The sequence below is a fragment of the Micromonospora sp. NPDC051543 genome, from assembly GCF_044454415.1.
Taxonomy (GTDB): domain Bacteria; phylum Actinomycetota; class Actinomycetes; order Mycobacteriales; family Micromonosporaceae; genus Micromonospora.
Window position 1 is genome coordinate 55,029 of sequence record NZ_JBITDT010000012.1, and the last position, 55,042, is coordinate 110,070.

The 55,042-nt window shown below is 71.7% G+C and carries 61 protein-coding genes (2 of these 61 only partly in view); 47 read left to right on the top strand and 14 right to left on the bottom strand.

From position 1 onward, the window contains the following. The 5 genes from ACIA3K_RS22225 to ACIA3K_RS22245 all read left to right on the top strand — a co-directional run. Nucleotides 1-479, top strand: the 3' portion of a protein-coding gene (locus ACIA3K_RS22225; protein ID WP_357131550.1) for a DNA-formamidopyrimidine glycosylase family protein. 382 nt of this gene lie to the left of the window's left edge; only the last 479 of its 861 coding nucleotides appear in the window; the start codon falls outside the window, past its left edge; its stop codon occupies nucleotides 477-479. Between the two features lie 265 nt (nucleotides 480-744). Continuing rightward, nucleotides 745-2,316: a sugar transferase gene (locus tag ACIA3K_RS22230; protein ID WP_357131827.1), complete on the top strand. Its 1,572-nt coding sequence runs from the start codon at nucleotides 745-747 to the stop codon at nucleotides 2,314-2,316. A gap of 32 nt (nucleotides 2,317-2,348) precedes the next feature. After that, nucleotides 2,349-3,575 carry a sensor histidine kinase gene (locus ACIA3K_RS22235; RefSeq protein WP_396803384.1) on the top strand — a complete coding sequence of 409 codons (1,227 nt, stop codon included), beginning with the start codon at nucleotides 2,349-2,351 and terminating at the stop codon, nucleotides 3,573-3,575. Further along, nucleotides 3,572-4,330: a LytTR family DNA-binding domain-containing protein gene (locus ACIA3K_RS22240; protein WP_053651534.1), complete on the top strand. Its 759-nt coding sequence runs from the start codon at nucleotides 3,572-3,574 to the stop codon at nucleotides 4,328-4,330. The genes ACIA3K_RS22235 and ACIA3K_RS22240 overlap by 4 nt, the downstream gene beginning before the upstream one ends. 66 nt (nucleotides 4,331-4,396) lie before the next feature. Then, nucleotides 4,397-5,059 carry a DUF5701 family protein gene (locus tag ACIA3K_RS22245; RefSeq protein ID WP_396803387.1) on the top strand — a complete coding sequence of 221 codons (663 nt, stop codon included), beginning with the start codon at nucleotides 4,397-4,399 and terminating at the stop codon, nucleotides 5,057-5,059. Between the two features lie 69 nt (nucleotides 5,060-5,128). Here ACIA3K_RS22245 and ACIA3K_RS22250 read toward each other — a convergent pair whose 3' ends face one another. Both ACIA3K_RS22250 and ACIA3K_RS22255 read right to left on the bottom strand, forming a co-directional pair. Beyond that, complete coding sequence (locus ACIA3K_RS22250) at nucleotides 5,129-6,391, bottom strand: WD40/YVTN/BNR-like repeat-containing protein (RefSeq protein WP_396803388.1); 1,263 nt, start codon at nucleotides 6,389-6,391, stop codon at nucleotides 5,129-5,131. Next, on the bottom strand, nucleotides 6,378-6,899 hold the full coding sequence (locus ACIA3K_RS22255; protein ID WP_396803390.1) for an RNA polymerase sigma factor: 522 nt from the start codon (nucleotides 6,897-6,899) through the stop codon (nucleotides 6,378-6,380). Before ACIA3K_RS22255 ends, ACIA3K_RS22250 begins: the two co-directional genes overlap by 14 nt. Before the next feature lie 274 nt (nucleotides 6,900-7,173). On the opposite strand from ACIA3K_RS22255, the gene ACIA3K_RS22260 reads away from it, so the two are divergent. From ACIA3K_RS22260 to ACIA3K_RS22315, 12 genes are all read left to right on the top strand, one after another. Continuing rightward, nucleotides 7,174-7,851, top strand: a complete 678-nt coding sequence (locus ACIA3K_RS22260; RefSeq protein ID WP_355048673.1) for a response regulator transcription factor — start codon at nucleotides 7,174-7,176, stop codon at nucleotides 7,849-7,851. A gap of 29 nt (nucleotides 7,852-7,880) precedes the next feature. Beyond that, nucleotides 7,881-8,921, top strand: a complete 1,041-nt coding sequence (locus tag ACIA3K_RS22265; RefSeq protein WP_396803669.1) for an ATP-binding protein — start codon at nucleotides 7,881-7,883, stop codon at nucleotides 8,919-8,921. A 344-nt stretch (nucleotides 8,922-9,265) separates the two neighbouring features. Next, nucleotides 9,266-10,864, top strand: coding sequence for a DUF4153 domain-containing protein (locus ACIA3K_RS22270; protein WP_396803392.1), 1,599 nt, complete (start codon nucleotides 9,266-9,268; stop codon nucleotides 10,862-10,864). 44 nt (nucleotides 10,865-10,908) lie between these two features. Then, a complete protein-coding gene (locus ACIA3K_RS22275) occupies nucleotides 10,909-11,322 on the top strand; it encodes a hypothetical protein (protein ID WP_396803393.1) in 414 nt (137 codons plus the stop codon). A gap of 1 nt (nucleotide 11,323) precedes the next feature. Further along, nucleotides 11,324-12,964: a cation acetate symporter gene (locus tag ACIA3K_RS22280; RefSeq protein ID WP_396803394.1), complete on the top strand. Its 1,641-nt coding sequence runs from the start codon at nucleotides 11,324-11,326 to the stop codon at nucleotides 12,962-12,964. A 271-nt stretch (nucleotides 12,965-13,235) separates the two neighbouring features. Then, on the top strand, nucleotides 13,236-13,562 hold the full coding sequence (locus tag ACIA3K_RS22285; RefSeq protein WP_396803395.1) for a YbaB/EbfC family nucleoid-associated protein: 327 nt from the start codon (nucleotides 13,236-13,238) through the stop codon (nucleotides 13,560-13,562). A gap of 10 nt (nucleotides 13,563-13,572) precedes the next feature. Then, nucleotides 13,573-13,884, top strand: a complete 312-nt coding sequence (locus tag ACIA3K_RS22290; RefSeq protein ID WP_396803396.1) for a hypothetical protein — start codon at nucleotides 13,573-13,575, stop codon at nucleotides 13,882-13,884. A gap of 6 nt (nucleotides 13,885-13,890) precedes the next feature. Next, nucleotides 13,891-14,385: a hypothetical protein gene (locus ACIA3K_RS22295; protein ID WP_396803397.1), complete on the top strand. Its 495-nt coding sequence runs from the start codon at nucleotides 13,891-13,893 to the stop codon at nucleotides 14,383-14,385. Nucleotides 14,386-14,473: 88 nt separating this feature from the next. Next, entirely contained in the window at nucleotides 14,474-14,881 is a 408-nt protein-coding gene (locus ACIA3K_RS22300; RefSeq protein WP_355048667.1) for an EndoU domain-containing protein, read from the top strand. Then, entirely contained in the window at nucleotides 14,878-15,273 is a 396-nt protein-coding gene (locus ACIA3K_RS22305; RefSeq protein ID WP_396803398.1) for a hypothetical protein, read from the top strand. The genes ACIA3K_RS22300 and ACIA3K_RS22305 overlap by 4 nt, the downstream gene beginning before the upstream one ends. A 108-nt stretch (nucleotides 15,274-15,381) precedes the next feature. Beyond that, nucleotides 15,382-16,146: an ABC transporter ATP-binding protein gene (locus ACIA3K_RS22310; protein WP_396803399.1), complete on the top strand. Its 765-nt coding sequence runs from the start codon at nucleotides 15,382-15,384 to the stop codon at nucleotides 16,144-16,146. After that, a complete protein-coding gene (locus ACIA3K_RS22315; protein ID WP_396803400.1) occupies nucleotides 16,131-17,840 on the top strand; it encodes an ABC transporter permease in 1,710 nt (569 codons plus the stop codon). Before ACIA3K_RS22310 ends, ACIA3K_RS22315 begins: the two co-directional genes overlap by 16 nt. Nucleotides 17,841-17,923: 83 nt before the next feature. On the opposite strand, the gene ACIA3K_RS22320 is transcribed toward ACIA3K_RS22315, so the two are convergent. Further along, nucleotides 17,924-18,118: a DUF397 domain-containing protein gene (locus ACIA3K_RS22320; RefSeq protein WP_396803671.1), complete on the bottom strand. Its 195-nt coding sequence runs from the start codon at nucleotides 18,116-18,118 to the stop codon at nucleotides 17,924-17,926. A gap of 2 nt (nucleotides 18,119-18,120) precedes the next feature. After that, nucleotides 18,121-18,906, bottom strand: a complete 786-nt coding sequence (locus tag ACIA3K_RS22325; protein ID WP_396803401.1) for a Scr1 family TA system antitoxin-like transcriptional regulator — start codon at nucleotides 18,904-18,906, stop codon at nucleotides 18,121-18,123. Between the two features lie 340 nt (nucleotides 18,907-19,246). Here ACIA3K_RS22325 and ACIA3K_RS22330 point away from each other — a divergent pair, with 340 nt between their 5' ends. The 12 genes from ACIA3K_RS22330 to ACIA3K_RS22385 all read left to right on the top strand — a co-directional run bounded on the left by ACIA3K_RS22330 (nucleotide 19,247) and on the right by ACIA3K_RS22385 (nucleotide 31,351). After that, a complete protein-coding gene (locus tag ACIA3K_RS22330; protein ID WP_396803673.1) occupies nucleotides 19,247-19,999 on the top strand; it encodes a flavin reductase family protein in 753 nt (250 codons plus the stop codon). A 174-nt stretch (nucleotides 20,000-20,173) separates the two neighbouring features. Further along, a complete protein-coding gene (locus tag ACIA3K_RS22335; RefSeq protein ID WP_396803402.1) occupies nucleotides 20,174-20,539 on the top strand; it encodes a DUF485 domain-containing protein in 366 nt (121 codons plus the stop codon). Next, nucleotides 20,520-22,208 carry a cation acetate symporter gene (locus tag ACIA3K_RS22340; protein ID WP_396803404.1) on the top strand — a complete coding sequence of 563 codons (1,689 nt, stop codon included), beginning with the start codon at nucleotides 20,520-20,522 and terminating at the stop codon, nucleotides 22,206-22,208. The genes ACIA3K_RS22335 and ACIA3K_RS22340 overlap by 20 nt, the downstream gene beginning before the upstream one ends. Nucleotides 22,209-22,288: 80 nt before the next feature. Further along, nucleotides 22,289-23,266, top strand: coding sequence for an NAD-dependent epimerase/dehydratase family protein (locus tag ACIA3K_RS22345; RefSeq protein ID WP_355048658.1), 978 nt, complete (start codon nucleotides 22,289-22,291; stop codon nucleotides 23,264-23,266). 76 nt (nucleotides 23,267-23,342) lie between these two features. Then, complete coding sequence (locus ACIA3K_RS22350; RefSeq protein ID WP_396803406.1) at nucleotides 23,343-24,566, top strand: LCP family protein; 1,224 nt, start codon at nucleotides 23,343-23,345, stop codon at nucleotides 24,564-24,566. A gap of 181 nt (nucleotides 24,567-24,747) precedes the next feature. Beyond that, nucleotides 24,748-26,007 (top strand): LCP family protein, encoded by a 1,260-nt coding sequence (locus ACIA3K_RS22355; protein WP_396803407.1) that lies wholly within the window; start codon nucleotides 24,748-24,750, stop codon nucleotides 26,005-26,007. Nucleotides 26,008-26,228: 221 nt separating this feature from the next. Continuing rightward, entirely contained in the window at nucleotides 26,229-27,146 is a 918-nt protein-coding gene (locus ACIA3K_RS22360; protein WP_396803409.1) for an LCP family protein, read from the top strand. Nucleotides 27,147-27,204: 58 nt separating this feature from the next. Then, on the top strand, nucleotides 27,205-27,540 hold the full coding sequence (locus ACIA3K_RS22365; RefSeq protein WP_355048654.1) for a rhodanese-like domain-containing protein: 336 nt from the start codon (nucleotides 27,205-27,207) through the stop codon (nucleotides 27,538-27,540). Nucleotides 27,541-27,550: 10 nt separating this feature from the next. Continuing rightward, the gene (locus tag ACIA3K_RS22370; RefSeq protein WP_396803411.1) at nucleotides 27,551-28,339 is read left to right on the top strand and encodes a glycerophosphodiester phosphodiesterase; all 789 of its coding nucleotides are present in this window, start codon (nucleotides 27,551-27,553) and stop codon (nucleotides 28,337-28,339) included. Nucleotides 28,340-28,422: 83 nt separating this feature from the next. Next, nucleotides 28,423-29,877, top strand: coding sequence for an ATP-binding protein (locus ACIA3K_RS22375; protein ID WP_396803413.1), 1,455 nt, complete (start codon nucleotides 28,423-28,425; stop codon nucleotides 29,875-29,877). Between the two features lie 60 nt (nucleotides 29,878-29,937). Continuing rightward, nucleotides 29,938-30,342, top strand: coding sequence for an ATP-binding protein (locus ACIA3K_RS22380; RefSeq protein WP_396803675.1), 405 nt, complete (start codon nucleotides 29,938-29,940; stop codon nucleotides 30,340-30,342). A gap of 121 nt (nucleotides 30,343-30,463) precedes the next feature. Beyond that, the gene (locus tag ACIA3K_RS22385; RefSeq protein ID WP_396803415.1) at nucleotides 30,464-31,351 is read left to right on the top strand and encodes a DUF5926 family protein; all 888 of its coding nucleotides are present in this window, start codon (nucleotides 30,464-30,466) and stop codon (nucleotides 31,349-31,351) included. A 95-nt stretch (nucleotides 31,352-31,446) separates the two neighbouring features. Here the strand turns inward: ACIA3K_RS22385 and ACIA3K_RS22390 are convergent, their stop codons facing one another. Next, nucleotides 31,447-32,664 (bottom strand): arginine deiminase, encoded by a 1,218-nt coding sequence (locus tag ACIA3K_RS22390; RefSeq protein ID WP_396803417.1) that lies wholly within the window; start codon nucleotides 32,662-32,664, stop codon nucleotides 31,447-31,449. 163 nt (nucleotides 32,665-32,827) lie between these two features. Here ACIA3K_RS22390 and ACIA3K_RS22395 point away from each other — a divergent pair, with 163 nt between their 5' ends. The 5 genes from ACIA3K_RS22395 to pheA all read left to right on the top strand — a co-directional run bounded on the left by ACIA3K_RS22395 (nucleotide 32,828) and on the right by pheA (nucleotide 36,273). After that, nucleotides 32,828-33,568: a hypothetical protein gene (locus ACIA3K_RS22395; RefSeq protein WP_396803419.1), complete on the top strand. Its 741-nt coding sequence runs from the start codon at nucleotides 32,828-32,830 to the stop codon at nucleotides 33,566-33,568. 168 nt (nucleotides 33,569-33,736) lie between these two features. Then, the gene (locus ACIA3K_RS22400; protein WP_357131480.1) at nucleotides 33,737-34,195 is read left to right on the top strand and encodes a hypothetical protein; all 459 of its coding nucleotides are present in this window, start codon (nucleotides 33,737-33,739) and stop codon (nucleotides 34,193-34,195) included. Nucleotides 34,196-34,270: 75 nt separating this feature from the next. Next, nucleotides 34,271-34,660 carry an ACT domain-containing protein gene (locus ACIA3K_RS22405; protein ID WP_396803421.1) on the top strand — a complete coding sequence of 130 codons (390 nt, stop codon included), beginning with the start codon at nucleotides 34,271-34,273 and terminating at the stop codon, nucleotides 34,658-34,660. A gap of 82 nt (nucleotides 34,661-34,742) precedes the next feature. Beyond that, nucleotides 34,743-35,309 (top strand): hypothetical protein, encoded by a 567-nt coding sequence (locus tag ACIA3K_RS22410; RefSeq protein WP_396803423.1) that lies wholly within the window; start codon nucleotides 34,743-34,745, stop codon nucleotides 35,307-35,309. 10 nt (nucleotides 35,310-35,319) lie between these two features. After that, entirely contained in the window at nucleotides 35,320-36,273 is a 954-nt protein-coding gene (pheA, locus tag ACIA3K_RS22415; RefSeq protein WP_396803425.1) for a prephenate dehydratase, read from the top strand. Nucleotides 36,274-36,337: 64 nt separating this feature from the next. Here the strand turns inward: pheA and ACIA3K_RS22420 are convergent, their stop codons facing one another. The 3 genes from ACIA3K_RS22420 to ACIA3K_RS22430 all read right to left on the bottom strand — a co-directional run bounded on the left by ACIA3K_RS22420 (nucleotide 36,338) and on the right by ACIA3K_RS22430 (nucleotide 38,019). Further along, on the bottom strand, nucleotides 36,338-37,060 hold the full coding sequence (locus ACIA3K_RS22420; RefSeq protein WP_234582643.1) for an AIM24 family protein: 723 nt from the start codon (nucleotides 37,058-37,060) through the stop codon (nucleotides 36,338-36,340). Between the two features lie 88 nt (nucleotides 37,061-37,148). Beyond that, nucleotides 37,149-37,496: a metallopeptidase family protein gene (locus ACIA3K_RS22425; RefSeq protein ID WP_396803677.1), complete on the bottom strand. Its 348-nt coding sequence runs from the start codon at nucleotides 37,494-37,496 to the stop codon at nucleotides 37,149-37,151. A 91-nt stretch (nucleotides 37,497-37,587) separates the two neighbouring features. Next, nucleotides 37,588-38,019: an OsmC family protein gene (locus tag ACIA3K_RS22430; protein ID WP_355048644.1), complete on the bottom strand. Its 432-nt coding sequence runs from the start codon at nucleotides 38,017-38,019 to the stop codon at nucleotides 37,588-37,590. 186 nt (nucleotides 38,020-38,205) lie between these two features. Here ACIA3K_RS22430 and ACIA3K_RS22435 point away from each other — a divergent pair, with 186 nt between their 5' ends. The 3 genes from ACIA3K_RS22435 (at nucleotide 38,206) to ACIA3K_RS22445 (ending at nucleotide 40,931) form a co-directional block, all read left to right on the top strand. Continuing rightward, complete coding sequence (locus ACIA3K_RS22435) at nucleotides 38,206-38,949, top strand: hypothetical protein (RefSeq protein WP_396803428.1); 744 nt, start codon at nucleotides 38,206-38,208, stop codon at nucleotides 38,947-38,949. A 348-nt stretch (nucleotides 38,950-39,297) separates the two neighbouring features. Then, nucleotides 39,298-40,119, top strand: a complete 822-nt coding sequence (locus tag ACIA3K_RS22440; RefSeq protein ID WP_355048642.1) for an HAD hydrolase family protein — start codon at nucleotides 39,298-39,300, stop codon at nucleotides 40,117-40,119. Further along, complete coding sequence (locus ACIA3K_RS22445) at nucleotides 40,119-40,931, top strand: Cof-type HAD-IIB family hydrolase (RefSeq protein ID WP_396803430.1); 813 nt, start codon at nucleotides 40,119-40,121, stop codon at nucleotides 40,929-40,931. The genes ACIA3K_RS22440 and ACIA3K_RS22445 overlap by 1 nt, the downstream gene beginning before the upstream one ends. 4 nt (nucleotides 40,932-40,935) lie before the next feature. Here the strand turns inward: ACIA3K_RS22445 and ACIA3K_RS22450 are convergent, their stop codons facing one another. Beyond that, a complete protein-coding gene (locus ACIA3K_RS22450; RefSeq protein WP_396803432.1) occupies nucleotides 40,936-41,550 on the bottom strand; it encodes a bacterial proteasome activator family protein in 615 nt (204 codons plus the stop codon). Between the two features lie 61 nt (nucleotides 41,551-41,611). Here ACIA3K_RS22450 and ACIA3K_RS22455 point away from each other — a divergent pair, with 61 nt between their 5' ends. Further along, complete coding sequence (locus ACIA3K_RS22455; RefSeq protein WP_396803434.1) at nucleotides 41,612-42,409, top strand: alpha/beta hydrolase family protein; 798 nt, start codon at nucleotides 41,612-41,614, stop codon at nucleotides 42,407-42,409. A gap of 79 nt (nucleotides 42,410-42,488) precedes the next feature. Continuing rightward, entirely contained in the window at nucleotides 42,489-43,676 is a 1,188-nt protein-coding gene (locus ACIA3K_RS22460) for an ABC transporter substrate-binding protein (RefSeq protein WP_396803436.1), read from the top strand. 78 nt (nucleotides 43,677-43,754) lie between these two features. Here the strand turns inward: ACIA3K_RS22460 and ddaH are convergent, their stop codons facing one another. Continuing rightward, entirely contained in the window at nucleotides 43,755-44,588 is an 834-nt protein-coding gene (gene ddaH, locus ACIA3K_RS22465) for a dimethylargininase (protein ID WP_396803438.1), read from the bottom strand. A gap of 59 nt (nucleotides 44,589-44,647) precedes the next feature. Between ddaH and ACIA3K_RS22470 the strand changes: the two genes are divergently transcribed. Both ACIA3K_RS22470 and ACIA3K_RS22475 read left to right on the top strand, forming a co-directional pair. After that, nucleotides 44,648-45,109, top strand: coding sequence for an Lrp/AsnC family transcriptional regulator (locus ACIA3K_RS22470; protein ID WP_396803440.1), 462 nt, complete (start codon nucleotides 44,648-44,650; stop codon nucleotides 45,107-45,109). Between the two features lie 152 nt (nucleotides 45,110-45,261). After that, nucleotides 45,262-46,224, top strand: a complete 963-nt coding sequence (locus ACIA3K_RS22475) for a zinc-binding dehydrogenase (protein WP_396803442.1) — start codon at nucleotides 45,262-45,264, stop codon at nucleotides 46,222-46,224. Here ACIA3K_RS22475 and ACIA3K_RS22480 read toward each other — a convergent pair. The 3 genes from ACIA3K_RS22480 to ACIA3K_RS22490 form a co-directional block, all read right to left on the bottom strand. Then, nucleotides 46,221-47,315 (bottom strand): T3SS (YopN, CesT) and YbjN peptide-binding chaperone 1, encoded by a 1,095-nt coding sequence (locus tag ACIA3K_RS22480; protein WP_396803444.1) that lies wholly within the window; start codon nucleotides 47,313-47,315, stop codon nucleotides 46,221-46,223. The genes ACIA3K_RS22475 and ACIA3K_RS22480 overlap by 4 nt on opposite strands. A gap of 108 nt (nucleotides 47,316-47,423) precedes the next feature. Beyond that, complete coding sequence (locus ACIA3K_RS22485) at nucleotides 47,424-47,687, bottom strand: DUF6457 domain-containing protein (protein ID WP_357131438.1); 264 nt, start codon at nucleotides 47,685-47,687, stop codon at nucleotides 47,424-47,426. Continuing rightward, nucleotides 47,684-48,340, bottom strand: a complete 657-nt coding sequence (locus ACIA3K_RS22490) for a molybdenum cofactor guanylyltransferase (protein WP_396803679.1) — start codon at nucleotides 48,338-48,340, stop codon at nucleotides 47,684-47,686. The genes ACIA3K_RS22485 and ACIA3K_RS22490 overlap by 4 nt, the downstream gene beginning before the upstream one ends. A 47-nt stretch (nucleotides 48,341-48,387) precedes the next feature. Between ACIA3K_RS22490 and fdhD the strand changes: the two genes are divergently transcribed. Next, the gene (fdhD, locus tag ACIA3K_RS22495; RefSeq protein WP_396803447.1) at nucleotides 48,388-49,251 is read left to right on the top strand and encodes a formate dehydrogenase accessory sulfurtransferase FdhD; all 864 of its coding nucleotides are present in this window, start codon (nucleotides 48,388-48,390) and stop codon (nucleotides 49,249-49,251) included. Nucleotides 49,252-49,257: 6 nt separating this feature from the next. Here the strand turns inward: fdhD and ACIA3K_RS22500 are convergent, their stop codons facing one another. Further along, nucleotides 49,258-50,304, bottom strand: coding sequence for a DUF4192 domain-containing protein (locus tag ACIA3K_RS22500; RefSeq protein WP_396803449.1), 1,047 nt, complete (start codon nucleotides 50,302-50,304; stop codon nucleotides 49,258-49,260). A 152-nt stretch (nucleotides 50,305-50,456) separates the two neighbouring features. Here ACIA3K_RS22500 and ACIA3K_RS22505 point away from each other — a divergent pair, with 152 nt between their 5' ends. From ACIA3K_RS22505 to ACIA3K_RS22525, 5 genes are all read left to right on the top strand, one after another. After that, nucleotides 50,457-51,371 (top strand): fructosamine kinase family protein, encoded by a 915-nt coding sequence (locus tag ACIA3K_RS22505; protein WP_396803451.1) that lies wholly within the window; start codon nucleotides 50,457-50,459, stop codon nucleotides 51,369-51,371. After that, nucleotides 51,368-52,381 carry a GTP 3',8-cyclase MoaA gene (gene moaA / locus ACIA3K_RS22510; protein ID WP_396803453.1) on the top strand — a complete coding sequence of 338 codons (1,014 nt, stop codon included), beginning with the start codon at nucleotides 51,368-51,370 and terminating at the stop codon, nucleotides 52,379-52,381. Before ACIA3K_RS22505 ends, moaA begins: the two co-directional genes overlap by 4 nt. Before the next feature lie 3 nt (nucleotides 52,382-52,384). Then, entirely contained in the window at nucleotides 52,385-52,639 is a 255-nt protein-coding gene (locus ACIA3K_RS22515) for a MoaD/ThiS family protein (protein ID WP_396803455.1), read from the top strand. Nucleotides 52,640-52,649: 10 nt separating this feature from the next. After that, nucleotides 52,650-53,900, top strand: a complete 1,251-nt coding sequence (locus ACIA3K_RS22520) for a metallophosphoesterase (RefSeq protein ID WP_396803457.1) — start codon at nucleotides 52,650-52,652, stop codon at nucleotides 53,898-53,900. A gap of 61 nt (nucleotides 53,901-53,961) precedes the next feature. Beyond that, on the top strand, nucleotides 53,962-55,042 hold the start of the coding sequence (locus ACIA3K_RS22525) for a UvrD-helicase domain-containing protein (RefSeq protein WP_396803459.1). Its footprint extends 2,120 nt past the window's final position; the window shows 1,081 of its 3,201 coding nt (coding positions 1-1,081); its start codon is at nucleotides 53,962-53,964; the stop codon falls past the right edge of the window.

The window sequence follows — 55,042 nt, forward strand, 5'->3', positions numbered from 1 at the left end:
ACCCGGCGGCGGTGCCCGGGGTGGCCAAGCTGGGGCCGGACGCGCTCGCCGCCGACCTGCCCACCTTCGCCGAGCGGCTGCGTAGCCGACGCGGGCAGGTCAAGGGGGTGCTGACCGACCAGTCGGTGCTGTCCGGGGTGGGTAACGCGTACTCCGACGAGATCCTGCACGCCGCGAAGCTGTCCCCGTTCGCGATCACCGATCGGCTCACGGACGCCCAGCTCGCCACCCTGCACGCGGCGACGCGGCAGGTGCTCGGCGACGCCGTCGAGCGGTCCCTCGGTCAGCGTGCCGCCGAACTCAAGGGCGAGAAGCGATCCGGGTTGAAGGTGCACGCCCGTACCGGCCTGCCCTGCCCGGTCTGTGGCGACACCGTCCGGGAGGTCTCGTTCGCCGACTCGAGCCTGCAGTACTGCGCCACCTGTCAGACCGGCGGCAAGCCGCTGGCTGACCGACGGTTGTCCCGTCTCGTACGGTGAGTAATCCCACGAGGCGACTACAGAGCGGAATCGACCCGAGTGAGCCGAACCTCCGGTCCACCGTTCTCGCCACAGGCGCATCCATCGGTATAGTGGCCCGGTCCCCGGCTTCTGAAATGGTGCGGAGCCGGCCAGAATCCCGCCGACACCATCGGTCGCCAATCTCCTGCGGGGCGGCGACCGGCCGGAGCCCGCGTGGGAGACTGGGACGGTGGGCGACCCGGGCCCTCACGGCGAGTGAGCGGCACGTGTCATGCGGGAGGACATGGGTGAGGTGACGGCAAGCCTCCAGCGCCCGGTATCCAACGAAGGCCGGAGCAGACTCGTGCGGCACGTCGACAGCTTCGAGATCCAGCCGCCGACGCCGCCGTCACACAACGGCGTCCCTCGGTCGGCATGGGCCAGGGCGCGACGACGTGTCTCCCGTTGGCACCGCCCCTACACCGCGATCCTGCTGCTGCTCGACTTCGGCGCGGCGGCGTTCGCGAGTTGGATCGCGATCCAACTCTTCGACCAGGCCGCCTCGGGTTTCTCCGGCACCAACCAGGACCCGACCTGGTTCCACACCATCTCCTATCTCCTGCTGCCGCTGGGCTGGGTGGTCATCCTCTGGAGCAACCGGGCGTACGACCGGCGGTATCTGGGGCTCGGCCCGGACGAGTTCAAGCGGGTCATCAGGGCCGCGGTCACGGTGGCGGCCAGCGTCTCCTTCCTCGCCTTCGCCACCAAGACCGCGCTGTCGCGGTGGACGGTGGGCACGGCGTTGCTCGGGGCGCTGCTGCTGATCCTGTGGGGCCGTTTCGTGGCCCGCTGGGCGCTGCACTACATCCGTCGGCGGGCCGGTCAGGCCGCGCACCGGATGGTGCTGGTCGGCACTCTGCCGGAGTGCCTGGAGGTCTACGCGGCGGTCACCCGTAGCCCGGCCGCCGGCCTGATGCCGGTCGCCATCCACATCACCGACGGCTACGCGGCGGCCCGTGGGGTACCGACGCCGGTGCCGGTGCACTCGGGTCGTGACGTCCTGGCCCTGGTCCGGGAGGTCGGCGGGGACACCATCGCCGTGTGCGGGTCGGCCAGCGCCGAGCCGGGCGAGCTGCGCCGACTGGCCTGGCAGCTCGAAGGCTCCGGGGTCGATCTCGTGGTCGCCCCGCAGTTGACCGACATCGCCGGCCCGCGCGTGCACATCCGGCCGATCGAGGGTCTGCCGCTGCTGCACGTCGAGGAGCCGACGCTCTCCGGGCCGGCGCTGCTGGCCAAGAACCTGATGGACCGGGTCGCCGCCGGCCTCGGCCTGCTGCTGCTGATCCCGCTCTTCATCTCGATCGCGGTGGCGATCCGAATCTCCGACCGTGGGCCGGTCTTCTTCCGCCAGCCCCGGGTGGGGCACGAGGGACGCACGTTCCGGGTGTGGAAGTTCCGGACGATGTACGTCGACGCCGAGGACCGGCTGGCCAGCCTCACCGACCAGAACGAGACCGACGGCATGCTGTTCAAGATGAAGCAGGACCCCCGGGTCTTCCCGGTGGGTCGCTTCCTGCGGGCCTCGTCGCTGGACGAGCTGCCGCAGTTGATCAACGTGCTCTGGGGTGAGATGTCGCTGGTCGGGCCGCGCCCGCTGCCCGCCGACGACGGCGACTTCCTGGGCGACGTGCGACGCCGGCTGCTGGTGCGCCCCGGCATGACCGGGCTGTGGCAGGTCTCCGGCCGCTCCGACCTGTCGTGGGACGAGGCCGTCCGGCTCGACCTTTATTACGTCGACAACTGGTCGCTGGCGTACGACCTCAGCATCCTGTGGCGGACCGTCGGGGTGGTCCTCGCCCGCAAGGGCGCCTACTAGCGCGAGCGGCGGCGAGCCGTCAGGATCGCTGCGTGGGTGGCAACCTCTCCGCCGTCGTCGGCGTCGTCTCGCTGGTCACCGCGCTGACCGCGGCTCTGCTGGCGGTGCTGCGACTACGCGCCCGGCGCGGCATCGCCACCGCCACCCAGCGGGCCACCTACGAGGTGCTGCACACCGCCGGGCTGGCCGCCGAACCGCTCCGGGCGGGGCTGAGCGCGGCGGGCGCGGCGAAGGCCGTACGCCATCTGCGGGCCCTGGTGGGCGCGGTCGGGCTGGCGCTCACGGACGCCGACGAGGTGCTCGCCCTCGACGGACGCGGCACGCACCACGGCGAGCAGCTGCTCGCGGCGGCCCAGCGGTCGATCAGCTCCGGGCGGTCGACGGTGCTCGGGGAGTCCGACCTGCGCTGCGACCGGGTGGACTGCCCGATCCGGGGTGCGGTGATCGCTCCCCTGCACGGCGCCGACGCCCGGGTGGTCGGGGCGCTGGTGGCGGTCGCCGACGACGCGCCGGCGCCGGGGCTGGTGCAGGCCACCCTGGAGACCGCGCACTGGGCCGGCAACCAGCTCGCCCTGGCCGAGCTGGACTCGTCCCGGGAGCGGCTGGCGCGGGCCGAGATCCGGGCGCTGCGGGCGCAGATCAGCCCGCACTTCATCTACAACGCGTTGACCGCGATCGGCTCGTTCGTCCGCACCGACCCGGAGCGCGCCCGGGAGTTGATCCTGGAGTTCGCGGAGTTCACCAGGTACTCGTTCCGGGCGCACGGGGAGTTCACCACCCTCGCCGAGGAGCTGCGGTCGATCGACCGGTACCTGACGATCGAGCGGGCCCGCTTCGGCGACCGGTTGCAGGTGCGGTTGCAGATCGCGCCGGAGGTGCTGCCGGTGACACTTCCGTTCCTCTGTCTCCAACCGTTGGTGGAGAACGCCGTCCGGCACGGGTTGTCCCGCAAGCCGGGCACGGGCATGGTGAGCATCGAAGCCCGGGACGCGGGCGCCGAATGCCACATCACGGTGGAGGACGACGGGGTGGGTATGGATCCGACCGCGCTGACCGCCGGCATCGCCGAGCTGGCCCGCAGCACCGGCGACCCGGGTGACGACACGGGCCAGCACGTCGGCCTCTCGAACGTCGACGAGCGGCTGCGCTCGGTCTTCGGTGACCGTTTCGGTCTGGTCGTCGAGACCGGGCTGGGCTCGGGCACGCGGGTGAGCGTCCGGGTGCCGAAGTTCCACCCGGGCGTACGGGCCGGCTCGTGACCACCGGTTTCCTGCGCGTGTTGGCGGTGGACGACGAGCCGCCGGCGCTCGACGAATTGGCGTACCACCTGCGGGCCGACCCCCGGGTGGCCCGGCTGCACACGGCCGGGGACGCCACGGAGGCGCTGCGGCTGTTGCGCGACGGCGACGTGGACGTGGTCTTCCTGGACATCCGGATGCCCGGCCTGGACGGCATGGAGCTGGCCCGGGTGCTGCGCCGGTTCGCCCGGCCACCGGCGATCGTCTTCGTCACCGCGTACGACGACGGCGCGGTGGACGCCTTCGACCTGGGCGCCACGGACTACGTCCGCAAACCGGTACGCGCCGAACGGCTGGCCGAGTCGCTGCGGCGGGTGATCGGGTCGCGGGTGGTGCCGTCGCACCCGGCGGCGCTGGCGCGGGCCGAGGAAGATCCGACGATCCCGATCGAGCTGGCCGGGACGACCCGGATGCTGCCGCGCTCGGCGGTGCGGTGGGTGGAGGCGCAGGGCGACTACGCACGGCTGCACACCGCCGAGGGGTCGCACCTGGTGCGGGTTTCGCTCGCCACGCTCGCCGAGCGCTGGGCGGACGCGGGTTTCGTGCGGGTGCACCGGTCGTACCTGGTGCAGTTGAAGTTGATCGCGGAACTGCGCCTGGTCAACTCCGGCTACGTGGTGGTGGTCGACTCGACCGAGCTGCCGGTGAGCCGGCGGCACACCCGCGAGCTGAAGGACAAGCTGGTCAGGGCGGCAAAGCAGGATTGGAGTCGCTGAACCGGGAATGCCGGCAACCATCCCGTACGTTGTACGCTAGGCCGTACGACAACCGGGAGGGCCGCCGTGACCGAAACCCCGTTCGACGCCGAGACCGAGTTCGACAGCCAGCTCGACCGCCTGGTGGAGTTGGGCTACCCGACCCTGGCCGGGATGACCGAGAGCGCCTTCCGCGACCTGGTCGCGCCCCTTCGATCCCGAGCGGTCGACGGTGCGGCCGGCCTGCCCCGGCCCACCGACGCGCGGGTGCCGTTCCTGCTCGTCGTCACGCGCGACCTGATCGGCGTGGAGCCCCGACTCGAACTCACCACCCTGGCCGGCAAGCGCAAGCCCGGCTTCCTCGACCGGCACTACGCCGAGGACGACCTGCAGCGCTTCGACCCCATCAAGGAGCTGGAGGCACCCGCCGGGCCGGCGTACCTCCTCTTCGACGTCGACCGTGGTGAGGAGTTCCGCAACCTCGCCCCAGCGGCGGCCATGGAGGGCATGACCGCCCAGCATCGGCTTCCGCTCACCATCGACGAGGGGCTCGCCTTCATCACGCTCTACCCCGAGGCGCTGGCCAGCAACAGGTGCTTCTCGCTGGTCGGATCGCGGTGCGGCGACAAGCGGGTGCCGGCGCTCTGGATCAGCCAGGGCGCACCGAAGCTCGGCTGGTGCTGGTACGGCAACCCGCACACCTGGCTCGGCTCCGCCTCGGCCCGACCCGAGCGCGTCGGCCTGGAGTGACGTCAAGATCAGTGTCAGGCTGCCGGGGCCGGTGGCAGTCCACCGGCCCCGTCGCACGTCCGGCGGCGCTCAGTCCGGGAGCGGCAAGCGCGTCCAGGACGTGCCGTCGGCGGTCACCTGCACGTGGTCCGCACCGCCAACCGCCATGTCGTCCCGGCCGTAGAGCCAGGCGTGTCCGGGCGCGGCACCGACGCCCCCGTCGCGTCGCTCGTACTCGCGCATCTTTTTGAAGTGTCGCCCGGAATCCAGGCCGATCAAGGCCGTGGACCTGTTGCCGGAGGGCTGCATGTTCCCCGCCTGGACGAGCAGCAGGGCCCCGTCCGAGCCGACGACGAGGAACCGGATCTCCAACGAGTTGGGCAGGTCGGTACCCATGTCCGCCCAGGTTCGCCCGCCGTCTGTGGTACGCAGCAGCTGCGACGTGCCCCCGACCTCCATCGGCTGGGCGCCATGCGGTGGTGGCGGCGCGATCAACAGGTACGCCTCCTGCGCGCTGACCCCGGCGATCGCGATCACGTTCGCCCCCGCTGCCGGCTGCCAGGTGGTCCAGGTGGCTCCCCGGTCCACGCTCCGGGCGACCACCATGACGCCGATGTCACCCGGCCAGTAGTTCACCCAGATGGTTCCGTCCGCACTCGGATAGATGCTCGCGGGCGGATAGGGAGACGGTGGCTTGCCGCCGAGCCGGTACACCGTCCCCGTTGACGAGACCGCCAACGGTTCACGGAGGGCACCGCAGCCCCGGCCCCACTGGCAGAAGACCGGCTGCGCGCTCGCCGGGAAGGACGGCACCGTCACGATGGCCTGCTCGGCGTCGGCCCAGGTGCGGCCATAGTCGGTGGAGAGTCGGAGCTGGTCGCCATCTCGGATCAGGTAGGAGCGCTGATTCAACACCGAGAACTCCGGGTTACTCAGCGGATTCCCCTCCTCGTCCGATCCGCACTGGTTGGTGGTGCGATAACGGGTCGTCTCGTCATCGGTCCAGCTCCGTCCACCATCGTCGGTATGCCGGAACCACACCGTGAAGCAACCCTCGTCGGCTTCCCGCACCCCCGCGACGACGGCGGAATCCGGCCCGGTCAGAAAGAACTCGCCGCTGCGGTCCGGCATGACCGGCGGCTGGTCCGGACCGGTCCAGCCACTCGATCCGGTGTTGCCGAACAGTGGCAGCATCGCCACGCCGGCCACAGCGACAACCAGACCCAGCGCCAACCCGCCGGTACGCCACCGACGGCGGGCCCGCGCCACCGTCCGCACGTCCTCCAGGGGTGGCTGGCGGACCGCGTCGGCGACGATGTCGACGTCGAAGCCGTTGAACTCACGTTCGGACATCGATCCTCCCGATGTTCGTGCTCTCGCTGATCTCCGAGTCGGTCAGCAGCGCCGCCAGCGCCTGCCGACCCCGGGACAACCGGGACTTCACCGTGCCCGGCGAGACGCCGAGGGTCGCTGCTACCTCATCGATCGGCAGGTCGACCAGGTAGTGCAGGGCCAGCGCGTGCCGCTGTCCCTCGGGAAGGCCGCGCAGGGCGGCCAGCAGCGCCAGATGCTCCGGTGAACGGTCGGCGACCGCCGGTGGCGGGCCAATCCGACGCAGCAGCCCGTCCAGCACCCGCCGTCGGCGGTAGCGACTGCGGGCGACGTTCACCGCGACCCGGCGCAGCCATGCCTCTCGATTGTCGAGGCCGGCGAACCGACCGGGTGCCACCAAGGCCCGGGTGAACGCCTCCTGGACCGCCTCCTGCGCGTCGTTCAAGTCTCCGGTCACCGCGTAGAGCTGAACCACCAGGCGGCGGAAACAGCCGGCGTACAGCTCGGAGATCGCATCACCGTCAGACACCGTCACCCCCCTTCTTCACCTGTCCCACTCCCCGGCGGGAGGAAAGGTTCCGGCTGACCGGTCGAAGGACTGTGTGAATTCATCGAGCGCCGCCGCTCCCAGTCAAGTCGCGAGCCTCCCTGACAGCTCGGTTGGTCGTCCACAACGAACCTCGGACGTTCGGGGAGGCCGGCGGCCATTGCCACCGAGTTATCCACAGGACTGACCGGTTCTCCACAGGTTGTTCACAACGCCACCCACTGATCTCCACGGTGGCTCCCTACAGTCAGACCCCATGAAGGAACGCCGCGTCCTGGTCGTCGAGGACGAACGCACCATCGCCGAGTCGGTCGCCGCCCGACTCCGCGCCGAGGGTTTCGCAGTGGAGATCGCCACGGACGGCCCCAGCGCGGTCGAGCGGTTCCGGACCGGGCAGCCGGACCTCGTCGTCCTCGACGTGATGCTGCCCGGGTTCGACGGTCTGGAGGTGTGCCGGCGTATCCAGGCGGTCCGGCCGGTTCCGGTGCTGATGCTCACCGCCCGCGACGACGAGACGGACCTGCTGGTCGGGCTCGCCGTCGGCGCGGACGACTACCTCACCAAGCCGTTCTCGATGCGCGAGCTGGCTGCCCGCGTCCACGTGCTGCTGCGCCGCATGGAACGGGCCGCGACCCCGGCGCCACCCGCCATCCGACTCGGCGACATCGAGATCAACGAAGCCGAACGGCGGGTCCGCCGGGCCGGCGCGGACGTGCACCTCACGCCGACCGAGTTCGACCTCCTGCTGCACCTCGCCGGGCGACCCCGGACGGTGCTTCCCCGGGAACGACTGCTCGCCGACGTATGGGGCTGGGCCGACGGCACCGGCACCCGCACCGTGGACAGCCACGTGAAGGCCCTGCGCCGCAAACTCGGCGCCGACCTGATCCGGACCGTCCACGGCGTCGGGTACGCCCTGGAGGTCCCCGCGTGACCGGCCGGCAGGTGGACTGGCTGGACCGGATGCTTCCCCGCCCCCTCGACCCGGTCCGCTCGATCAAGATGAAGCTCGGCGTCCTGCTGGTCGCCTCCTGGGCGGTGGCCATCGGCTACTTCTGGTACGGCATCGGCTGGCTCCCACCGGGCACGGCGATCACCGCCATCTGCATCGCGCTGGTCACCTCGCAGGTACTCGCCCACGGGATGACCTCGCCGCTGCGCGAGATGACGGCCGCCGCCGGGGTGATGGCCCGCGGCGACTACACCCGTCGGGTACGCGCCACCTCCCGGGACGAGGTGGGCGAGCTGGCCCAGGCGTTCAACAAGATGGCCGAGGACCTGCACGCGGCGGACCAGCGGCGGCGTGAACTGATTGCCAACGTCTCCCACGAGCTGCGCACGCCGATCACCGCGTTGCAGGGCGTACTGGAGAACATGGTGGACGGGGTGGCCGAACCGGAGCCGGCGGCCCTGCGCGCGGCGCTGTCCCAGACCGAACGGCTCGGTCACCTCGTCGCCGACCTGCTCGACCTGTCCCGTCTCGACGCCGGGGTGGTGCCGCTGCGCCGGGTCACCATCGACGTCGGGGACTTCCTCGACGAGGCGGTGGAGCACGCCACCGCCAGCGCGGCCGGCGCGGGGCTGGACGTGGACTTCCGGCTGCACGAGTTGACGACGCCGTTGACCGTGCACGCAGACCCGTGGCGGTTGCACCAGGTGTTCGCCAACCTGCTCGACAACGCGGCGCGACACAGCCCACCGGGCGGCACCGTGCGGGTGAGCGCCGAGGAACACGCCGGACAGCTCCACTTCGAGGTCAGCGACGAGGGGCAGGGCATCCCGACGGCCGAGCGGTCCCGGGTGTTCGAACGATTCACGCGCGGCGACCGTGCCGCCGGGGGTGGAACCGGCCTCGGCCTCGCCATCGCCCGCTGGGTCGTCGAACTCCACGGCGGCCGGATCGCGGTCCTCGACCCGGTCGGCGCCGCCAAGGGCGCTCGTCCAGGCTGCCGCATCCAGGTCACCATCCCGAACAACGGCCCACACCGAGGAGAGGTCGCATGACCACCCCTGGCAGCACTCCGCCTCCGACCAGCGGCCCGGCGACGCCAGTCGCCGAAGCACCGGCACGGCCGACAGCCAACCCGTCGGCACCGCCGACCGGAGGCCCAGCGGCACCGCCGGCCGGTGGCCCAGCGGCACCCCGGGCCGGAGGCCCAGCGGCACCGCCGACCGGCCCCGCCGGACGGCCGCTGCCGGCCTGGCCCCAGCCGATGCCGGCACCGCTTCTTGGACCCCGGCCACCGTCGCTGATCGAGCGGCGCTGGCCAGGGCCATCGGGTGCCGCGCGCCCGCTCGTCCTGGCGGCCCTGACGGTGGCCGCCGTCCTCGGCGCGTCGACGATCACGATGGTTCGTCCCGGACTCGGCTGGCTGGTGGCCGTGCTGGCCGGCACCGCCGCGCTCGCCGTCGCCGCCGTCGTTCGGGCGAGACCGTCGACCGCTCCACCCGCGCCGGCGACACCGACGCCACCAACCACCCCACCGACTCCGGCGACTCCGTCCATCGCAACCGGCCAGGCCACCCCGACCACGGCGGCCGGTCAGGCTGCCGCGACCACGCCGGCGGCCCAGGCCACCCCGACCACACCGACCACGCCGGCGGCTCAGGCCACGCCGGCGGACCGGGTAACCCCGGCGGCCACCGCCCGTCCCGATGCCACGGGGGCATCGGGGCGGGCGGCGCAGGTCGTCTGGGCCACCGCGACCGTCGCGTTGGTGGGCGTGGGTACCCTCCGGGCAGCCGGCTGGCTCTTCGCGCTCTGCCTGCTCGCCGCCGTGGTGACCGGGACGCTCGCCGTCACTGGCGGGCGGAGCCCGCTCGGGATGCTGCTGGCCGCGACCCTGCCCCCGGCCGCGACGGTACGGGCGCTCCCCTGGGCGGTACGCGGGCTGCGCGACACCCGACCGGCCGGCTCGGGGATCGCCGTAGGACGGGTCCTGACCAGCGTGGCGATCTCCGCCGGTCTCCTGATGCTGTTCGGCCTGCTCTTCTCCTCCGCCGACGCGGTCTTCGCCGACCTGGTCAGTGGCTTGTTGCCCGACATCTCGGTTCCCGGCACGATCGGGTGGACGTTCCGTCTGCTGCTGATCGGCGGCGGTCTGCTCGGTGCCGCGTACCTGGTCAGTCGACCGCCCAACCTCGACGACCTGCGGCCTGGGCCGGCGCGGCCGGCGCACCGGCTGGAGTGGACGCTTCCGCTGGTGCTGCTCGACGCCCTGTTCGCGGCGTTCGTACTGGTCCAGTTGACGGTGCTGTTCGGTGGCTCGGGGCACGTGCTGCGCACGGCCGGGCTCACCTACGCGCAGTACGCGCGCGGCGGCTTCTGGCAACTGCTCGCCGTCACCGGGCTCACCCTGCTGGTGATCGCCGTCGCCGCCCGTCGGGCACCGAAGGCCACGCGGACCGACCGGCTGCTGGTCCGCACGCTGCTCGGGGCGCTCACCGCGCTCAGCCTGGTGATCGTCGCCTCGGCGCTCTACCGGATGCAGGTCTACGCCGACGCGTACGGCGCCACCCGCCTGCGGCTCGTCGTGGCGACCGTCGAACTGTGGCTCGGGCTGCTGTTCGTGCTGGTCGGCGTGGCCGTGGTACGGCTGCGGGCCACCTGGCTGCCCCGACTGGTGATCGGCACGGCGGTGCTGGCGCTGCTCGGGTTGGCCCTGGTCAACCCCGATCGGCTGATCGCCGACCGGAACGTCGACCGGTACCTGCAGACCGGCCGGTTGGACGTCGACTACGTGTCCGGCCTCTCGGCGGACGCCGTACCCGCCCTGGCCCGGCTGCCCGAGCCGATGCGCATCTGCGCTCTGTCCCGGCTCGCCGTCGAACGGCCACGGGACGGCATCTGGGCGACGAACCTCGGACGGGAGCGCGCCCGTCCCGAGCTGGACCGGATCCCGGTGATCGGCCCGGCGTCGCACTGCCTCGTCCCGCGTGACTGGTGAGCGCCGACGCTTGACAATCCGGCGAGGCGGGCAAGACTGCCGAGGTGGCCAAGCAACTCCCTGACGTGGGGTCGGGCGGTACGGTTCCGCCGCCCCGGCGGGCCCGGATCGTGTTGGCCGACATCACCCGGCGCGACACGCGCGCCGAGCGGACCCGCGCCGAACTGACCCAGCAGACCCAGGTCGGTGAGGCGCTGGTCCGTGGCCTGGTCCGGGCCCAGCTCGCGCTGGCGTTGCGGTTGTCGCTGGTGGTCGTCATCGGGCTGGGCGGGTTGCCCTGGCTGTTCGCCATCGCGCCGTCGCTCGGCCGGACCACGGTCGCCGGCGTCAACCTGCCCTGGCTGCTGCTCGGGGTGGCGTCGTTCCCGTTCCTGATCGCGGTGGGCTGGGCGTACGTGCGGCTGGCCGAGCGCAACGAGCAGGACTTCACCGACCTGGTGCAGCGGCCGGAGCACTGACGTGGGCAACGACTACGTGGTTCCGGCCATCGTCGCGGTCACCCTGGTCACCGTCGGCATCGGCTTCTACGGGCTGCGGCTGGCCCGGACCACGTCCGACTTCCTGGTCGCCTCGCGGGCGATCAGTCCGACCTGGAACGCCGCCGCCATCGGCGGGGAGTACCTGTCGGCCGCGAGCTTCCTCGGCATCGCCGGCCTGGTCCTCAAGTACGGCGTGGACGTGCTCTGGTATCCGGTCGGCTTCGCCGCCGGCTACCTGGCCCTCCTGCTGTTCGTGGCCGCGCCGCTGCGTCGCTCCGGCGCGTTCACGCTGCCCGACTTCTGCGAACTACGGCTCGGGTCCCGCCGCCTGCGCATCCTCGCCACCGCCTTCGTGATCTTCATCGGCTGGCTCTACCTGGTGCCGCAGTTGCAGGGCGCCGGGCTCACGCTGGCCACGGTGGCCGGCTCCCCGTACCCGGTGGGTGCTCTGCTGGTCGCGGCCGTGGTCACCGCGAACGTGGCGCTCGGCGGGATGCGCGCCATCACCTTCGTCCAGGCGTTCCAGTACTGGCTCAAGTTGACCGCTCTCGCCGTACCCGTGATCTTCCTGGCGCTGCAGTGGCAGGCCGATGCCCGCCCGGCGGTGACACCGCCGGACGGGCCGACGTTCCGGGCCGCGACCACCGTCGTGGTCGAGCACCGCGCGACCCTCACCCTGGCCGACGGTGAGATTCGGGAGGTACGCCCCGGCGACGAGCTGACCTTCGCCGCCGGCGACCCGGTGCCGCAGGTGTCCGGAGTGGCCACCGACGCGGCGGACTGGTTGCTGCCCAGCGCCGCCGGCGCCGACGACCGGAGCCTGTTCGGCACGTACTCGCTGATCCTGGCCACGTTCCTGGGCACGATGGGTCTCCCGCACGTGCTGGTCCGCTTCTACACCAACCCCGACGGCGCGGCAGCACGCCGGACGACGCTCGTGGTGCTGGCCCTGGTCGGCGTCTTCTACCTGCTACCCACCCTGTACGGGGTGCTGGGCCGGATCTACACCCCGCAACTACTCGTCAGCGGGCAGACCGACGCGGTGGTGGTCCTGCTGCCCGGCGCGGTCCTCGGCGACGGGCTCGCCGGGCGGCTACTCGCCGCGCTGGTCTCGGCGGGAGCGTTCGCCGCCTTCCTGTCCACCTCGTCGGGCCTGCTGACCAGCGTCGCCGGGGTGATCTCGACGGACGTGCTCGGCCGTGGCTCGGTACGCGGCTTCCGCTGGGCGACCGTCATCGCCGGGGGCGTACCGGCGGTGCTGGCCCTGCACGTCTCCGGCCTGGACGTCTCACAGGTGGTCGGGTTGGCCTTCGCCGTCGCCGCGTCGAGCTTCTGCCCGCTGCTGGTGCTCGGCATCTGGTGGCGCGGTCTGACCGATCTGGGCGCGGCCGCCGGTGTGCTGGCCGGCGGCGGGGCGGCGATCGGCGCGGTGCTGGTGACCGTGCTCGGCCCGCCGCTGTCCGGCTGGCCCGCCACCCTCACCGCGCAGCCGGCCGCCTGGACGGTGCCGCTGGCCTTCACCGTGATGGTCGCGGTGTCGATGGCGACCCGCCGCCGAGCACCGGCCGACGTAGCCGCCACCATGCTCCGCCTCCACACCCCCGAAGCCCTCCGCCTGTAGCCCAACGCCCCCGCCCCGCCCCGCCCCGCCCCGCCCCGCCCCCGCGATCTTGCACTTTCTGTGGCGGCATAACGGTCATTCTTCGCAATAGGACAACCGAAAGTGCAAGATCGACGCGAGGGTGGGGGGGTTTCGGGGCTGAGGTGACGGTCGCGGGATTACTACACTGCGGATCGTGGCAAACCCCTCGGATTTGAGCAGGTCCATTTCGGAGCTGCTGTCTACGCTCGACCGCGGTCGCGCCGGAGGCGATCCGGAAGCGCCGAGCGAGGTGGCACCTCTCCAGGGCATCGGTGAGGCTGCCGACGGACTGGTACGCGTGGTCGCCCTCCCGGGTGGACAGATCGAGTCGGTGTGGATCGACCCGAGGCTGATGCGCTCGGCGTCGGAGAGCCTGGCCGAGGAGATCCGCGCGGCCACCAACGCGGCCCTGACAGACCTGCGGACAGCGCTGGCCGACGCGACCGCCACGCCGGACACGGCGGCGATGCTGGAGCAGCTGCGTGAGCTGCAACGTGGTGCCGTACCGCAGTTGCAGGGTCTCATCGACACCCTCGGCAGCGTTCAGGACCGGCTCTCCTCCGGTGGAAGGCCCTGACGTGGCCCGCATGGTGGACCCGGAGGGCCTGCGTGGGGCCGGCACCAACCTCCAGGACATCTCGGATCGCTTCCTCACCGAACTGCGCACCTTCCTGGCTGACCTGCAAGGGTTCGGCGCGCCCTGGGGCAACGACGACATCGGCAGCCTGATCGGCGCCGCCTGCGAGGAGGTGACCGCGTACGCCGCGGAGTGCTTCGAGTCGGCGATCGAGGAGCTTGGCGTGGTCGGCGTGGACCTCAACCGGATGGCACACCTCGTCGACGAGGACGAGCGGGCCATCACGGCCCACCTGAGCGGGCTCGGCCAGGAACTCGGGTGAGGTGACGTGGGACTGCAACTGCCGGGTGAGCTGACCACCTTCCTCAGCATGATCGGGTACGACTGGCCGCAGGCGGACGAGACCGCGCTGGTCGAAATGGGTCAACGGTGGCTCGCCTTCAGCGGCACCCTGCAAACGCTGACGACGGAGGCGGGACAGGCGGCCCAGCCGGTCGGTGCCGGCAACGCGGGCGCCGACATCGACGCCTTCCAGGCGTACTGGACCGAGCAGGACGGGCCGGTGCAGGTGCTACAGGATGGCGCGCTCGCCGCCACCCTGGCCGGCACCGGCCTGATCATCATCGGCGCGATCGTCCTCGCCCTGAAGATTCAGGTCATCGTGCAGCTGGTGATCCTGTCGGTGGAGATCGCCCAGGCGGTGGCGACGGCGGTGGCCACGTTCGGCGCCTCGCTGGCGGAGATCCCCATCTTTCAGATGATCACCCGCGAGATCGTCGGCCTGCTGATCGACCAGGTGATCGGCGCGCTCCTCGATGGGTAAGCGCGGGCGCGGCAAGTTCATCCGGTCCGCCCTCTCCCACCTGCGCAAACAGCGGGCGCGAGCGCGGCGTGGTCAACGGACGGACGGCATGACGCCGGAACGGCTGCGGCACACCCTGCTCGGGGAACGCGACGGCAGATCTTCGGGATGGCACCACCGACCGGGCGGCATCGACCCACCGGGCGCAAAGCTGATCAAGGTGACGAAACGGGACAGCCGAACTGGCGTCTACAACGGCAAGGTCGCCATGCAGAACCGACGCAATGGTGAGTGGCAGGAGAAGCGCGGCGGTAGCACCTTCTTCCCCGACCACTGGACACCGCAGGACGTCGACAACGCGATCACCCGTGGATTCAACTCGCCGGACGTCGTCAAGGATCCGCAGACTGGACGGTGGTCAGGCACGTTCAACGGTGTCCATCTGAAAGGCTTCTACGATCCGGAGACCGACACTCTCAGCCACGGCTACCCCACTCTGCCTGGAGGCACTCCTTGAGCACTATCGAGTTCCGCTGGTCCAAGGAGCGCATCGCCGAATACCAGTCGACAGACCAGCGGCTCGCCTGCCTGGGGATGTGGTTGACCGACGACATCCAGAGCGTCCACGAACTCTGCCTCGACCTGTTGGCCGATCTTGAGGACATCGCCGCCGGGCGCAAGGAGAGCGAGAGCTGGGAGGGGAACGCCTGGGCCGCCGAGCTGAGCGCGGAAGGCGTCGACCTGCGGAATCTGTGGCGGGATGTCCTGCACGCCCACTATCCGCTGGCGGAGACCCGGCGGGTCGTGGCGCAGTACTGGCGACTGCTCGCCGAGGACCCGGACCGCACGCGAGCGGTCGTCGAGTGGGAGAGCGAGAACGGGCGGACGCACCCGTACCCGGGGCTGTGACGGTCGGGTGATCTGCTCCCGGCCGGAGAGGGACTACGTCTTGGGAATGATCGCGGATCGGCCTGTCGCAGGACGGCGGATCTGGCGGTCGGCGGATAACGTCGGGCCATGACTGGTGAGCATCCCGCGCTCGTGCTGCGTGGTCTGGCTAAACGGTTCGACGGCACGGTCGCGGTCGCCGGTGTCGACCTGGACGTACCGGCCGGGTCCTTCTACGGGCTGCTCGGCCCGAACGGGGCCGGCAAGACCACCACCCTGTCGATGGCGGTCGGCCTGCTACGGCCGGACGCCGGCTCGGCGTGGGTGCTCGGCCAGGACGTGTGGCGCGACCCGGTCACGGCCAAGCAACTGCTCGGCGTGATGCCCGACGGTGTCCGGCTGTTCGACCGGCTCAGCGGCGCGGAACTGCTGGCGTACCACGGGCTGCTGCGGGGGATGGACCCGGCGGTGGTCGACCAGCGGGCCGCGGAGCTGCTGGACGTCCTGGCGCTCGGCGACGCCGGCCGGACGCTGGTGGTGGACTACTCGGCGGGCATGAAGAAGAAGATCGGCCTGGCCTGCGCGTTGCTGCACGGCCCCCGGGTGCTGGTGCTGGACGAGCCGTTCGAGGCGGTCGACCCGGTGTCGGCGGCGCTGATCCGCGACATTCTCACCCGGTACGCGGCCGGCGGCGGCACGGTCGTCTTCTCCAGTCACGTGATGGAGGTCGTCGAGCGGCTGTGCTCGCACGTGGCGATCCTGGCCCAGGGCACCATCAAGCGGGTCGGCACGATCGCGGACGTCCGGGGCGACCGGTCGCTCGAACAGGTCTTCGTCGAGGTGGTCGGCGGGCGTACCGCGACCGGTGACGAGTTGTCATGGCTGTCTCGGTGAACCCGGCCACCGCGGCGACCGCGCCCGCCGCTGGGGCGCGACGGGTCTCCGCGCGGCACTTCGTACGGCTCAAGCTGCGGGTGATGGGCAACAACTTCCGGGGCCAGGGCTGGCGGATCGCGATGTTCGTCGGCGGGGCGCTGGTCGGCCTCTGGTTCGCGGTCAGCGGCTTCTTCCTGTTCGCCGCGCCGGGCATGACGGGCAACGGCCGGTACGCGGTGCTGGTCGCGGCGGCCGGCGGGGGCCTGCTGGTGCTCGGTTGGCTGCTGCTCCCGCTGGTCTTCTTCGGGGTGGACGAAACACTGGACCCGGCCCGGTTCGCGCTGCTGCCGCTGCCACGCCGCACTCTCGTCGTCGGCCTGTTCGCCGCCGCGCTGGTCAGCGTGCCGGTACTGGCGGCATCGATCGCCTCGCTGGGGCTGGTGTTGACCGCCTGGGCGCTTGGCGGCTGGTCCGCCGGTGTCGTGGCCGTGCTCGGCGTACTCACCGGGTTGTTGCTCTGTGTGGCCGCGAGCCGCGCGGTGACCAGCGCCTTCGCCAGCATGCTGCGGTCCCGTCGGGTACGCGACCTGGCCGCCGTGCTGTTGGCGGTGACCGCCGCGCTACTCGGCCCGTTGCAGGTCTTCGGCCTGGCGGCGCTGCGCCAGACGGACTTCACCCGACTGACCGGAGCCGCGTCGGTGCTCGGGTGGACGCCGTTCGGGGCGCCGTGGACCGCCGGCATCGACGTGGCGCAGGGACGGGTGTGGGCCGCCCCGCTCAAGCTGCTGATCACGTTGGCGGCGATCGGCGCGCTGTTGGCCTGGTGGTCGCGGTCGCTGGAGTCGGCGATGGTGGGCTCGGCGACCGCCGGCCGGGCGCCGGCGCGACGCAGCGTCGACGGCGGCGCGGTCGCCCAACTCTTTCCCCGGGCCGCCACCTGGGCGCGGCGGGACCGGTTCGGCGCGCTCGTCGCCCGGGAGGCCCGCTACTGGTGGCGGGACGCTCGCCGCCGAGCCAACCTGATCACCATCGCGGTGGTCGGCATCTTCGTGCCCGTCCTGGTCAACGTCACGGGCGGGGACTTCGCGGCGCAGGACGCAGGGTTCACGGCGGCGGTTGGCGACAGCTCACCCGTCGTGGTCACCATCTCGCTGCTCTTCGTCGGGGTACTCGCCTCGGTCACCCTGGCCAACCAGTTCGGCTTCGACGGCAGCGCATACGCCGCGAACGTCGTGGCCGGGGTGCCGGGTCGCGTCGAGCTACGCGCGCGGATGACCGCGTTCTCGCTGTACGTCCTGCCGCTGCTGGTGCTCGTCTCGGTGGTCCTGTCGGTACTGCTCAGCCGACCGGGGTGGATCGGGCTGATGGTGGGCAGCCTGGTCGGGACCTACGGCGCCGGGCTTGCGGTGAGCAGTTTCGTGTCGGTGCTCGGGGCGTACTCGCTGCCGGAGACGAGCAACCCGTTCGGGATGAACAGCGGTGCCGGCATGGCGAAGGGGTTGCTCACCCTGGTCGCCATGATCACCACGGCGGTCATCGGCGTGCCGATGGTGGTGGCCGCCGCGCTGCTCGGCGACGCCTGGCTCTGGCTGGCCCTCCCGCTCGGCACGGCGTACGGGCTGGGTGCGGCGCTGCTCGGCGCGTACCTGGCCGGCGACGTGCTGGACCGGCGTCAGCCGGAACTGCTGGCGACCGTCACGCCGCGCCGCTAGCGATCTATTCCAACGGTAGATCTTGGACAGTTTCCGTCAGCTGCTGACGGAAACTGTCCAAGATTGCCAACGATGGCGGGTCGCTAGGCGGCCGACCCGCGAGCCGCGTGGGCGGCGAGGAATCCGGTCCAGGCCGACGGGCTGAACGTGAGCACCGGGCCGGACCGGTCCTTGCTGTCCCGCACCAGCACGACACCCGGCAGATTGTCCGCCACCTCGACGCAGTTGCCGCCGGAGTCGGTCGACCGGGTGGAGGTGCGCCAGCGCGGCTCAATCATCGTCACGGTGTCACCTTCAGCTTCCGAATCAGGTCCATCGACGCACCTGTGGACAGTGCTTCGCCGAGCAGACTATCCCATTTGCGATCAATCAATCGGAGCATCTGCGGGTCGTCCATGACGTGTCCGCGAGCGGCATTCTCCAGGTAGAGCACCCTGTCTCCGTCAGGCAGGTCGGCGAATACGAAGCCACCACCGATCCCGACATGCTCACCGACGCTCAATGGAATGACGTGCAATCGCACGAACGGAAGGTCCGCCACCTCAAGCAGCCGACAGAGTTGGGCATTGAGCACGGCGTGACCGCCCACGGGGCGATGCAAGCCCATCTCATCCACCACGAAGACGCAGTGTGGCGGCGCCTCCCGGGTGAATAGCCGTTGACGTTCCAGACGAACCGCGACGAGTTCGTCGACCACGGCTGGTGGCTGCAATCCACCCGCCGAGATGACGGCGCGCGCATACTCCTCGGTCTGCAACAGGCCGGGCACCAGACATGCCTCGAAGGCACGGAGGCGCGTCGCACGCTGCTCGTAGCCGCGCCACGGGACGAACCAGGATGGGCCGTGTTCCTGGTCCGCAGCCTTCAGGAGTTCGGCGAGGAGGCCGCCGGTGGCCAGGGCCTCGTCGGCGGCCACCGCGAATTCCATCGTCGGTCGGCGACGGCCGGTCTCGATGGCGGCCACCGTGGACGGACTCCACCTGATCAGGGTCGCCAGAGCCTCCTGGGACACGTCGGCACCGGCGCGGGCGGCCTTCAACGCCCGTACCCACATCTCGATGTTCATCCTTACCTCTCCGGTAAGTACGTGACTGCGCTGCGTAGTAAGCCCTGGAATCCTCCCGTGTCCACGCCGCGCCGTCCAGGGTGGAGAGCACGCGGCCCGGCCGGTGGAGGCGATGACCCGGCGGTCGGTCCTGCGTCGGGCCGCCCCGGTCATCCCCCGAGCGGGGCGGCCCCCGTCACCGGGAGGGATCGCTCATGATCGGGTCAGTCCTTGATTGGCAGGGGGCGCGGTGGTCGTACTCGATGAGGAACGTGGCGGCGACGGCCGTGCCGGGCGCGACCGAGCCGGCACGCGGCGGTGCGGCCGCCGGAGGTGCGGGGTGAATCGGCCGCACCTGCCGATGCGACCGCTGTGGAGGTGTCGGGGTTGTGGCGCGCACTGGCCCTGCCAACCGGCGCGGCTGGCGTTGCTGGCCGAGTACCGGGACGATCGCACGGCGCTGCTGTTCTACCTGGGCACGCTGATGGCGGAGGCGGGCGATCAGCTCGCCCGGCTGAGCGGGCGACCCGCCGACCTGCACGCACGCTTTCTGGGCTGGGTGCGCGGACGGGGCGGCACAATGTTTCACGTGAATCATGAGCCGGGTGCCGAGATCCACCACACCGATCCGTTCGCGGTGCCGACCGGGCAACGGTCGCCGGCCCGTCGGCTGCGGGGTCGGCTCGCCGCGCCGGTCACCCTCTGGACGGCTCCCGGCCCGGCGGGTCTGACGGTGTCGTCGACGCTGGTCGCCGAGGGGGAGCCGGACCGACTGCTCGGGCTAATCGACCCGGAGTCGGATCTCTGGGAGGCCGTCGAGGAGGCGGGCCGGTTCGCCGTCGCGCCGCTCGGCCCGTCGCACCGGCAGCTCGCCGACCGCTTCGCCGGCCTCTTTCCCGCGCCGGGAGGGCTCTTCGCCACCGGCGGGTGGACCGACACGCCCTACGGGCCGGTGCCGTCCGATGCCGGCGGCTGGGCGGGGTGCCGGCTGGACACCGCCCGGGAGTACGGCTGGGGCCTGCTGGTGGAGGCCACCATCGAGGCCGTCGACCTGGTCGAGGACACCACGCCGCTGCTGCACTACCGGGGGCGGTACCACGAGCTACCGGGCTGACCAGGGGTCTGGGAGCGCGACCGGTCACCGGGGTGACGTGGGTCACTCGGCGCACCCAACCAACCGCTCGGCGCACTCGACGACCGGCGTCGATCTCGACCTTCCCCGTCGGGGAGCGTGCCTCCTACGGTGCGCGCAACTACCCCCGACGCCTGTGAAGGTGGTGATCCACAGATGTCCACGGACACACCCACGCCGACCGCTTCCCAGCCGGACAAGTACCTGGCCGTACAACAGTCAGACGAGTTCGCCGGGTTGCGGCGCGCGTTGCGCGGCTTCGTCTTCCCGATGACCGTCGCGTTCTTCCTGTGGTACGCGCTCTACGTCATTCTCTCCGCGTACGCCCGGGACTTCATGGGCACGAAGCTGTTCGGCAGCAACATCAACGTTGCCCTGGTCTTCGGCCTGCTCCAGTTCGTCTCGACGTTCCTCATCGCCTGGCTCTACTCCCGGTACGCCGACCGGAAGATCGACCCGGTCGCCGACCGGATCCGTGCCGAGATCGGGGAGGTGACCCACGATGACGGTCCACGCGGCTGACCTGCTCCTCGCGGCCGAGGCCGGTAACCACACGGCCCGCAACCTGACCATCACGCTGTTCCTGGTGTTCGTGGCGGTGACCCTGGGCATCACCATCTGGGCCAGCCGGCAGACGAAGACGGCCACCGACTTCTACGCGGGCGGCCGGTCCTTCTCCGGATTCCAGAACGGCATGGCGATCGGTGGCGACTACATGTCGGCCGCCTCGTTCCTCGGCATCGCCGGCATCATCGCGCTCTACGGCTACGACGGCTTCCTCTACTCGATCGGCTTCCTGGTCGCCTGGCTGGTGGCCCTCCTGCTGGTCGCGGAACTGCTGCGCAACTCCGGCCGATACACGATGGCCGACGTGCTGGCCTTCCGGATGCGGCAGCGTCCGGTGCGTACGGCGGCGGCGGTCTCCACCATCACGGTGTCGATCTTCTACCTGCTGGCCCAGATGGTCGGCGCCGGCGCGCTCGTCGCGCTGCTGCTCGGCATCAAGCCCGGGACGACCTTCCTCGGCATGGATGCCGCCACCGCCAAGGTGGCGACCATCATCATGGTCGGCGCCCTGATGATCATCTACGTGACCGTGGGTGGCATGAAGGGCACCACGTACGTGCAGATCGTCAAGGCGTTCCTGCTGATGAGCGGCGCGCTGCTGATGACCGTGCTGGTCCTCGCCAAGTTCCACTTCAACCTGTCGGAACTCCTCGGCGCCGCCGCCGCGGCCTCCGGCAAGGGCGACAAACTCCTGGAACCGGGCCTGCGGTACGGCGTGGAGGTCGCCGGGAACTCCACGCAGACGTTCTACAACAAGATGGACCTGCTGTCGCTCGGCATCGCGCTGGTGCTCGGCACGGCCGGCCTGCCGCACATCCTGATCCGCTTCTACACCGTGCCGACCGCCAAGGCGGCCCGCAAGAGCGTGCTCTGGGCCATCGGCATCATCGGCACCTTCTACCTGCTCACCCTGGCCCTCGGCTTCGGCGCGGCGGCGATGGTGGGTGGTCCGGCGATCATCGCGCAGGACAAGGCCGGCAACACGGCCGCACCACAGCTGGCCGAGGCGCTCGGCCTGGAGTTCTTCGGCGGTGAACTGGGTGGAGCGGCCCTGCTGGCGATCATCGCGGCGGTCGCCTTCGCCACCATCCTGGCCGTGGTCGCCGGGTTGACCCTGGCCTCCTCGTCCAGCCTGGCGCACGACTTCTACGCGAACGTCCTGAAGAAGGGCGAGACGTCCGAGCGCCAGGAGGTACGGGTCGCCCGGATCTCCGCCCTGGTGATCGGCGCGATCTCGATCCTGCTGTCGATCTACGCGCAGAACCTCAACGTGGCGTTCCTCGTGGCGCTGGCCTTCGCGGTCGCCGCCTCGGGCAACCTGCCGGCGATCCTCTACAGCCTGTTCTGGAAGCGGTTCAACACCTCCGGAGCGGTGTGGGCGATCTACGGCGGTCTGATCTCGGCCGTGGTGCTGGTGTTCTTCTCCCCGGTCGTGTCGGGCGCGGCGACGTCGATGTTCCCGGACCACGACTGGCAGTGGTTCCCGCTGTCCAACCCGGGCATCCTGTCCATCCCGTTCGGGTTCCTCTGCGGGTTCGTCGGCACGCTCATCTCCAAGGAGCACGACGAGGACAAGTACGCGGAGCTGGAGGTTCGCGCCCTCACCGGCGCGGGCGCCCACTGATCGAAGCGCTGGGCCCCCTGTCGACGCCACGCGTCACAGGGGGCCTTTCGCTGTTCAGGGGGGTCGGTAGGCTGACCGGCATGAAGGTTGCTGAGCGCTTCGGTTCCGGTCACCGCGTTCTCGTCACCGGCGGCGCCGGTTTCGTCCCGTCGCACCTGGTCGACTCCCTGATCGCCCGGGGCTGCACGGTGGTGGCCCTGGACAACTTCGTCACCGGTTCCAAGGAGAACGTCGCCCACCTGCTGGACCGGCCAACCTTCACCCTGGTCGAGGCGGACATCTCCGACGGTCTGCCGACGCACCACCCGGCGCTGACCGAGCGCTTCGACGCGATCCTGCACATGGCCTCGCCGGCCAGCCCCACCGACTTCGCCCAGCTTCCGGTGGAGATCCTCCGGGTCGGCTCGGTGGGCACCCTGCACCTGCTCGACCGCGCGGTCGCCGACGGCGCCCGGTTCCTGATGGCCTCCACGAGCGAGGCGTACGGCGACCCGAAGGAGCACCCGCAGCGCGAGACCTACTGGGGCAACGTCAACCCCATCGGCGTCCGCAGCGTCTACGACGAGGCGAAGCGCTTCTCCGAGGCGGCCACCATGGCGTACCACCGGTACCGGGGGCTGGACGCCGCGATCGTGCGGATCTTCAACACGTACGGTCCGCGGATGCGCCCGGACGACGGTCGCGCCATCCCGACCTTCATCTCCCAGGCGCTGCGCGACGAGCCGATCACCGTGCACGGCACCGGCAACCAGACCCGGTCGATCTGCTTCGTCGAGGACCTGGTTCGGGGCATCCTGCTGCTGCTCGACTCGACCGAGACCGGCCCGGTCAACTGCGGTACCGAGCACGAGATGTCCATGCGTCAACTCGCCGAGTTGATCGTGTCGCTCTCCGACAGCAGCTCGGAGGTGACGTACATCACGCGCAGCGCGGACGACCCGGAGATGCGCCGCCCCGACCTGACCCTCGCCCGTGAGCTGCTCGGATACGAGCCGGCTGTGACGCCCGAAGACGGCCTGCGACGCACGATCGAGTACTTTCGGGCGCGGCTAGGGTAACCGGCTCGGGGCGGACCGCCGATCGCTGAGTGTCACCTGAGGGCGGTAGTGGCTCCCGCTACGTACCCTGATTTGCATGTCAGCGACCTCTGCCGGCGTTCCCCAGCCGTACCTGCACCGCAGCGCCGGACGCGCCTCGGTGCCCGGCCCCGACCGGGGCGCCTCCGGACGTGCGCGTCCGGCCGAGGCGCGCTTCTACCCGTCGTACGACGATCGGCAGGTCGGCCCGGGCGGCCCGGCGGGGCCGACGGGACCGGGCGGGTCGGGTGGCGCCGGCGGGTCGGGACGGCGTGGTCCCCGCCCACGCTGGGGGCGGATCGGCCTGGTGGCGGGCATCGCGGTGCTGGTGTTGGCGCTGCTCGGCGGCCTGGGCGCGTGGCTGTACGCGCGCAACCTCAACAACGACCTGGCCCGCACCGATCCCTTCGCGGAGATCACCGGCGGCCGGCCGGCGAAGCCGGTCGACGGCGCGTTGAACATCCTGCTGGTCGGCAGCGACTCCCGGGACCCGGACGCGCCCGTCGACACCAAGAGCCAGTGGCGGGCCGACACCATCATCGTGATGCACATCCCGGCCGACCATAAGGAGGCGTACCTGGTCTCCATCCCGCGCGACCTGTACGTGCCGATCCCGGAGAGCGCGGGCGCGGACTGCGGCTCCGGCCGGCGCGCGAAGATCAACGCGGCGTTCGCCTTCGGTGGCCTGCCGCTGGCCGTCCGTACCGTCGAATGCTTCAGCGACGTCCGGATCGACCACGTCATGGCGATCGACTTCGGCGGGTTCAAGGAGGTCACCGACGCCCTCGGCGGGGTGGACCTGAAGGTGGAGCGGACGATCACCTCGATCCACAAGCCGTACCGGACGTTCACCAAGGGCACCAACCACATGGACGGCGCGGAGGCGCTGGACTGGATCCGGCAGCGCAAGCAGTTCCCGGACGGCGACTTCGCCCGCATGCGGCACCAGCAGGACTTCCTGCGGGCGCTGATGGACAAGGCGGCCAGCACCGGCACCCTGGCGAACCCGAAGAAGCTCAACGACTTCCTCAAGTCGGTGACCGCGGCGGTGACCGTCGACCAGGGCTTCTCGTTGACCGATATGGCAGTGCAGTTCCGGAGCCTGCGCGGTGAGAACCTCACGTTCCTGACCAGCCCGAACTCGGGCAGCGACACGATCAACGGCGAGTCGGTGGTGGTCTCGGACCGGGAGAAGGCGCTGGCGATGTACAAGGCCATGTCGGCGGACACGATGGCGGACTGGGTGAAGGCCAATCCGCCGAAGAACTCCGACGGCGGCTGAGCGCGCGGGGGCGACGGCGATCAACCCATTGTGAGACGCACTCACCGTTTCGGTGATCGAGTACGACCGATCGCACGGTTGACGGAACCTGTCGTCCCAATTGAGTCCAGATGAACTCGCAAAGTCGAATTGATGTACGTACAGTGGGGCCGCCCCCTCCTGATCACGAGCTGGAGCACGAATGCCGGTTCAGGCCAGCCGTCGCCCTTCGTCCACCGGATCCGCCGCGCCGAGCGGCCGGATCGGCGCGTCCATCCCGGTGCAGCCCGGCCGGTCGGGCGGTGGTCCGGGCGGTCGTCCGCCGGGCGATGGCGACAGCCGGACAGGCGGCAAGGGGCCGGCGAAGAAGCGGCCCCGGCGCAAGGATCCGCTCTGGGCCCGCCTGACCGTGATCTTCGGTGCGGTGCTGATGCTCAGCAGCGGGGTGGCGATCGTCGGCACGAAGGTGCTGGTCGGTCAGGCCACCGGCGACATCGCCCAGCGCAACCTGCTCGGCGACGCCGGCAAGACCGACGCCGAGGGTGGCGCGAGCCTGGACGGGCCGATCGACATGCTGCTGCTCGGTGTGGACGCCCGGGAGCGGTGGGCCGCCGACGACGTCCGGTCGGACAGCATCATCATCCTGCACATCCCGGCCTCGCACGACCAGGCGTACCTGATCTCGATTCCCCGGGACACCGAGGCGCAGATCCCGCCCTTCAAGAAGAGCGGCTTCGCCGGCGGCACCGACAAGATCAACGCTGCCTTCCAGGCCGGCGCCCGCAACGGCGGCGGCTGGGAGGGTGGCGCCCAGTTGATGGCCCAGACGATCAAGCGCCTCACCGGCGTCAGCTTCGACGGTGCGGCGATCATCAACTTCGGTGGCTTCAAGAACGTCATCGACACGCTGGGCACGGTCAAGATCTGCGTCAGCCACGAGGTCAAGTCGCACCACATGTCGTTCGTCGACGGCAAGCCGATGTGGAACGCCGACGCCAAGAAGACCGGCAAGACGATGACCCCGGTGGTGCACAAGAAGGGCTGCAAGGAGATGGAGGGCTGGGCCGCCCTCGACTACGCCCGGCAGCGGTACGGCCTCCCCGGCGGCGACTACGACCGGCAGCAGAACCAGCAGCAACTGATCAAGGCGATGGCGCGCAAGGCCACCGACGGCGGCATGCTGACCAACCCGGCCAAGATGAACTCGTTGATCAAGGCGGCCGGCAAGGCTTTCGTCCTGGACACCGGCGGCGTGCCGATCGAGAACTTCATCTTCACCATGCGTGGCGTGACCGCGAACGAGCTGACCATGTTGAAGACCAACAACGGCAGCTTCAACGGCAACGGCAACAACCGTGAGGCGTTGAACGCGGAGACGATGGCGATGTTCGAGGCGCTCAAGCAGGACAAGCTCGCCGAGTTCGTCTTCACCCACCCCGAGGTGATCTCCGGCCGGAAGTGACGGCCGGGCGTGGCCAAGTCGCGCAAAGCCCGGCGACCGTCCCGTCACTGACCGTAGCCTGACGTGAGCAAGGTTCACGTATCGGCTGCGGGGAGGCGGTCACGTCCAGGTGGGGACGGAACGCGGCCGGTCGGGCACACCCGGCCGGGTCGCGCCGCAATCGCTGGCCACGCCTCCTGCTCGGCATCGGACTGGCCCTCGTCCTGCTGGCCGGGCTCGCGGTGGTGGGCCTGAAGACACTGACCCACCGGTACGACCGCACGGTCACCAAGGAGCAGTTGCTCGACGCCGACGCCCGCAGCGACCGGACCGACCTGGACGGGGCGCTCAACTACCTCCTGATCGGCACCGACAAACGCGCCGGCAGCAGCGAGCCGGACCAGCGCTCCGACACCATCCTCATCGTGCACGTACCCGCCGGGCGGCGCGCGGCGTACCTGGTCTCCATCCCGCGTGACCTGCTGGTCGCCATCCCGCCGGCGAACGGCTTCGGCGGCGGCCCTGACAAGATCAACGCCGCGTACGAGCACGGTGGCGGCGGATCGGCCGGCGCCCGACTGCTCTCCACCACCCTGAACCGGCTCACCGGCATCCGGTTCGACGGCGCCGCCCTGATCGACTTCTCCGGCTTCCGGAAGGTGATCGACCTCCTGGGCGGGGTGCAGATGTGCGTCGACACCGAGGTGCGCTCGATCCACACCAACCGGCTCTTCCGGACCGGCTGCCAGCGGATGGACGGGGCACAGGCGCTGGACTACGTACGGCAGCGCTACGACCTGCCCGGGGGCGACTACGACCGGCAGCGCCACCAGCAGCAACTCCTGCGGGCGATGCTGGACAGCGCCGGCGACGCCGACCTGCGCACCAATCCCGTGAAGCTGGACCAGGTGCTCCGGGCGGTCGGCGGCTCGTTGACCGTCGACACCAACGGCGTACCCCTTGAGGATCTGCTCCTCGCGCTCCGCGCGCTGCCGCCCGACGGAATGCGCGGCGTCCAGGTGCCCTCGTCCCCGCAGACCATCGACCAGGTCTCGTACGTGGTGCTCGACAACGGTGGCAACGGGCTGTTCGAAGCGGTCCGGGGCACCCGCGTACCGGACTGGGCACAGGCCAACCCGCGCTGGGTGACCCGGTTGTGACCGTGGCGACGGCCGGGTCGGTGCCGATCCGGCCCCCGAGGATCTAGTGTTGCTTCCTGTGTTCGGACCCCAGGTTCCCACCGTGCCCGTGACCGAGATCGCCGACGACACCTACCTGCTCGACGTGCGGGAGGCCGACGAATGGGCGGCCGGCCACGCCCCCACCGCCCACCACCTGCCGATGATGGAGCTGCCCGCGCGGCTGGCCGAGGTGCCGACCGACCGGGACGTGGCCGTCATCTGCCGCTCCGGTGGACGATCCGCCCAGGTCGTCGCCTACCTGATCAACAACGGCTGGGGGCAGGTACGCAACGCCGACGGCGGGATGCGCCAGTGGGCAGCGGTCGGCCGGCCAGTGGTCGACGCGAACGGGCAGCCCGGCCAGGTCATCTGAGGCGGCCGGCATGGGCGGGCCACTGGTCTTCGCGCACCGCGGGGCCTCGTACGACCTTCCGGAGCACACCCTCGCCGCGTACCTGCGCGCCCTCGACGAGGGGGCCGACGGGCTGGAGTGCGACGTCCGGCTGACCCGGGACGGTCATCTGGTCTGCGTACACGACCGGCGGCTGGACCGAACGAGCAACGGTCGCGGGCTGGTCAGCGCACGGACTCTCGCCGAGTTGGACGCGCTGGACTTCGGCTCGTGGCATCCGGCCGGCGCGCCGAGCGGTGACCTGCCGCCGGACGAGTCGCACACCCGGCTGTTGACCCTGGCCCGGCTGCTCGACGCGGTGCTCGCCGCCGGGCGGCCAGTCCGGCTGCTCGTGGAGACGAAGCATCCGTCCCGCTTCGGCTCGCTGGTGGAGCGGCGGCTGGTCGACCTGCTGCGGCAGTACGGGCTGGCCGATCCGGCACCGGACGCTCCGGTCCAGGTGACCGTCATGTCGTTCTCGCCGCTGGCCGTACGCCGGATCCGGGAGTTGGCCCCGGCGCTGCCCACGGTGCTGCTGCTGGAGGTGCTTCCACCCTGGCTGCGGCTGGGCCGGCTGCCGTTCGGCGCCCGCATCGCCGGCCCGGGCATCGGCCTGCTCCGGGCCCGCCCGCACCTGCTGCCCGCGCTGCGCGCCGCCGGCAACCAGGTGTACGTCTGGACGGTCAACGAGCCGGCCGACGTGGAGCTGGTGCTGGCCGGAGAGGTGGACGGGATCATCACGGACCGACCGGCGCACGTCCTGGCTCGGCGGGACCGCTGAACGGGCCTGTCGAGGCGAGCGAGCCGACGCCTGTGCGACAACCGGGGGTGCCGAAAGCCGGGCCGGCGGGGCAGACTCGGCACATGCCGGAGCGTATCGACTTCCCCGCTCTTCTCGCCGGCCACACCGTCGTGATCGAGATGATCAATGCGGGGGACGCGGGCCTGCCGGTCCTCACCCAACTCCTCCGGATGACCCAACCGGCGCTGCGCGCGAGCGGGATGGCGTTCGTCGAGTTCGGTCCGACCGGCGGTCGGGTGATCGCGGCCACCGGCGCGGCGGAGTGGGCGCTCGGCCGCCCGCTCGCGGCGGACGACCCGGACACGGTCCGCCTGCTCTCCGGCCCCCGGGTGAGCCAGGTCCGGGTGACCGATCTGAGCGGCAAGCTCGCCGCCGAACTGGCCGGCAGCGGCCTGCACCGGATGGTGGTGTCCCGAGCCGAGATCGGCGGTCACACTGTCGGCAGCCTGCACGCCCTCTATCCGGGCGATGACGAGCCGGGCGCCGAACAGCAGGGGGCCATCGAGTATCTGGCCTCGTGCGTCGCGCACATGTACGGCGACCAGAGCGGACTGCCGGTGCACGGCGACGGGCCGGTGGTGGCGGCGCTCGCCGACGGGCTGGCGGTGGTCGACCGGGACGGGCACGTCCGACTGTGGAACCCGGCCGCCGTCCAGGTCACCGGCTGCTCGACGGACCAGGCCCTGAACCGGCCGTTGCCGCTCCCGCTGCCGCCCGCCGGCCAGGTCCGCGACCACCGGCTGCCGGACGGGCGCTGGCTGCGCATCACCTCCGGCGACCTGCCCGGCCCGGGCGCGCTGCGGGTGGTCACCTTCCGCGACATCACCGACCAGCAGCGCCGCGATCACGACCGGGAGCTGTTCGTCGCGGTGACCAGCCACGAGCTACGCACGCCGGTCACCGTCATCAAGGGGTACGCGGACACCCTCACCGACCACTGGGAGTCGCTGACCGACGGCGACCGGCGACAGGCCGCCCGGGTGATCGGGCAGCGCGCCAACGAGCTGGCCCGGCTGGTCGACCGGCTGCTCTCCTCGGCGGCCGAGACGGGGCCCGCGGACGAACCGCCCACCCCGTTCGACCTCGGTGCGGCGCTGCGCGCGGCGGTCGTGGACCTGCCGGCGGAGCTGCGGCACCGACTGACGCTCCGCCTGCCCGTCGACCTGCCCAAGGCGCTCGGCCACCGTCCCAGCCTGGCCACCGTCCTGACCGAGCTGGTGACCAACGCCGGAAAGTACTCGCCGCCGGGCTCCCCGATCGAGATCACGGCCGGGGTCGACGGTCAGTTGGTCGCGTTCCGGGTGAGCGACCGCGGCATCAGCATCCGGCCGGAGCACGTGGAACGGGCGTTCGACCGGTTCTGGCAGGGCGAGTCCGGTGACCGGCGCGGCTACCCCGGAGCGGGGCTGGGCCTCTATCTCGTCCGCCGGATCGTTGAACAACAGAATGGATGGGTATCCCTACGTCCGAGGACCGACGGCGGTACGGTCGCAGAGGTGCGGCTACCGCGCGGTTGACCTGCGGGGCGCGACGTGGAGGCGACGGTGGCGACGGCGGCGAGAGATCGGGCGTGGTGCGTGGTGGTTCCCCACCACCCCGCCGGCGCACGACTGGCCCGGCATCGGCTCGCCGACGACCTGGCGGACGTCGTGCCCCCGGCGCTCCTCGCCGATCTGATCGCGGTGCTCGCCGAACTGGTGGGCAACTCGGTCCGGCACGCCCACCCGTTGCCCGGCGGCGTGGTCCGGGTGGCCTGGCGGCTGCGGCCGTCCGCCGACGGCCCACGGATCCAGTTGCGGGTGACCGACGGCGGCGCGGCCACCGGCCCACGGATCCGCACCGCCGGCCTCGACGCGGCGGACGGGCGGGGCCTGCACATCGTGGCCGGCCTGGCGACCCGCTGGGGCGTCGAGCGGGACGGCATGGGCCAGCGCGTCTGGGCGGAGTTCGACCCCACTCCCCGACTGGTCGCGGCGAACTAGGCCGGTTCCATCAGGGCGGTCGAGCCGAGGCGGAGTCCGGGCGGTTCTTCTGACACAGGCCCTGGCCCCGGTGGCGGGTCCGGGCCACGGCACGGGGCCGAGGGCTCTAGGCTGTGACGCCGTGAGCAAGCGTCGAAAGAGCCAGCGAGCAGCCACCGACACCACTCCCCGTCGGGAGAAGGTGCGGGACGTCTTCGTGCCGCGTCCCTTCGAGGGTCTGGTGGACGAGCCCGAGTGGATCGCGCTGCGCGAGCTGGTGCCCGCCGCGTCCGCCCCGCTGCGACTGGCGCCCGCCCTGGTCGAGGAGTTCGGAGACCGGTCGGCGACCCTGGCCACGGTCCTGCCGATGGCCGCGCCGGCGGTGAGCAAGCCGGACGGCCAGGTGCTCATCGGTCTGCAGCGTCACCAGCAGTCCGGCGATGTCTCCCGGGACCTGGCCGAGGCGCTCCTCAGCGCGCTGCGCACCGAGCCGGGCGGTCAGGTGTCCGTGCCGCCGCTGCCCGGCCCCGGGCCGCGACTCCAGGACATCCTCGTGGACGGCCCGCTGGAGATCAGCATGCACGACGGGTTCGAGTTCTGGCTCGATCCCGGCGCGACCGACGACCCGAGCGTCCAGGCGTCCCTGGAGCGGGCGAACGCCGCCATCTACCCGACCGTGCGGATGACCTCCGCGAAGGCCGCGTACTGGTGCCAGGTCCCCGAGAAGGCGCACGTGCGCTGGGTACTGCCGGACGACGAGGACGCCGCCCTCGACGCACTGGCCCGGCTCGGCGCGGCCGGCACGCTGACGCTCGGCGACCAGACCAAGTTCGCCGGGATGTTCCGCGCCCACGGCCGGCTCGTACCCGTCTGGGACCTTCCCGAGGACACTCCGGCGAGCGAGTGGGAGGACCCGGTGGCGCAGTTCGCCAAGCGGTACGCGGAGGCTCTCGCCACCACCGAGGCGTTGGACGCCGCCGGCCGGCGGGCCCGCCAGGGGCTGCTCGGCCGCCAGCTCACCCTGCGCTGACCCGGTCCCGCTGCCCGTCTCGCCGTGCACGGGCAGCGGGTGCGCACGGGCAGCGGGTAGCCCGGTTCAGCCGCGCGGGCAGCGGGTGGCCCGGTTCAGCCGCGCGCGGGCAGCGGAGCGCGGACGATCGGGCAGGACATGCAGCGCGGGCCGCCCCGGCCGGAGCCCAACTCCGACCCGGCGATCGGGATGATCTCGATGCCGGCCCGCTCCAACTGCGCGTTGGTCTCCGTATTGCGCTCATAACCGACGCACAGCCGGGGCGCGAGGGCGAGGGTGTTGTTGCCGTCGTCCCACTGCTCGCGTTCCGCGGTGACCGGGTCCAGGCCGGTGTCGATGACCCGGAGCTGGTCCAGGTCCATCGCGTCGGCGGCGGCTCGCAGGAAGGGCGCCGGGCCGTCCACCCGTGGGTCCTCGCCGTCCGCGCCGGCGATGACGGTGTACGCCGAGAGCGTGCTGGCGATGTTCGGATACATCAGGACGGCGTCGACGTCGACCATCGTGCAGACGGTGTCCAGGTGCATCGTGGCGCGTTTCTGGGCGATCGGCACCACCAGGATGGTGTGGGCCAGGCCGGCGGCGAAGACCTGCCGGCCGAGGCGTTCCGCGCCCGCCGGGGTGGTCCGCTCACCCACGCCGACGGCCAGCACGCCGGGTGCGAGCAGCAGCACGTCCCCGCCCTCCAGGTGTTCCAGGTCGGGACGGTAGACGAACTCGGTGCCGGCGAACCGGGGGTGGTACCGGTAGATGGCGTCGGTCAGGGTGGTCTCCCGGCGGCGGGCCGGCATGGCGAGGCTGGTGACGCCGACCCGGTCGCCGATCCACAGCGACGAGTCCCGGGTGAAGAGCAGGTTGGGCAGCGGGTCGATGACGAAGTCGTGCCGGTCCATCAGGGTGTAGACGAGACCGCCCGGCCGCTCCGAGCTGATCCGCAGCTCCTCGTGGGCCAGCCCGGCGGTCAGCACGTCGGCCAGCGCGGCCGGGTCCAGGTAGGCGAGGTGGTCGGCGACCCGGGCGCGGAGCGTGTCGCCGAGGCGGCGCGAGCGCAGCACCTGCTCGGTCAGTTCGGCTCGGGCGTCCTCGACGGCCAGCGTCTCGGCCAGCAGGGTAGCCAGGTAGAGCACTTCGACCCCGCGCTCGCGCAGCGCGGCAGCGAAGGCGTCGTGTTCCTCCTGGGCGCGGCCGACCCAGGGGATCGCGTCGAACAGGAGCGAGTCGTTGTTGCGCGGGGTGAGCCGGGCCAGTTCCGGGCCGGGCCGGTGCAGCAGGACAGTGCCGAGCCGGCCGACTTCACTGTCGACGTAGTGGGTCACCCCCGCAGCGTAGGGCAGGGTTTGGCGGCATCCGAGAAAAGAACTGTGGATGAATATGGCATTCATCCACAGTCACTCCGGCGCTCCGGCTTGCCGAACACCCACAGTGGCAACGTAGGGTAGTGAGGACATAACTTCGAGGGACCTTTTGCCGGAGGTCGCGATGACTGTCTTTCCCGCACGACGAGCCGCACCGACCGCACGGGCACTGCCGCCCATCGCGGTGCCCCACCCCCGCGTCGAGGCGCCGGGGGCTCTCGAACCGGTCCGCCCCACACCGCTCGAGTGGGCCCGACGCCGCCGTGCCGAGCGAGGTGCCCGTCGGCTGGAGGCGGCCGGCGCGCGGGCGCTCGGTCAACTCGACCACCTCGGGCCGTCCTGGCACGTCATCGAGTGGCCCCGTACCGATGTGGCGGACGTCCTGCTCGACCGCGCTCAGGACGACCGCGCCGGTTTCCTCGCCATCGGGCCGAGCGGCCTGTTCGCGGTGACCATCGCCGACCACGGCCGGGCCCGGGTGCTCGTCGCCGGGGACGTCGTGCAGATCAACGGGAAGCGGCCGCCGTACGTGACCGAGGCCCGCCGGGACGCCAAGCGGGCCAGCAAGGCCCTCTCCGACGCGGTGGGGCTGACCATCCCGGTGACGCCCGTGCTGACCTTCGTGGGTTCCGGCGTGATCAGCGTCTACGGCCTCCCGAAGGACTGTCTGATGGCCACCCACCGGGAGCTGGACCGGCTCCTCGTGGCCGGTGGCAACCGGATCAGCCCGACCACGGCCGAGAAGCTGGCACGGGTGGCACAGCACCCGAGCACCTGGCTGAACGGCACGTACCGTCCATCGGCCGACTACCGGTGGTACGAGGAGGGCCGAACGGCCGCTGACAAGGCGGCCCACCGCCGGTAACGTCACCGGCGACGCCACGCGGCCCCGGTCCCCCACCTACCCACCGGCTCCCGCGCCGTCGCCGGCCGCCCGGGGGTCCTCCGCTGCGGCGCGGTGACCCGGCTCGCTCGGTGAATCCGTCGTTGACCGGCTAGCGTGGACAGTCCGTCGTTGTACATAGGAGGCGCGGTGGCCCACGTCGAACTCTCGCTCTCAGAAGTGTTCGTGCCCTCGGCCCGAGCCTCGACAGAGTCTGAGTTCGACAATGTCGGCCAGTGGTCCTCGACGGTCGGGCGGGCGGACGAGCCCTGCCTGCTGATCGACGCCGACACCCGTGTGGTGGCCATCTCCACCGCCGGCTGCGCGCTGCTCTGCCTGGGCGAGCCCGCCGGCCTGATCGGGCGTCCACTTCTCGACGGCGGCCTTCGCCTGCTCGACTTCACCGCGAACCGGGGCGAGCTGACCGAGGCCGAGATCGACAAGATTCCGCCCCTGCTTGCGCTCTCCTCCGGCCGCCTCGCCCGGGGCCTGCTGCGGGTGCAGGCCGCCTCCGGCGGCGGGCCTGACGCGACGGTCGACGCGATCTCCACGCCGGTGCTCTCCGACGGCGCCGTCGCAGGCTCGCTCACCTTCTTCTCCGAGGTCTGACCTGCGGCGCGGTGTGGTGTTCGCCGCACGCGGCGATGCCCGGACGGGCTCGGTTCCACGCCGTAGGGTGCCCTCATGCTCGATATCACTCTGCTGCCGGGTGAGTACGCCGTGTGCCGGCTGGGTGGCGGCACCACCCTGCCGGAAGAGTTGTCGAGCGGGCTGGGTCGCGCCGACGTGGTCACGGTGAGCTGGACCGCCGACGGGATCTCGGTGATCTGCCCGGCCGAACGGTTGCCCGACGAGGCCGTGGTGGAGACCATCTGGCGCTGCCTCCGCGTCGCCGGTCCGGCGGGCACGGATGGCACCGGCACACTCGCGGCGCTCGTGGACCCACTCGCCGCGGCCCGGGTCAGCGTGGTCACCTTCTCCACCTTCGACACCGACTACGTGCTGCTGCCGGCCGTCCGACTGACCGAGGGCACGACCGCGTTGGAGCGCGCCGGACACCGCGTCCTCGGCTGAGCTTCACCCGGCCGACCGCTCGCCCTACGATGGGCTCGGCCACCCCGGCCGCGACGTATCCCGATGTCCCGAGGACCGGCCCGTGCCGTTCAGCCCACCCCGCCGCCCGTCCGCCCCCACCGCGCCCGCGTGGGCGGCGCTGCTGACGCTCCTCACCATCGGAGCGCTGACCGGCTGCGGAGCACCTCCGGAACTGCGTGACCCGACCGGCGTGCCCACCGGAGCCAGCAGCCCCAGGCCGTCCGGCCCGACCGACGTCGCGACGGGCACCCCCTCGACCGCACCGACCGCACCGCCGCCCGCCACCGGCGCGGCCACCCCGGAGCCGGGCCTGGTGGCGACGACCTGCCGGAACGGCCCGACCGGGCAGCGGGTGGTGCAGTTGCTGCGCGGACAGGCCTCGGTGCTCCCGGACAACGTCCGGGTCCGCGTCCGCACCGGCCCGTTGTGCGCCGGAGACTGGCAGTACACCGTGCTGGAGGTGACCGGGCACGAGGAGCTTCAGGTCGTCACCCAGGGCGGGCCGACGGCTCTGCAACTGGTCACGGCCGGCACCGACGTGTGCACCATCGAGGTCCGGGCCACCGGGCCGGCCGGAATCCGTACGCTCGCCTGTGATCCATCTCCAGCGGTCGGACCGGGTGCGTAGTCTGGGCGGCATGCCCGGAACACCACCTACGCGCTACGTCTACCTCGGCCCCGAGGGCACCTTCGCCGAGCAGGCCCTGCGCACCATCCCGGCGGCCGAACACGGCTCCCGTACGCCGGCTCGCAGCGTCGGGGAGGCGCTCGACAGCATCCGGGCCGGAGAGGCCGACGCGGCGCTCGTACCGCTGGAGAACTCGATCGGCGGGGCGGTCGGCGTCACCCTCGACGAGATCGTCGAGGGGGAGCCGCTGGTGATCACCCGCGAGGTGGTCCTGCCGGTGGAGTTCGTGCTCGCCGCCCGGACGGGCACCGCGCTGTCGGCCGTCCGCTCCATCGCGGCACACCCGCAGGCGTCCACCCAGTGCCGGGGCTGGCTGCGTGACCACCTGCCTGATGCGACGGTCGTCGATGTCCTCTCCAACGGCGCGGCGGCCGCCGGCGCCGGGTCCGGCGAGTACGACGCGGCGATCTGCGCGCCCATCGGGGCGGCCCGGCACCGGCTCGCGCTGCTCGCCGAGAAGATCGCCGACCACCCCGACGCGGTGACCCGGTTCGTGCTGGTCTCCCGTCCCGGGCCACCCCCACCGCCGAGTGGCGACGACCTCACCTCACTGGCCGTCTACATCGCTCACGACCGGGTGGGCGCGCTGCTGTCGGTGCTGGTCGAGCTGGCCGTACGGGGGGTGAACCTGACCCGGATCGAGTCCCGCCCGACCGGTGAGGCGCTGGGCCGGTACGTCTTCTTCCTCGACTGCACCGGGCACGTGGCCGACGTACGCCTGGGTGAGGCGTTGCAGGGGCTGCGCCGGGTGTGCGCGGAGGTCCGTTTCCTCGGGTCCTATCCCCGACACCGTTGGGTCGAGGCCGGCGAGCGGCGGGTGCCCGCGCCGGCCGGCCTGTCGGACGTCGACTACGCCGACGCGGCGGCCTGGCTGGCCCGGCTGCGCACCGGCGAGATGAGCTGACCGGGCCGAGCGCCGGGGCCCTGGGGGTGGGGTGCTCCGGAGCGCGCCCCACCCGGGTCGACGCTCAGCTCAGCAGACCGCCGAGCAGGCCACCCTCCTGCTGCTGCTGACCGCTGCCCATGACCGGCGGCTCCTCGGACGGCTGCACCACCACGAAGCCCTGCCCGGCGAAGCTCATGGTGAACGACTCGCCGGTGCGCCGACCGAGCAGCGTGCCGAGACCGAGCTGCTCGGCACGGTGGTAGCCGGTCTGGAGGTTGGCCGACCAGCAGACGGCGGCCTGCGGGTCGACGTACGTCGGGGCGTCCACGTTGAGCACCACGGGGGTGCCCTTGGTCGTGATGGCGATCCGGCCGTACCCGCTGAACACGCAGTTGAACAGCCCGGACGAGGAGGCCATGCCGGCGCCGCCGACCATCCTGATGTCGTACTGCAGGGTCGAGTCGAAGGCGAGCACGCTGGAGCCGTTGATGGAGAGCGCGTCGCCCGGCTCCAGGTCGATGATGTGGACGTCCTTGGCCAGTTCGGCGAGGAAGACGTCACCCTGGCCGGTGACCTTCATCAGCGGGACGCCCTCGCCGGTGAGCTTCTGCTTGAGGAACTTGCCGAGGCCGCCCGAGCCCAGGGCCTGGAACTGCACGTTGCCCTGGTAGGCGACCATCGAGCCGACCCGGGCCATCGCCTCGCCGTTGAGCTCGATCTTCAACATCTTGGAGTTCTGCAGACGCATGCCCGCCTGCGCCGACTCCTTCTCCAGATTCTCCGCCGAGAACAGCTCGCTGCGCATGAAAGGTGCCTCCTGAAATGGTCGCGGTCGCTGCATCGACCGTAGGTGACCACGGCAACCGGAGGCGATCGGTTCAGCGACGGGCGAGTCAGCCCCAGCCCAGGGCGTGCAGCCGCTCGTCGTCGATGCCGAAGTGGTGGGCGATCTCGTGCACCACGGTCACCGCCACCTCGTCGATGACGTCCTCGTCGTTGTCGCAGATCCGCAGGATCGGGTGGCGGTAGATGAAGATCCGGTCCGGCAGCACACCGGAGTAGTCCCAGCCCCGGTTGGTGAGCGCGTGCCCCTCGTAGAGGCCGAGCAGGTCGGATTCACCCGGCGGCGGGTCGTCCTCGACGAGGATCACCACGTTGCTCATCAGGCCGAGAAGCTCCTCGGGCACCTCGTCGAGGGCGTCAGCGACCAGCTCCTCGAAGCGCTCGCGAGTCATCTCCACCGGCACGACGTTCATTCTGCCCGACACGGGACCGGTCGGCCGGGTCGCGCTCGGCGACCCGGGCCGGGGTCCACGTGTGCGGGTCGCCGGGTCAGGCGGCCAGGCGGGCGGTGAGGGTGATCTCGGCGCCCGGCGAGAGCAGGCGGGAGATGGGACAGTTGGCCTTGGCGGCCTCGGCGAGCTTCTGGAACTCCGCCTCGTCGACCCCGGGCACCTGGCCGACGGTCTCGAGGTCGATCCGGGTCACGCTGAACCCGGCGTCGGTCTTGTCCAGGTGGACCTTGGCGGTGGTCTCGACCGAGGTGGGCGTGGTGCCGGCGTCGGCGAGGGCCTTCGAGAACGCCATCGAGAAGCAGCCCGCGTGCGCGGCGGCGATCAGCTCCTCGGGGTTGGTGCCCTCGCCCTCCTCGAACCGGGACTTGAAGGAGTAGTTGCCGGACAACCCGCCCTTACCGGTGCGGACGGTGCCGGAACCCTCGGTGAGATTGCCCTGCCATTGTGCGGAAGCGGTACGGATTGGCATGTTGAGAACGCTAGCGGATACGTGACCTGCGGGCGACCGACCGGCACCGACGACCGCCCTGCGATTCCCGTCACCGTGATCGACGGCGCGGCGGACGTGGGCGGGCGCGCGGTGTCGACGGCAGCGCTACGACCGGGGGCTGTGCCATGATTCGACGCAGGCCCGCGACCGGCGGAGGGATGGCCGATGCCCGAGGATCTGCCCGTTCCGCGCCAGGGAGACTCGCCCGACGCGCCGGCTGTGATCGAGTGGGGCGCCGACGAGCCCGCGCGGGCACGCCGGTTCGGTAATCCCCTGGTCGGCCTGACCCGTGATCCTCGCCTGCCGCTGCTGCTGGCCGGCCTCGGCGCGGTCGCCGGGATCGCGTCGATGATCGGCGAGTGGCTGTTGACGACCGTGCCGAGCGGCGGGCCCGAGGGGCCCAACACGATCGAGGTGCCCGCCAGCGTGTCCGAGATCGGCGGCTTCGGGGTCGCCTATCTCGCCGGTCTGCTCGGCCTGGCCTGCGCCGTGGCCCTGGCGCTGGGGGGCACGGCGGCGGTCCGTACGAACGCGCGGCTGGTCGGGCTCACGCTGGCCGGCGCGCTCCTGGCGTTGCTGGTCGCCGCTTTCGCGACGCTCGACGACACCGGTGAGCGGGCCCTTCTCTACTCGCCCGAGGAAGAGTTCCGAGTCGAGTACGGCCGCGGTCTCGTGCTGGCGTTCGTCGCGTGCGTCCTCTTCGCCGCCGCTCTGCGACTGGCGGGGGCCGTACCGACCGACGCGTCGGCGGGGTCGGCTGACGACGACGCCCGGGCCGCCGACGTACCCGCGATGCGGTCCTGGCGTCGCCGCCCGGACCCGGGCCCACTCGACGACGGCCTACCCGCCCCCGCCGACCTGACGGTGGAACCAGCCACCCCCTTCGCCCGCCCCGAAAACCCCACCTGAACCCCGACCCCTGACCCCTGACCCCACCCCACCACCGCGCCGATCTTGCGGCTTCTGTCGTCACATAAGTCGCGTAAGCCCACAAAACAACCACCGAAAGTGCAAGATCGGCGAGGCGAGGGCGCGGGGGCGAGGGGGCGAGGGGCGAGGGGCGAGGGGCGAGGGGCGGGGGCGCGGGGGCGCGGGGGCGGGGTTGGACACCTGTCGGGTGCCGTGCGTTGGTGCCCGATTCGCCGGGAAGCCATGGTTGCGACCCTTTCCGCGAGGTACGGTTGCTGCCCGCCGTCACGCCGGGTCTCGACCAGGACCGCACGGCTGGCTGCGACGGCGGTGGGCGAAGGAGGAACGATGACCCGCCCGGGACTGCCCAAGCTGATCGCGACCGACCTCGACGGAACACTCGTCCGCAGCGACGACACCGTCTCCGCGTACACCCACGGGGTGCTCGACCGGGTGCGGGCCGCCGGTATTCCGGTGGTCGGCGCGACCGGACGCGGCCCTCGCCTGACCGAGCTGACCCGCAACGACATCCGCGCCGCCGACTTCCTGGTGATGGCCGGCGGCGGACGTGTGGTCGACCAGAGCGACCCGGCCGGCCCGGTGGTGCTGCGCGACGAGCGCCTGCCCGCCGAGGTGCTGGCCCGGTTGCTCGCCGACCTGGAGGCGGAGGTCGGCCCGCTGACCGTGATGGTCGAGGCGTCCGACGAGCACGACGCCCCGCTCTGGGGTGACTACCACCCGAGCTGGCCGTACCAGGACCGGTTCGAGGCGCGCACCCGCGACGAGTGCCTCTCCTGTGACGTGCTCAAGGCGTTCGCCAGAACCGCCGACCACCACGTGGACGAACTGCTGGCGGTGGCCCGCCGGATCGTCGAGCCGCAGGTCGCCACGCTCACCCAGGCTGGGCTCGGTTTCATCGAGATCTGCCCGCCCGGGGTGGACAAGGCGACCGGGCTGACCGTCGTGGCGCAGACGCTCGGGGTCGACCCGGCCGACGTGCTGGTCTTCGGCGACATGCCCAACGACCTGCCGATGTTCGAGTGGGCCGGCTGGTCGCGGGTGGCGGTCGCCAACGCTCACCCCGACGTCCGCGCGGCCGCCGACGAGGTGACCCTGCGGAACGATGACGACGGAGTCGCGGTGTATCTGGACCGACTACTCTCCCGATGATGGGAGAGACACCCCGGCTGGTAGCCACGGACATCGACGGCACGCTGATCCGCGACGACCACACGGTCAGCTCGCACACCGCCGACGTGCTCGCGCGGATCTCCGCGCGAGGCACGCCGGTCGTGCTGGTCACCGGCCGCCCGGTCCGCTGGCTCAAGATGGTGTACGACCAGCTGGCCGAGCCTCTGCCGGCGGTCTGCGCCAACGGCGCCGTGGTCTACGACCCGTTCAACGACGAGGTGCTACGGGCCGACCCGCTCGCGCCACAGCACCTGGTGGAGGTGGCCCGGCGGCTGCGCGCCGAGGTGCCCGGCATCAGCTTCGCCGTGGAGATCCTGGACAGCCGGGAGATGCGTCACGAGGCGGACTACCCGCTGCGCTGGGATGCCGACGCCGACGCCATCCGGCCGATCGAGACGCCGGAGGAGTTGCTCTCCGTGCCGGCGGTGAAGCTCCTCGCGCGGGCCGGCGAGCAGGACCCGGACGCGTTCGCGGCGCTGATCGCCAGGGCGCTGCAAGGGTTGGCCGAGGCGACGCACTCGTCGTCCTCGGGGCTGGTGGAGATCTCCGCGGCGGGGGTGACCAAGGCGGCCGGGCTCGACTGGTACTGCGACCGGCTCGGCGTGGCCGCGGCGGACGTGGTCGCCTTCGGCGACATGCCGAACGACGTACCGATGCTGAGCTGGGCGGGGCGCGGCGTGGCGGTGGCCAACGCGCACCCCGCCGTCCTCGCGGTCGCCGACGAGGTGACCGGCTCGAACTCCGAGGACGGCGTGGCCGCGTACCTGGAGAAGGTCTTCGGGGTCCAGTGACCGGTCAGAGGTACTGGCCGGTGTTGTGACCCTCACCGCCGCCCGGCTGGCCGATGCCCGGCATGCCGGGGACGACCCCGGCGGGGCCGCTCGGCAGTGCCTGCCGGCCGCCGCGCATCTGCTCAAGCTGCACGCGGGCGGCCATCTGCTGGGCGACCAGGGCGGCCTGGATGCCGTGGAACAGGCCCTCCAGCCAGCCGACGAGCTGGGCGTGCGCGATGCGCAGCTCGCTCTCGCTGGGCGCCTTGTCCTCGGTGAAGGGCAGCGAGATCCGCTCCAACTCGTCGCGCAGCTCGGGTGCGAGACCCTCCTTGAGCTCGACGATCGAGCGTTCGTGGATCTCCCGCATCCGGTGCCGGCTGGCGTCGTCCAGCGGGGCGGCCTTGACCTCCTCCAGCAGCTGCTTGATCATGCTGCCGATCCGCATCACCTTGGCCGGCTGCTCGACCAGGCGGGTCGGGTCCTCACCGTGGCCCTCCTCGGCCTGCACGGTGCCGATCGGCCGCCCGTCCGGGCCGACCACCACCACGGTGCCGGAGTGGCCGGAGTCGTCGGGGCCGGGCTGGTCGTTCTGCTCAGCGGTCATGGGGTCCATCTTTACCCAGGAGGTCCGGCCCATGCCGCCCGGGACCGACTCCCCTGGGCCGAACCACCCGGGCGGGGCGCGCTACCGTCGCGCCATGTCTGCCGACCCGCGCGCGGTGCTGACCCGGCCGGCGCCCGCGCCGGACCGGACGGTGGCGTACGGCGACCACCCCGACCAGATCGCCGACCTTCGCCGCCCAGCCGGTTCCGGGCCGGCCCGGCCGCTGGTCGTCGTGGTGCACGGGGGCTTCTGGCGGGCCGAGTACGACCGGCGGCACACCGGACCACTGGCCACCGCGCTCGCGGCCGACGGGTACCCGGTGGCGCAACTGGAGTACCGGCGTACCGGGCAACCGGGCGGTGGCTGGCCGGGCACGTTGACCGACGCCCTCGCCGGGATCGCGGCGCTGCCGGAGCTGGTCGCGCAGGCGCTGCCAGGTCGGGTGAGCGGGGCCGCGCCGATCCTGATCGGTCATTCCGCCGGTGGTCACCTGGCGTTGTACGCGGCGGCCACCGCGCCGTCGACGGTGGGTGGGGTGCTGGCCCTGGCCCCGGTGGCCGATCTCGCCGAGGCGTACCGGCTGGACCTGGACTCCGGCGCGGTGGCCGCGCTGCTCGGTGGTGGTCCGGGGGATGTGCCGGACCGGTACGCGGCGGCCGATCCACGATCTTTGGTACCGATCCCAACACGCACTGTAGTGATGCATGGGTCACTTGACGAACAGGTGCCGGTCTCGATGAGCCGGGATTTCGTGGTGGCAGCTCGTACCGTGGGATCCGATATTTCCCTTGTCGAGCTGCCCGGATGCGAGCATTTCGGGCTGATCGACCCGGAGTCCACGGCCTGGCCCCGGGTGCGGGATGTGTTGCGGTCCCTGCACGATGATCTATAGCCATTGACGCAGCGTCGCCGACCAGGTAGAACGCCGGAGGGGCGCTGTTCGCCCTGCAACGCTCCTGGAAGGGAACTCGGTGTCGCAGATGAATCGCAGGCGGGCGCTCCAACTGTTGGCCGCGCTCGGTACGACCGGATTCGCCACCGCGTGCGGCTCCGACACCGGCGACCAGCCGACCGTCGCCAAGAACCCGATCAAGATCGGTCTGATCGCACCGAAGGGCGGCGGGTTCAAGTCCATCGGTGACGACATCACCAACGGCTTCCAGCTCTTCCTCGACCTGCACAACCAACAACTGGGTGGGCACCCGGTCGAGCTGCTCACCGCCGACGAGGGCGAGACCGCCAAGACCGGCAAGGCCGCCGTCGACCAGCTCCTCAAGCAGAACGTGCTGGCGCTCACCGGCGTGGTCAACTCGTCGGTGATGGTGGGTATCCGCGACACCATCGAGGACGCCCGAGTCCCGCTCATCGGGTCGAACGCCTCACCGAGCAGCCTGCAGAGCGTCGTCTACATCTGGCGTACCTCGTACGTGCTGGACGAGGCCGGGCGGGCGCTGGGCCGCTACCTGCGCGACCAGCTCCCGGCGAACGGCCGGATCGCGATCATCATGCCCGAGAACGTGGGCAGCCCGGACGTCGTGCGGGGCTTCCGGCAGGAGTTCGGCGCCACCGACCCGCGCATCGCCGACCCGGTGACCAACACCAGCCCCACCCCGAACCCGGGCAAGACCACCTACGCGGCGGACATCGAGAAGGCGCTGCGCAAGAACCCGACCGCCGTGTTCTGCTTCTTCGCGGGTGCGGCCGCCGTCGAGTTCATCAAGCAGCTGCGCGACCAGTTCTCCGGGCCCGTGTACGCCCCCGGCTTCCTCACCGAGGGCGCCGTGCTGGACAGCCTGGACCGGGACGCGCTGGGCATCCAGACCGCCCTGAACTACTCGGCCGACCTCAACAACACGTCGAACCGGGTCTTCGCCTCGGCGTACCGCAAGAAGCACCAGAGCACGCCGACGACCTACGCGATGGCGTCGTACGACGCGGCCCAGGTGCTCGACCAGGCCATCCAACTGACCGGCGGAGCGCCCACCCCGCAGCAGGTCAACCTGGCGCTGGGCAAGATCGGCCAGATCGACAGCCCGCGCGGCATCTGGCAGTTCAACCAGCCGCGTACCCCGCAGCAGAAGTGGTACCTGCGGGAGGTCCAGCAGGACGGTCAGGTCATGTCGAACGTGCTGATCAACGAGCTGGCCACGCTGGGCTAGAGCCTGTCGCACAACGAGCGAAGCAGGGGCCGGCCTCCCACGGGAGGCCGGCCCCTGCCGTACGCGGCGCCGTTCGGGTCAGTGCCGCAGTTCGGCGATGCAGCACTTCACGCTGCCGCCGCCCTTCTTCAGCTCGGCCAGCTCGACCGGTACCGGTGTGTAACCGGCGGCCTTGAGCTTGCCCGCCAGTCGGGTGGCCTCGCTGTTGAGCACCACGTTCGCGCCATCGCTGACGAGGTTGAGCCCGAAGGCCAACGCGTCCTCGTCGTCGGCGATCACCGCGTCCGGGAAGAGCTGCGTGAGGACGCGCTGACTGGCCGCGGAGAACGCCCCGGGGAAGTAGACGACGTTCGCGTCGTCGAGGGCGGCGAGCGCCACGTCCAGGTGGTAGAAGCGCGGGTCGACCAGCCGCAACGACACCACCGGCCGACCCAGCGCCTCCTGCGCCTCGGCGTGCGCCGGGATCTCGGTACGGAAGCCGTGCCCGGCCAGGATGAGACCGCCGTGCGCCTCCGGCACGTACGCGAAGTCGCCCTCGCCCTCGTTGGTCTCGCTCGGCGCGATGAACCGCCAGCCCTGCTGCTCGTAGAACGCGTGGTGCGCGGCGGCCTCGGCGGTGCGCTGCTCGTGCTTGAACCGCGCGCCGTAGACGCTGCCGTCGACCACGAAGGCGCCGTTGGCGGCGAACACCATGTCGGGCAGCCCCGGCTCCGGCGGAAGCAGGTGCACCTCGTGGCCGAGACCGACGAGCGTCTCGCGCAGCCGGTCCCACTGCTTGACGGCCAGGTCCCGGTCGACCGGGGTGGTCACGTCCATCCACGGATTGATCGCGTACTCGACCGCGAAATGCTCGGGCGAGCACATGAGATATGTCCGCTTTCGCGGGACTCGCTGCTGGTTCACGGTCACCAAGAGTAGGTATCGTTGAACTTTGGTAACAGCCACAACCATTGCTTCCCAGAGGCGGAACGTTGCAGATAGACGCCGTTGACCAGCGGATCATTGCGTTGCTTGTCGCCGACGCCCGCGCGTCGTACGCCGACATCGGCACCCGGGTGTCACTCTCCGCCCCGGCGGTCAAGCGTCGGGTCGACCGACTGCGCGCCACCGGCGTCATCCGGGGATTCACGGCCGTCGTCGACCCGGCCGCCGTCGGCTGGACCACCGAGGCGTTCGTCGAGCTGTTCTGCGCCGGCCGGACCACCCCGGCGCAGATCGGCGTGGCCGCCCGTCGGCACCCCGAGGTGGTCGGCGCGTACACCGTCTCCGGCGAGGCGGACGCGCTGGTGCACCTGCGCGCCGCCGACATCGCACACCTCGAGGCGGCCCTCGAGCGGCTGCGCGGCGAGTCGTTCGTGACGTCCACCCGCAGCACCATCGTGCTGTCCCGGCTGGTCGAATCCCCCGGCGTCGGGCCGTCCACCGGCGCCTGACCGTCCAAAGCTTGACCTCAAGTCTGGTTCAGGTGTTGGACTCGTGGCGGCCTGGCAGTCAGTCCTTTGCTCTGCTTCCCTCCAGGCGACAGTGCGGTGCGGAAAGTGTTGCGTCGGTGGAAGCAGTGCAAAGGACAAACTAGGAGGACTGCATGCGGGCGATCTGGCTACGTGAATTCGGCGGTCCCGAGGTGCTGACGCCCGGCCCGGCACCGGACCCGACGCCCGGCCCCGGCCAGGTGTTGATCGACGTCGCGCACGCGAACGTCACCTTCGTCGAGACGCAGCAGCGCTCGGGGCGTCCCGGGCCGAACCGGTACACCCCGCCGCTGATCCCCGGCAACGGCGTCGGCGGCGTCATCACCGCCGTCGGATCGGACGTCGACCCGACCCGCATCGGGCAACGGGTGGTCACCGCCACCGGCGGCGCCGGCGGGTACGCCGAACAGGTCGCGGTGGACGCGTCGGCGCCCATCGACGTGCCGGCCGGGCTGGCGCTTGACGCGGCCGTGGCGCTGCTCGCCGACGGGCGTACCGCCACCATGCTCGTCGAGGCGGTCGGCGTCCGCGCCGGCGACCGCGTGCTGGTCGAGGCCGCCGCGGGTGGGGTGGGGAGCATGCTCGTCCAGATCGCGACGCGGGCCGGCGCACGCGTGGTCGGCGTGGCCGGTGGACCGCGCAAGGTGGCGCTGCTGCCCGGGCTGGGTGCCGACGTGGCGGTCGACTACCTGCGGCCGGACTGGGCCGATCGCGTCCGCGACGCGGTGGGCGAGGTCGACGCGGTGTTCGACGGCGTCGGCGGCTCGGTGGCCAGGGCGGCGTTCGAGCTGCTGACCCCGGGCGGTCGGATGATCAGCTACGGGTTGGCGAGCGGCGAGTGGTCCCCCGTGACACCGGATGCCGCCGCCGAACGCCGGATCACGCTGATCCGGCCGGACGTGACGCCCGCGCGGCTGCGGGCGTACACCATCGGGGTCCTGGCGGATGCGGCGGCCGGGCAGCTCCGGCCGCTGGTCGGCCAGCGCTTCCCCCTCGAACGCGCCGCCGACGCGCACGCCGCCATCGAGGCGCGCGCGACGGTCGGCAAGACGCTGTTGGACGTGGCGGCCAGCTAGAGGTACATGCCGGTGCGGTGCTGGGAGTCGTCACCGCGGACCGGCTTGTCGCCCTCGCCGAAGAAGCGCTTGCCGCCGAACTCACCGTGCAGACGATCGTCCAACTCGTCGGCGAGACCGGTCATCACCTGCACCGCCAGCATGAGATGGGTCGCCTGGAAGTTACGGCCGAAGACCGGGATGGAAGCCCAGACCGTGTCGTCGGCACAGTAGAGGCGGCCGATCGGCATACGGTTGGTCAGCTCCGACAGCTTGACGTAGAGCCGTTCGGTCGGCTCGACCTCGGTGAGGATCGGGGAGAGGACGTCCACCAGCGGCGGGTTGTCCCGCACCCGCACGAAGACCATCGCCGAGCCGGCCCGGATGGTGATGTCGCCGTCCGAGTCGACCTGCAACCGCTCGGCGTCGGACTTCAACATCGTCGACACCACGGTACGGACGCGCTCCGGCAGGTCCAGCACGTCGTCCCGGTCGGTGGCCGCCTCGGCCAACGCCTCCTGAAGGTCCCCCTCCACGTCGGCGTCCGGGCCGAACTCGCTGCGCGCGGTGCCCAACGGCTCGACGGCCAGCGGCTCGCCCTCGGCGTCGTGCACCAGGTAGACGAGGAAGGCCGGGTGGGGTGCGCCGTACACGTCGCGCAGCGTCCGGGACAGCAGCGGGGCGATCCGGTTGGCCTCGGCCACCGTGCCGTCCAGCCCGAACGCGCCGCCGGAGCCGGCCACCACGCCGGGTGGGGACCAGCCGAGCGCCACCATGTCCGCCACAGCGGCACGGTCCAGCCGGTAGCCCTGCGGCAGCGCCGCGTTACCGACCGCCCGAGCGGAGAGACCACCGTCGTCGGTCGCGTCGACGCTGATCGAGTAGACGGCGTCACCCGTACCGGAGGCGGTGGGATCGAGGGTCAGTTCGAGGTGCGCGCCGGCCGGTAGCTCCCGTAGCCGCAGGGCGAGCATCCGAGCGAACTCCCGCCAGGCCTCCGTCACCTTGGCCCGCAGATCGGTGGTGCTGGGGTCGTCGAGCAGGATCGACTCCGCCGGCTCGGGAGTACCGCCGGGCTCTCCGTCCGACGCCGAGGGGTGGTCAGCCGTCATGATCGCCTCCGTCCGTTCCGATCACCCTACCCACGGTCCACTCGGCTCGAATCAGCCCGGACCGGGATCGGACACCCGGCGTCGTGACACCCGCACGGGGCGCGGCGGTCAGGAGGTGGGATCGGCGAGTTCAGCGTCGAGGCCGACCGGCCAGTCGGCCGCGAGGGCGCTGAGTCGGGCCGCGGCGTCCGCCGGATCGGCGCCGCGACCGACGGCCAGCCCCAGGAGGTACGCGCTGACCGGCGCACCCGGTCGCACCACCTGGTGGGCGACGTCGCGGGCCAGGTCCAGCACCGCCGGAACCGGCACCTCGGCCGGGTCCAGACCCACCTCGGCACAGGCCGCCGTGACCCAGTCGTCCAACACCGTCATCGCACCCACTCCTCCGCCCGGCGTACGTCCTCGTCAGTGTCGCAGTCGAACCAGGGCGGCGGACCGGCACCGACCCACGGCACGTCGTGGATCGCCAGACCGGCCAACACCGCCCGCATCGAAGCACCGGCCAGACTGCCGCCCCGCTCGGCGGCCAGCCGCAGCAGCCCGGCCCGCAGCGCATCGACCCGCCAGACCCCGCAGAGCGACTGCCGCCGTGCGTCCGCGTCCACGAAGCACACCCCGTCGACCGGCCGCTCCCGGGCGAGGTGGGCCAGCAGGTCGCCGATCGCGGCGGGGGTGAGCAGCGGCAGGTCGGCGGCGAGCAGCGCGACGAGCGTCGTGTCGGGGTCGAGCAGCGCCAACCCGGCCGCCGTCGCGGCGACCGGCCCGCCTCCGGGCGGATCCTCGCGCGTCACCCGTACGTCGTCCGGCACGCCGTCAGCGGGCCCGACCAGCACCCGGGGCGCGGCGTCCCCCACCGCGGCCAGCACCCGGTCGCGCATCGAGCGGCCGCCGACCGGCAGCGCGGGCTTGTCCACCCCGCCCATCCGGCGGGCGGCCCCACCCGCGAGCACCACGGCGGCGTACGTCCCCACCCGGTCACGGTAGCCGTGCCGGCGCTCGGCCGCCGGGCGCTGCGGGTGCCTGATGAGCGGCGGCCGTGCGGGCCGGCCGGGGTGGGGTGCAGGATGGCGGGATGGGACGGGCGACTGACCGACGACGCGTACTGCGGATCGACCTGGACGCGGCCGACGGACGCGCAGCCGTCAGACGGCCGGACACCCTGTCGGTGGAGGAGCCGCTGGAGATCCGGGTCGGCCCGGCCGGTCCGGGCCGACGCAAGCCGCTCGCCGTCACCATGCGCACCCCCGGAGACGACCTGGACCTGGCGATCGGCTTCCTGCTGACCGAGGGGTTGATCCGGTCCACCGACGACGTGTTGACCGCTCAACTCTGCTCCGGCGCGGAGACTCCGAACACGTACAACGTGGTGGACGTGGTGCTCGCCCCCGGCGTCCCGGAACCGACCACCGACCCGTCCCGGAACTTCTACACGACCAGCTCCTGCGGGGTCTGCGGCAAGGCCAGCATCGACGCCGTCCGTACCCGCTCGCTGTTTCCGGTCGCGGGGGACCCGCTCGTCGTACCGGCCACGCTCCTCGCCGAACTGCCCGACCGGCTGCGGGCCGCCCAGCACGCCTTCGACCGCACCGGCGGGCTGCACGCGGCGGGACTGTTCACCCCGGCCGGTGAGCTGGTGACACTGCGGGAGGACGTGGGCCGGCACAACGCCGTGGACAAGGTCATCGGCTGGGCGGTGCGGGAACGGCACCTGCCGTTGACCGGGCACCTGCTGCTGGTGTCCGGCCGGGCGAGCTTCGAGTTGACCCAGAAGGCCTGGATGGCGGGACTGCCGCTGCTGGCGGCAGTGTCCGCGCCGAGCACCCTCGCCGTCGAGCTGGCCGGGGAGGCGGGGATGACGCTCGTCGGGTTCCTGCGCGGCCGGACCATGAACGTGTACGCCGGACCACAGCGGATCACCGTCGAGCAGCCGACCTGACCCGGGTCAGCGGCGGCCACGTCGACGTCGCTTGCGGGGGCGGACCACGCCGGGCATACCGACCGAGGGCCAGCCGTCCAGTTCGGAGGGGGGTACGCCCCGCCGGAGCAGGTCGTCCAGGAGCAGGGCCAGCGAGTATTCGGGGTGCAGGCTCAGCGTGCGTTCCAGCGCTACCGCCGCCAGGGCCCCCTGGCCCGCCCGCCACGCCGCGAACGCCAGGAGCGCGCCGGGCGCGGCGGTCAACTCCGGCTCGGCCCGGCGCAGCACGTCCGTCCAGAGGTCGATGTCCCGGTCGCGGCCGTCGGTGCGTTCCCAGGCGTGGTCGCGGACGGGCAGGTGCCCGAGGAGGAGGCTGAGCCAGGCCACCTCGTCGTCGTCGAGCCGCTCACCGCGCCGGTGTCGTCGTTGCGCGTCGCGGACGGCCGTCACCCCGGCGGAGCGTACGGCCCGCCCGCCCAGCAGGTCGCTGGCGGGCGCCCGCTCGATCAGCTCGACCAGCCGTCGCTCGGCCCGGACGGTGGCCGCCCGCAGCGCCTCGCGGGCCGGGCCGGAAACCGGCGACACCTGCGCCACGAGGGCGGCCCGATCGGGGAGGGCGACCTGACCGGCGAACACGGCCGACGCGGTCACCGCGTTGGCCTGCGGGTCGTAGCGCCGACCCTCGGGCGGGCAGCAGTCCACCTCGGTGCACAGGTAGGACCACCACCGGCCGTCGGTCACCCGCAGCGCATCGAGCACCTCCAGGCCAGCAGCCGTCAGGGCCGCGCGCACCGCGTCCACGCTCGGGGTCACCTTCTCGGGCGGCCCGTAGCCCACCACGGTGGCAGCGTCCGCGCCCTGGCGGTGGATCACCCCGGCCAGGTGCCGCGCACGGTCGACCGGGTCCGTCGCGGGCTCGGGCAGGTCGGCGCGGGCGGCGAAGATGATCTGTCGACCGCGCAGCGCCACCGCAACCACGCTGTCGGCCGGGTGGAAGCCGAGCAGGTACGGCACGGCGGCGATCAGATCTGCGGGCGAGCGGACGGAGAGCTTCGGACGTTCGGTCGAGGTCATGCAGGAAGGCTGCGTCCGAGCCGCAGAGCCTTCCAGACCCTGTGGATGACACGCGACTTATCCACAACTACGGAGCGTATTCGCAGAGGTAGAAGCGATTCGATGTACTCACACGACACCGCGGTGTCATGGGCAGCCGCTACCGTGCGCTGATGGACCTGGCGTACCTGCGCGCGCATCCGGCACACCTGCCGACGTTCCGGACCCATCAGCGGCTCCGGGAGACGCCGGTCGCCGGAGGCGACATCTGCGCCGCCGCCCGGCTGACGCTCGACGACGGTCACTCGGTCTTCGCGAAGTCCTGGCCGGAGGGCGCCGACCGGCCGGCGCCCGAGGGCTTCTTCGCCGCCGAGGCCGCCGGGCTGCGCTGGCTGCGGGAGGCCGACGCGATCGGCGTACCCGAGGTGATCGTGGCGTTGCCCGACCTGCTGGCGCTCGACTGGGTGGAGCCCGGCGAGCCGACGCCGCAGGCCGCCGACCGCTTCGGTCGGGAGTTGGCCGCCCTGCACCGGGCCGGCGCGCCGGCCTTCGGCGCGCCCTGGGACGGCTTCATCGGTGCGCTTGCCCAGGACAACACCCCCGACGACGGCCCCTGGTCGACGTGGTTCGCGCGGCGGCGACTCGCCCCCTACCTGCGCCTGTCGGTCGACGGCGGCGCGCTGACCAGCAGCGATGCCGCGCTCGTCGAACGGGTGATCGGGCGCGTCGGTGAGTTCGGCGGGGACGAGCCGCCGGCCCGCGTCCACGGCGACCTGTGGCCGGGCAACGTGCTCTGGGGCATCGACGAGCGGGCCTGGCTGGTCGACCCCGCGGCGCACGGCGGGCACCGCGAGACCGACCTCGCCCAACTGGCGCTCTTCGGCGGTGTCGCGCACCTGGACCGGGTGCTGGCCGTCTACCGGGAGAGCTGGCCGCTGGCCGACGGTTGGCGCGAGCGGGTGCCACTGCACCAGCTGCATCTGCTGCTCGTGCACACCGCGCTCTTCGGCGCCGGCTACCGCGATGCGGTTGTCCAGGCCGCCCGAGCCGCCCTGGGCGGCGTCGAGCGCGCTACGGTCGACCGGTGAGTGTCGACCGACGTACCGACGGCGTCCTCGTCGACCGGTACGGCCGCGTCGCGCGGGACCTGCGCGTCTCCCTCACCGACAAGTGCAACCTGCGGTGCACGTACTGCATGCCGGCCGAGGGGCTGCCCTGGTTGGCCGGCCCGGAGCTGCTCACCGACGAGGAGATCGTCCGGCTGGTCCGGGTGGCCGTCGAGCAGCTCGGTGTGACCGAGGTGCGGTTCACCGGCGGGGAGCCGTTGATCCGGCCCGGGCTGCTCGGCATCGTGGGCGCGGTCGCCGCGCTCGATCCGCGCCCCCGGATCTCGCTCACGACGAACGGCATCGGCCTGGACCGGCTGGCACCCGCGCTGCGCACGGCCGGCCTGGACCGGGTGAACGTCTCACTGGACACACTGGACGCGGCCCGGTTCGCCCAGCTCACCCGCCGTCCCCGCCTGGACGCGGTGCTGGCGGGGCTCGCCGGGGCGGCGGCTGCGGGCCTCGACCCCGTAAAGATCAACTCAGTCCTGATGCGCGGGGTCAACGAGGACGAGGCGCCGGCTCTGCTCCGCTTCGCGCTCGACCACGGCTACCACCTGCGGATCATCGAGCAGATGCCGCTGGACGCGCAGCACGGCTGGGACCGGAGCACGATGGTCACCGCCGAGGAGATCCTGGCCTCCCTGCGTACCCGGTTCGACCTCAGCCCCGACCCGGCCGAGCGCGGCGCGGCGCCCGCCGAGACCTGGCTGGTCGACGGCGGCCCGGCCCGGGTCGGCGTGATCGCCAGCGTCACCCGGCCCTTCTGCGGTGACTGCGACCGCACCCGGCTGACCGCCGACGGCCAGGTGCGGGCCTGCCTGTTCGCCACCGAGGAGTCCGACCTACGGGCGGCGCTGCGCGACGGCGCGACCGACGACGAGTTGGCGCGGCGGTGGCGTACCGCGATGTGGGGCAAGCGGGCCGGGCACGGCATCGACGACCCCACCTTCCTCCAGCCGACCCGGCCGATGTCCGCGATCGGGGGTTGAGTCGTGGAACCGAGGCCGTTGACCGTCCGCTACTTCGCCGGGGCGCGAGCCGCCGCGGGCCGCTCCGAGGAGGTCACCCCTGCCGGCCGGTCTCTCGACGACCTGACGGCCGAGCTGTCGCAGCGGCACGGCGACCGACTGGCCGCCGTGCTGCGGGTGGCCAGTTTCCTCGTGGACGGCGTCAACTGCCATGATCGTCGGGCACCCCTGCCGGGCGGGGCCACGATCGATGTCCTACCCCCGTTCGCGGGCGGCTGAGGGGGCGCACATGTTGGCGGTTCTAGGTTTCCTGGGCGTACTGGCGCTGGTCACCGGGCTTATCCACCTCTACCTGTGGAAGCGTCTCGTCCGGGACACGACGACCCCGGGTCGCTGGCGGCGCGTCGGCGGGATCGCCGCCGCAGTGCTGGCGGTGCTCGTGCCGGCCACCCTCGTCGGCACGCAGGCCGGCCTCTACTGGCTCGCCTGGCCGGGCTACCTGTGGCTCGCCGTCATGTTCTACCTGCTGGTCGTGCTGGTCGTGCTGGAAGTGCCGATGCTCATCGCGCGTCTGGTGCTGCGCCGGCGGGTGACCGTCGCCGAGTCGACCACCGCCGCGCCCGAGCCGGTACTGGTCGGGGCCGCCGGGCCCGCCGATCCGCCGGCCACCGGGGCGGTCGCGGCACCGGACCACGACCCGGCCCGTCGCCTGCTGCTGGCGCGCGGCGCGGCCATCTTCGCCGGTCTCACCGCCACCGGCATCACGGGGTACGGCGTCCGCACGGCGCTCGGCCCGCCCCACCTCGTCCGGGTGCAGATCCCCCTGGCCAAGCTTCCCCGCAGCATGGACGGCCTGCGTATCGCCACCGTCTCGGACATCCACCTCGGCCCCCTGCGCGGCCGGGCGCACACCGAACGGATCGTCGCCGCGATCAACCGCCTCGACGCGGATCTGGTCGCGGTCGTCGGCGACCTGGTCGACGGCTCGGTCGCCGAGCTGGGCCCGGCCGCCGCGCCGCTGCGTGACCTGCGCTCCCGGTACGGCAGCTTCTTCGTCACCGGCAACCACGAGTACTACTCCGGGGTCGAGGAGTGGGTGCAGGAGGTGGACCGGCTCGGCCTGCGGGTCCTGCAGAACCGCCGACAGGAGATCCAGGCCCGCGGCGGTGTGCTCGACCTGGCCGGCGTCAACGACCTGAACGCCGACCCGAAGGGCACCGGCCTGGCCGCCGGCCCGGACTTCGAGGCCGCCCTCGGCGACCGCGACCCGAGCCGCCCGGTCGTCCTGCTCGCACACCAGCCGCTCGCCGCCAAGCAGGCGGCCCGGTACGGCGTAGACCTGCAACTCTCCGGGCACACGCACGGTGGTCAGGTGGTGCCGTTCAACCTGGCCGTCAAGCTTGAGCAGCCGGTGGTCAGCGGCCTCGGCGAGGTCGACGGCACGAAGGTCTACGTGACAAACGGCGCCGGTTTCTGGGGTCCGCCGGTGCGGGTGGGCGCCGAGCCGCAGATCAGCCTCGTGGAGTTGCGCTCGGCATAGCGGAGGTCACGTCCGCGCGTGGCGGAAGGCGGGCCGCGCGGCGGGCGTGACAGGATGCGGCGTGCCCCCGTTCAGTGACGTACCCCCCGGTGGCCTTGCGCCCTTCGTCGCGGACCTGCACATCCACTCCAAGTACTCGCGCGCGTGCAGCCGGGACCTGACCCTGCCGACCCTCGGATGGTGGGCGCGGCGCAAGGGCATCGCCCTGCTCGGCACCGGCGACTTCACCCACCCCGCCTGGTACGACCACCTGGTGGAGACGCTGCGGCCGGCCGAGCCGGGGCTCTACCGGCTCAGCCCGGAGACGGAGCGCGACATCGCCCGCCGGCTGCCGCCGCGACTCGCCGGTACGACCGACGCGGACGCGGTCCGCTTCATGCTGAGCGTGGAGATCTCCACCATCTACAAGCGGGACGACCGGACGCGCAAGGTGCATCACCTGGTCTACCTGCCCGATCTGGAGGCGGTGGCCCGGTTCAACACCGCTCTCGGGCGGATCGGCAACCTCGGCTCCGACGGTCGACCGATCCTCGGCCTGGACTCGCGGGACCTGTTGGAGATCACCCTCGAAGCCAGCTCAGACGGCTATCTCGTGCCGGCACACATCTGGACGCCGTGGTTCTCCGCGCTGGGCTCGAAGTCCGGCTTCGACGCGATCGCCGACTGCTATGCCGATCTGGCCGAGCACATCTTCGCCGTAGAGACGGGCCTCTCGTCCGATCCGGCAATGAACTGGCGGGTCGGCAGCCTGGACGGGTACCAGCTCGTCTCCAACTCGGACGCGCACTCGCCGCCGGCCCTCGGTCGGGAGGCGACCGTGCTGACCGCCGAGCGGGACTACTTCGCCGTCCGGGAGGCACTGCGCACCGGTGTCGGCCTGGCCGGCACCATCGAGTTCTTCCCCGAGGAGGGCAAGTACCACGCGGACGGGCACCGGCTCTGCGGCGTCAACTGGCCGCCGGAGCGGACCCGGGAGGCCGGGGGACGCTGTCCCGAGTGTGGCAAGCCGCTCACCGTGGGCGTCCTCAGCCGCGTGGAGGAGCTGGCCGACCGTCCGGAGGGGCACCGGCCGGCACACGCCCGGGACGTCACCCATCTGGTGCCGCTCGCCGAGATCCTCGGCGAGATCAACAAGGTGGGCG

Bases quoted from the DNA above. Each gene is read 5' to 3' on its own strand.
- ACIA3K_RS22330 (WP_396803673.1), top strand. From the start codon at position 19,247: ATGCGACCGCTGTGGAGGTGTCGGGGTTGTGGCGCGCACTGGCCCTGC.
- ACIA3K_RS22320 (WP_396803671.1), bottom strand. From the start codon at position 18,118: ATGATTGAGCCGCGCTGGCGCACCTCCACCCGGTCGACCGACTCCGGC.
- ACIA3K_RS22265 (WP_396803669.1), top strand. From the start codon at position 7,881: ATGCTTCCCCGCCCCCTCGACCCGGTCCGCTCGATCAAGATGAAGCTC.
- ACIA3K_RS22395 (WP_396803419.1), top strand. From the start codon at position 32,828: ATGACTGTCTTTCCCGCACGACGAGCCGCACCGACCGCACGGGCACTG.
- ACIA3K_RS22230 (WP_357131827.1), top strand. From the start codon at position 745: ATGGGTGAGGTGACGGCAAGCCTCCAGCGCCCGGTATCCAACGAAGGC.
- ACIA3K_RS22435 (WP_396803428.1), top strand. From the start codon at position 38,206: ATGCCCGAGGATCTGCCCGTTCCGCGCCAGGGAGACTCGCCCGACGCG.
- ACIA3K_RS22270 (WP_396803392.1), top strand. From the start codon at position 9,266: ATGGTTCGTCCCGGACTCGGCTGGCTGGTGGCCGTGCTGGCCGGCACC.
- ACIA3K_RS22500 (WP_396803449.1), bottom strand. From the start codon at position 50,304: ATGACCTCGACCGAACGTCCGAAGCTCTCCGTCCGCTCGCCCGCAGAT.
- ACIA3K_RS22375 (WP_396803413.1), top strand. From the start codon at position 28,423: ATGCCGGAGCGTATCGACTTCCCCGCTCTTCTCGCCGGCCACACCGTC.
- ACIA3K_RS22505 (WP_396803451.1), top strand. From the start codon at position 50,457: ATGGACCTGGCGTACCTGCGCGCGCATCCGGCACACCTGCCGACGTTC.
- ACIA3K_RS22445 (WP_396803430.1), top strand. From the start codon at position 40,119: ATGGGAGAGACACCCCGGCTGGTAGCCACGGACATCGACGGCACGCTG.
- ACIA3K_RS22290 (WP_396803396.1), top strand. From the start codon at position 13,573: ATGGTGGACCCGGAGGGCCTGCGTGGGGCCGGCACCAACCTCCAGGAC.
- ACIA3K_RS22440 (WP_355048642.1), top strand. From the start codon at position 39,298: ATGACCCGCCCGGGACTGCCCAAGCTGATCGCGACCGACCTCGACGGA.
- ACIA3K_RS22350 (WP_396803406.1), top strand. From the start codon at position 23,343: ATGTCAGCGACCTCTGCCGGCGTTCCCCAGCCGTACCTGCACCGCAGC.
- ACIA3K_RS22315 (WP_396803400.1), top strand. From the start codon at position 16,131: ATGGCTGTCTCGGTGAACCCGGCCACCGCGGCGACCGCGCCCGCCGCT.
- fdhD (WP_396803447.1), top strand. From the start codon at position 48,388: ATGGGACGGGCGACTGACCGACGACGCGTACTGCGGATCGACCTGGAC.
- ACIA3K_RS22520 (WP_396803457.1), top strand. From the start codon at position 52,650: ATGTTGGCGGTTCTAGGTTTCCTGGGCGTACTGGCGCTGGTCACCGGG.
- ACIA3K_RS22355 (WP_396803407.1), top strand. From the start codon at position 24,748: ATGCCGGTTCAGGCCAGCCGTCGCCCTTCGTCCACCGGATCCGCCGCG.
- ACIA3K_RS22475 (WP_396803442.1), top strand. From the start codon at position 45,262: ATGCGGGCGATCTGGCTACGTGAATTCGGCGGTCCCGAGGTGCTGACG.
- ACIA3K_RS22260 (WP_355048673.1), top strand. From the start codon at position 7,174: ATGAAGGAACGCCGCGTCCTGGTCGTCGAGGACGAACGCACCATCGCC.
- ACIA3K_RS22250 (WP_396803388.1), bottom strand. From the start codon at position 6,391: ATGTCCGAACGTGAGTTCAACGGCTTCGACGTCGACATCGTCGCCGAC.
- ACIA3K_RS22370 (WP_396803411.1), top strand. From the start codon at position 27,551: ATGGGCGGGCCACTGGTCTTCGCGCACCGCGGGGCCTCGTACGACCTT.
- ACIA3K_RS22335 (WP_396803402.1), top strand. From the start codon at position 20,174: ATGTCCACGGACACACCCACGCCGACCGCTTCCCAGCCGGACAAGTAC.
- pheA (WP_396803425.1), top strand. From the start codon at position 35,320: ATGCCCGGAACACCACCTACGCGCTACGTCTACCTCGGCCCCGAGGGC.
- ACIA3K_RS22405 (WP_396803421.1), top strand. From the start codon at position 34,271: ATGCTCGATATCACTCTGCTGCCGGGTGAGTACGCCGTGTGCCGGCTG.
- ACIA3K_RS22300 (WP_355048667.1), top strand. From the start codon at position 14,474: ATGACGCCGGAACGGCTGCGGCACACCCTGCTCGGGGAACGCGACGGC.
- ACIA3K_RS22485 (WP_357131438.1), bottom strand. From the start codon at position 47,687: ATGACGGTGTTGGACGACTGGGTCACGGCGGCCTGTGCCGAGGTGGGT.
- ACIA3K_RS22420 (WP_234582643.1), bottom strand. From the start codon at position 37,060: ATGCGCAGCGAGCTGTTCTCGGCGGAGAATCTGGAGAAGGAGTCGGCG.
- ACIA3K_RS22345 (WP_355048658.1), top strand. From the start codon at position 22,289: ATGAAGGTTGCTGAGCGCTTCGGTTCCGGTCACCGCGTTCTCGTCACC.
- ACIA3K_RS22340 (WP_396803404.1), top strand. From the start codon at position 20,520: ATGACGGTCCACGCGGCTGACCTGCTCCTCGCGGCCGAGGCCGGTAAC.
- ACIA3K_RS22450 (WP_396803432.1), bottom strand. From the start codon at position 41,550: ATGGGCCGGACCTCCTGGGTAAAGATGGACCCCATGACCGCTGAGCAG.
- ACIA3K_RS22455 (WP_396803434.1), top strand. From the start codon at position 41,612: ATGTCTGCCGACCCGCGCGCGGTGCTGACCCGGCCGGCGCCCGCGCCG.
- ACIA3K_RS22310 (WP_396803399.1), top strand. From the start codon at position 15,382: ATGACTGGTGAGCATCCCGCGCTCGTGCTGCGTGGTCTGGCTAAACGG.
- ACIA3K_RS22480 (WP_396803444.1), bottom strand. From the start codon at position 47,315: ATGACGGCTGACCACCCCTCGGCGTCGGACGGAGAGCCCGGCGGTACT.
- ACIA3K_RS22325 (WP_396803401.1), bottom strand. From the start codon at position 18,906: ATGAACATCGAGATGTGGGTACGGGCGTTGAAGGCCGCCCGCGCCGGT.
- ACIA3K_RS22430 (WP_355048644.1), bottom strand. From the start codon at position 38,019: ATGCCAATCCGTACCGCTTCCGCACAATGGCAGGGCAATCTCACCGAG.